We start from the raw sequence: 44,006 nt of genomic DNA, 5'->3' as shown, positions 1-44,006 counted from the left end.
ACAGAGACCGCTACGCCAGCGAGTGGTACTTTGGGAACATTCACAGACGGTAACACTTACCCAGTAGTAGCAACTGTGACAGACGGAGCAGGTAACACAGCAACAGATGCGAGCACCGACGAGTTAGTGATAATGATTGGCTCTAATGAAAATCCAATAGCAGTTGACGATAATATTTCCACACCTGAAGATGTAGCAGTGACAGTGGATGTACTGGCTAATGATTCTGACCCTGATGCAGATCTACTTACTGTTTCGAGTGCATCTTCGGAGACAGGAACTGTAGTCATCAACACTGATGGTACCCTTACTGTAACTCCCCCGGCTGACTTCATCGGAGAGATTGTGGTTACTTATGAAGTGTCTGACGGTCGAGGAGGAACAGCCATAGCAACAGTTACAGTTACTGTAGAAGAAGACAGGTCACTTGATATTTCTATGGAAGAGTTGTGTATCAACGATGTACCGTATGTAGACTATGAAGTGACTGCAATAGGGTTTGATCCAACAGGTTTGGTGGCATTGGTAGAATGGATAGATGTGAATGGTAACGTAGTTCAAACCCAAAGTAACCAACCTTTGAGTGGTATACTACTATGGCCAGGGGCAGAAGTTGATGCCAATGGAAATGGGGTTAATTGGCCAGGATGGGATTTTGTGGATGGTACGTGGATACAAGTAGAAGATGGTTTGAGAAATAACATGAGTGTTAGAATCTCAGTGAATCCTGAAAATACATTGAGTGTAAGTTACCCTCCAGCGACCCCTGCATGTGCTGCACAGCCTAATAATCCATTTGATGAGATGGACACAGATGGAGATGGTATTGTCGATTTGGATGAAGATATTAATGGTGATGGAAATCCTGACAATGACGATACCGATAGTGACGGTGTTCCTGATTATTTGGATGAAGATGATGATGGAGACGGATTGCTCTCGATCGATGAAGACACGAATGAGGATGGAGATTTTACGAATGATGATTGTGATGAAGATGGTGTTCCCAATTATCTAGATGCGGATCAATGTGAGTTTCCAGCCAAGGTGCTCAACAATGTAATCTCGTCTTCTAGTCCTGCACCATATAACAGTCTGCAAATTGAAAATATCGAAGACTTCCCGAATAATTCAGTGCAAGTGTTCAACCGATGGGGAAATAAAGTATGGGAAACCAAAGGTTATGATAACAACGACAATGCCTTCTTTGGTTTAGCTGATGGCTCTGGTATACTTGGTACTAGCGGAAGTTTACCAGTAGGAACATATTTCTACATTGTCGATTTGGGGACTGGTGAAAAGTTACTCAAAGGATTTGTAAGAGTGGAATAAGAAACTAAATAATAGATGTAAAGCCCTGCTTATCAAGTCGTTTAATGCGATGCGAGAGCAGGGCTTTTTTTGTGGTCATATTCATTTGGTCAAATACAGATAGTTCACCGAGAAAAGTCTGTGCTTCAACGAGTCGTCTCATATGCGAGGTATGAATCCAATAATATTGAGCATAGAAAAAATCCATGTAGGATTTAATACTTGAAGAAAATAACCTGAAGATGAAAAACATAAAGATCATAATAATTGTCATGGGGCTCTTGTCGGTTTCTCAGGGACTAAGGGCTCAACAACAGGTCATGTTTACACAATACATGTTTAATCAGCTTGCGATCAATCCGGCTTATGCAGGTATTCATAATGGTATTAGTACTAGTTTCCTTGCTCGTCACCAGTGGGCTGGATTTGATGGGGCACCTAGGACACAGACGTTTTCTATTCATAGCCCTGTCAAGTATCGTCCCATTGCTTTGGGAGCAGTAGTGATTCATGATGAAATAGGACTGACAGATCAGTTTGGCGCTTATTTTAGTACAGCGTATAGAATCAGTTTCTCCAATAGAACCAAACTGTCATTTGGACTTCAGGCCAGTTTCAATCAGTATAAAGTGGATTATTCGGAAAATGTATACAACGATCCAAATCTTGCGAGTCAAAATATTAGTGATATATCGCCTAATGCAGGTGCAGGGTTGATGTGGCACTCGGATAAATTTTACTTGGGTTTTTCTGTCCCTCAATTGATTAACTATTCATTGAATTCAGTTGGGGAGAATTCCACTGATCCAGATGCTAAGTTAATCAGGCACTATTTCGTCAGTGCTGGTTATGTTTTTGAACTTAGTCGTGATTTAAAATTGAAGCCTAATCTGCTCTTTAAGTGGGTACAAGGAGCACCGTTCGAAATAGATATAAATGCCAATTTTCTTATCAAAGAGTTAATTTGGCTTGGTATATCTTATCGGTCGCTAGATAGCTTTGATGCTTTATTTCAGATACAAGTGACGCCACAGTTTCAGTTAGGATACTCATATGACTTCCTTACTACTACGGACCTGAGTAGAGTGAATAGCGGTTCGCATGAGATCATGATCAACTACGTGTTCAACGTGAAACGTGATAAAATTGTAACCCCTCGATATTTTTAAACCACCTATCATGAGCAAAATAAAAAAGATAATTGTAATACTAATTCTTCTCATCCTTTCTGTGGCTCTGTTTGAAACGACTGCCAAAACGGTGTACGGTATTGAGAAAACTGGAATAGGACCTTTGAAGCAAAAGTCATATGAACGCACAAAAGAACGTGCAGCTTCCTGTTATGATAATTTTGCTTATGCCAAAGGTATAGAAGTGTATAAAAAAGCCTTGAAGAAAATGCCTTCGGATGATACATTGAAGGTGGCTATTGCAGATGGTTTCTTTCATATTCAAGAATTAGATAGCGCCGAATATTGGTACAAGAATGTGATCGATCAGGAAGGGCTAGTTTCAGAGGACAAACATTACATTCAATACGCTGAGGCACTCATTCATCAAGAGAGATATGAAGAGGCCAAAGTCTGGTTTGAAAAATTTGAGACTGAAAATCCTAAGGATAGCCGAATAAAAGCTCGTCTGGAAGGACTCGATAAGCAGTTGAGCTTTTATGGAGATTCAGTGTTATTTGAAATATCGAATGCTACTTTCAATACTGCTGGATATGATTTTAGTCCGACTTTTTATAAGAATGGGTTGATGATTGTTTCGTCAAGAGAAACTGCTCGAGTCACTCAATTCTTAAAACCTAAATACAAGTGGGATCATTCTTATTTTTTAAACCTGTTCGAAGTAGATGCGAACAATGAAGTGACGGAATTTGATAAGAGATTAAAGACGAGTTATCATGAAGGACCTGTGGCATTTTATGATCAGGGCAAAAAAATAATCTTTACCAGAAATAGTTACGAAAAAGGGGAACTTCGAGTGAATAAAAGCAAGGTGCATATACAAAGTTCACAAGTGTCCGAAAGTAACACTGGAGCTGTAAAACTCAAGCTTTTCTATTCAGAACTGATGGAGAATGGAAAGTGGACTACTCCTGAGCCTCTTTCGTTCAATGATGCCAATGTGTCTTCAGGTCACCCTACGGTGAGCGTTGATGGACAGAAGCTTTATTTTGCTTCGGATAGAGAAGGTGGATACGGAGGTACGGATTTGTATGTATCTACACTAACCGAAGGTGAATGGGGGGAGCCTGTTAATATGGGTGATAGCATCAATACTGAAGGCGATGAAATGTTTCCTTACATTGACGAGGAGGGCCTTTTTTACTTTGCATCGAATGGACATATAGGATTAGGAGGCTTGGATATTTTTCGGGTTGACTTGAATCGGATGAGTACTAAAGTCGAAAATATGGGGTATCCAATGAATACGGTAAGCGATGATTTTGGGTTAGTCATCAAAGCCGATGGAACGGATCAAACAGGATATTTTTCGTCCAACCGTCCTGGAGGAAAGGGACTGGATGATATTTATAAGTTTCATTATACGAGAAGAAGAGCACAGTCAGGGAAAGTGGTAGATCTAATCACTGGTTTGCCGCTAGAAGGGGCAGAAGTAGTCGCGCAGACTGACGCAGGAGATACGCTTGGTCGAATGGTTACTGGGATAGACGGTACATTTAGTTTCCCCTACGAATGGAATAGTTCCTATACAGTTACTAGTACCAAGGATCAATATTCGAATGACCGTTTGCAGTTTACGCCGTCTGATTTATCAAAAGGAGAGATATTAGAACTAAGAATCACCAAAGAATTATTGGTGATCAAAGGAGTGGCATATCGCGAGCAAAATGGGCAAGAGCTTGAATCTGTGAAAGTAATTGTGAAAAATGAAAAAACAGGAGCGGTATTCGGGATGATAACAGAGGATGATGGTGCTTATTCTTTTCTAGCAGAGCCTAACACGAAGTATTCCTTTCTAATGGAAAAATACAGGTACCTCTCTTATGCTAATTCGCTGACAACTGGTGCAGACAAGTCTGGTGAAATCATCAACGATGGATCATTGATGGAAATAGTGATAGGAAGGCCGATCGAACTGAATGAAATACATTTTGATGTAGCGAAGTGGGATATTCGTGAAGATGCTGCGAAGGAGTTAGATAAGTTCACTCAAAAACTAATGGATAACCCGTCTATCATAGTTGAGTTGAGTACACATACGGATAGTCGTGGTGGAGATAGATACAACTTGGATTTGTCTGATAAGAGAGCTAAATCTTCGGCTGATTACGTAATCAATCATGGCATCCCTGCCGAACGGCTGGTAGGTAGAGGCTATGGGGAATCTCGATTACTCAATGAGTGTGGCAATGGGGTGAAGTGTACCAAAGAACAACATCAAAAGAACAGACGTGCTGAATTCAAGGTTACAGGATTTTTGCCAGAAGAAGTAATTGAGGAAGAATTAGATATACTATGGATATCTCCAAACTATAAAACTGTTAGGTTGTCAATAGAAGAAAGAGAAACATTGGCAAAGACGCATAGGCAATCATTGACTCAGCAGGATAAAGAACCAAAAAGGAATAGTTTGTAAATAGGACGATAAGAATATAGGTAGTTAAATTTGGTAGAAGAGCCGTGGTGTTAGTATATCCACGGCTCTGTTTTTTTATGACCGAAAGCCACAGACACCGATAAGATTATCGGTGTCTGTGGCTTTTTAAGCCTGACTCAGAAGCGTTAATTCTTGATCACTTTAATTACTTCAGACTGAGTATCCGTGTTGACTTTGACGAGATAGATTCCTGATGCCAATGATTGTAGGTTGATGTAATTTTGATTGACCGCTTTATGTTTTTTGTTTCCAGAGAGGGTGTATACCTCTATTCGATTAATTTTTTGAGTAGTCTCTATAGTCAACAGTCCAGTGGTAGGATTAGGGCTGACTGAGATTATACTACCAGAGAGGTAGTCAATAGATATTGTTTTCGAGTACTCGAACGAGCCGTCATAGTCTACTGCTTTGAGACGATAGTAGTAGGTGGCAGCAGAGAGGGGATAGTCTTTTAAATGATAACGATTGATTTCGTTAGACTGATGATGAGAGGATACCTTACCTATCGATTGAAAGTTTGTACCGTCTGTGCTCCGTTCTATCGAGAAATAATCGGAGTTGATTTCGGATGCCGTTTCCCAACTCAATTGGACATGATCAACTTCAGCATAGGCACTGAAATCGGTTAGTTCTACAGGTAATGGTTCGTCTTCTTGAGCGGCAGTCCAATCCGAAAATGATGTAGTAGTAGAACTAATGATTCTAGGGTCCATGACGCTTACATCATAAGGCCCAGAAAATTTGCCCCAACCGGCCCCTCCATCTTTGAAGAGACTGATTTGGGTGAGGTCCTTGCTGTTGTCATGGTTTGGTATCCAGCAGAAAGAGACATTTCGTCCACTGGCAGGTTGATTGTCCGTGTCTATTTCCCAGTAACAGGAAATGGAAGTATTGCCATAGGTATCTATGATGCCGTCAGTGCCAGTGGTTCGTGCGATGGTGACGTTGCCTAGGTCGTCAGTACCTGCGTCTATAGTGGTGCAAAACATTGTGATACTACCTGTACCTACAGCTCGTGGCAATGTAGAGATACGGCCTAAAATGTGACTGTCATCCGTTTCGCTAATGTCATTGGCACTGTTGCCAAACGTCATTGTGCCAGATGACTGATGTACAATGCCATCGGTTAGAGTTACTCCGTCGTTTATTAGGACATCTCCTGCCAACGTGAGTGTTTTGCCAGTGCCATTCATAATTATGCCTCCTATTGTAGTGGCACTACCGATGTTGACGGTGAGGTCTTTGGTGATTGTGTGTGTCCCTGTGTAGGAACCACTATTTAATGTGAGTTGGCCACCGTCGATTGCTACATCGTGCGCTTCTTGCTTGCGCAGTGAGCCCCCTGTTTGTACTCCCAAAAGAGTAATGTAATAGTGACTATCGTCGGGTTGGAATCCATCTGTGTCAGTCTCCGTATCAGTGCCATCTGCTAGATAGGGGGTGAAATCATTGTTGCTACCTACCCAGCCTTCTATTTCTGTTTCATCTATAGAGTTGAAATAGTTGGTAGACAAGTCTATACCAGAGCTAATGGCTAGGTTACCATTCCCATTTTGATCAAAGTAAGAGTTCGAAACGGTCAGGTCACAATTTGCATCTTGTTTCCCTAATCCTTCAAATCCAAAAGCTCCAGCCTGTGTAGCTGGATTGATTAGGTTCGATTCACTTACTTGGCATGAGGCATAGGATCGAACCTGTATGTTGTATCCATTGTTTCCACCTGTACCATATGGATCAGAACCATTGTTGGTGAAATCTGTTCGGGATATCATCAAGTCTGCATTGTTTCCTCTTACATACACGGCACGGTTGAAGTTGTCATGGAGGTTGCTATTGGAGAGTGTTGCTGTGATGCCTATTTCATCATCATCAGAACCATCAAAAGGCCCTGTTTGTTGAAAATCAGCAAGATAAATAGCGGAAAAATCACCGCTGCTACTCAGTCCTGCTCCATTGCTAACCCCTGATATATCTACTGAGTCTATGTTTACAACAAGATCATCGGTGATATCAGCACTGGCATCCCCTTTGGCAAACAGGTATATTCCAGCCTGTGTATCGGGCTGTACCAGTCCGTCACTTTCTGACACCCCAGAGAAGGCACTCATCGTGATGTGTTCAATTTGTACTTCGCTAGGTTCGAAATTAGTAAGATCTGTATTGCTGATTTCTATTCCTTTGGTGCATCCTGTCATGGTACTATTGCTCAGAAGTAGATTGTCGGCAGTGTTGTAAGCGTTGTAAACCCAAATACCATAGGATGCTCCGATAATATCATTGTTAGTCGCTTCAGCGTCCACAGTTCCATTTAGCCCATAGAGAAACAAACCATAGCTGGGATTGGTGAGATTGGTTTGGTCTTCAAAATCTAACATTTCTATATCATTGTACGAGATGTCCACAATTCCGCTGGATACATTGGCTAAATTGACTCCAGCACTATTGGCATAGATGATATTATTTAGGACTGAAAAATCAGCGTAAGAATCATTGGCAATACCAGTAGTTGCGTTAGAGGTGGTACTGTTCGTGCCGATTTGAAAGCCATCTATGGTTACATCTGTAGCGGCCACTGTAATCGCCACCGCGTTGCTTGCTGGTTCGATGATAGATTCTGGATTTCGAGGGTCATTGGCAGGGATACCAGTATTGGCACCATTTAGTGTGGTGGGTTTGGAGATTATTAAGGATTCGTTGTAGGTACCTTCTTCCACAGTGACTGTTCCTCCGGAGGAGACTAAGTCCAAACCATCTTGAATGCTGCCGCCATCACCGACGGTCACTTCATCTGCTGTGAAGCCAGTCACTGTAATGTCTGCATACAAAGAGATAGCCGTTGCATTAGGATCTCCTGTTCCAGTTAGGGTTATATCATTGTGTATTTCGATAGATTCATCATAGGTGCCTGCAGCTATATTGAGAGTTGATCCACCACCGACTTGGCTAAGAGCGTATGCAGATGCGAGGGTCTTTTTAGGAGAAGCCAGTGTGCCTAAATTGGTATCCAAGCCAAACGTTGCATCGACATAGATGGTGAGCAACTCTGTGAAGTTAGTGCCTCCTGCCATTGCACCATAAGTGAATGAACCTAAATAGGTCTGTATCGGGTTGAGTAATGGGAATCCCGAGTAGCCCAATAGTCCACCAAGGTTAATCCAGTAGTTAACCGCGGCTATTGTCTGTAGCTGGGCGACTTGCAGGTTATTGGGGTCTGAGACTTGGTCTGTGCTGTTGTAGGAGAGTAGGACGCGATCGACTTGTGTGATGTTTCCAGGGGTAGAAGGAGTGACCGTCCAATAATTTTCACTGATCATACGGTCTAAAAGCCCAGTCAGAGCAAATAGTGTACTAAGATTTGACGGGTCAGCTTCTATGAAATCTGCGTTATACAATACATCGTTTGTTTGGTCGATCCCTTCGATTGTCATGGGGTGATAATCTGTTTCCCCGATAGGAAAAAATAGTTTGTTTCCAGTATGTGCTCCTAATACCTGATGAATAAACTCTCCAATGACGTATGCATTTGTGTTGCCGGGGAGAGCTGTGTTTCCCTTGAAGATAAGACTAGAACCAGTTGCATCCACTAGTCCTTTTTCTAACAGTAGATAGTTGGTATTCATCGGGGTAGATAGCGTTGTGGTTCCGTTACGATTCAGTACTACCCGTTCGAATGTACCCGTGGTAGTCAAGCTGCCAATGTCTCCAGTTCCCCATAGGTAGAGACCACCTGTAGTGCTGCCATCTATGCGACCCGTGCTAGATATACTACCCGAGATGATAATGTTGTAGTCATCTATATCTACTCCATCAGATGCATCCATACTGAGTACCCCTGAGATGTTGATATCCCCTCCAAGGGTTAAGTTCTCCCCACTGAGGGTTAGGTTTTCGAATGTAGTGCGGTAAGTGTCATCGAGTAGACCAGCGCCTGGCGCTACGAGTGTTAGTTCTTTGTCGAGAATAGTTGTTCCGCTGATGGTGCCAGCAGGTAGGTTTTGGATGGTAGCAGAGGAGGATGCGTTCAGTATGGCTGCAGCCAAATTGGAGTAGCTATTGTCTGCATCATCTACGATTTCATGAGTAAGTGCATCGGACTGAGAGGTGGCTGCCCCTGAACCGTAATTGCTGATACTGACTGCTGATTCTCCCCAGTAGTTATGGGTTAGGGTGAGCGTATTGGTGTTTTCTTCATTAACCAATGCGTACACATCATCATTAGCAAAAGAGCAGTGAGAGATAGATACACTTGACATGTCTATGCCAGTGTTGTCTGTTTTTCCCATCTCACCAAACCGCAGGTCGCCTACTAGTCCATCGATGATTACACCATCTAAGGTGACATTGTTCAGTGAAGCGGGAGAGCCACTGTATGAGCCTGCATCAGTACGTGCTTTGATGGTCACTGCCGTAGTACGTCGATTTTCGGGTGCAGTATCTATGTCATTTGGGCCAATAGCTCCACAGTCCATGATACGTGAGTTTCGAATAGTGATATCCGAATAGGCTTGCCATTTTAGATTGATATCTATTCCGTTGTTGTAAGCATTGTCGGATCTAGTGCCACTGTTGATGATAGAGATATTTTCGAATGTCGCATGATCTAGGTTTTCACAATAAATCCCTTTGTCAGTATTGTTGCTAAAGCTACAGTTCCTGAAAAGGACATTGGTTAAGTAATTTCCCACATTCGTATTCGTCCCCATCTGTGAATAGAACCCAAACCGACTATCGTCCATAGTAGTGTTGAGTACCGTCAGACCATCTACAGCAGAACCTGTCTCGTTTATGTTGACGAGTAGCGCTGTATTGGTAGCGTTGTTGAGATTACAGTTGTTGATGGTGATGTTGCTAACACTGGATGTGTTTTGGATCTGTACATTCCTGCTGTATCCGTTAGCAGTAATGTTTTCAATATTGACATAAGAGGTCTGGAGATCAATTCCGGGAGAACTTCCTCCTGAAATTACTAAATTTTCGATTGTCAAAAGGTCAGTGCCGCTGGTTGCGGCAGAGAGGTCTAAAGTTTGGACGATGGTACCACTACCCATACCACTAAGAGTGACTCTGGTGCTGATGTCTGCAGCAGCAAATATCCCTTCTGAGAGGTTAATGATGTCGTTGGTGCTCGATTGGCTTACAGCGTGGTTGATAGTAGCACAAGGAGCGTTTGGGTCGGAACAGTCATTTGCAGTATCAGACCCTGTGCCGTCTACATATCGGTTGCTTTGAGCAAAGGAGACATGGGTAAGAAACGTAAAGAGAAGTATGCAGAGAAGTTTAGGTTTTAGGATCATAAGGTTGATTTAAATTGGTTTCTTAGAAGGAAGTTATGAAAAATTGGGATGTTTTCATAGTGTTTTCTCCTATTAACGATAAGTAAATCAACCTATTGCGTGTACTAGCTACGGGGATGGTGATCTAGCATGACTTGTTTGAGATAGTCACGATCTAGATGGGTGTAGATTTCGGTAGTGGTGATGGACTCGTGACCGAGCATCTCTTGCACTGCACGTAGGTCAGCCCCACCTTCGATTAGGTGGGTTGCAAAAGAGTGGCGAAAGGTATGCGGGCTGATCTTTTTGGTCATCCCGATAGTCGTCGCTAGGTTTTTGATGATTGTAAAAATCATCACGCGGGTCAACTGGGCCCCACGTCGGTTGAGAAAGATGTAGCTTTCATGTCCCGGTTTGATATCCAAGTGACACCTGTAGTGGTCTATATAAAGCTTAATATGCTTCATGGCCTCTCGCCCGACTGGGACGAGTCGCTCTTTGTTGCCTTTGCCTACCACTCTGAAAAAGTTGATTTCTTCCAAAATGGAATTGAGTTTGAGGTTGATCAGTTCTGAGACACGTAGGCCAGAGCTATACAGTGTCTCCAGCATGGCGCGGTTGCGCTGACCTTCAGGTTTAGAAAGGTCTATGGCTGCTAGCAGCTGCTCTATTTCTTCTAAGTTTAGAGTGTCGGGGAGTTTTCGGCCCAACTTGGGCGCTTCGATGAGTTCTGAGGGATCGTGATCCATGTCTCCTTCATACAGGAGGTATTTGAAGAAAGCTTTGATCCCCGAGACTATTCTAGCCTGAGAGTAGGCGGACATTTCCAGCTCCATGATGTACTCCAGTAGGTCGCGGATATCCGTATCTGTGACGGATAGTGGGTCTTTGTCGGGATCACGCAGTGAGAGAAACTGCTCCAATTTTTTCACATCCTGAATATAGGCCTCTATGGAGTTAGGCGAGAGCGAACGCTCCAGCTGTAGGTAGGCTTTGAATTGCTTGATATGAGAAGTCCAGGACATGGTCGCGAAATTAATCTCTATAAATTAATACCGATAATTATAGCCAGTAAACTAATTTTGAAAGACTTCTAAATAATAGATAACCCAGATATGAAAATACTTATTTTGAATGGACCGAACCTGAACTTGTTGGGCAAGCGTGAACCAGAGATATATGGCACGAAGACTTTTGAGGAATATTTTGAGGAGATGAAAACGGCTTTTCCTGCGGTTGATTTGGTTTATTTTCAGAGTAATCACGAAGGGGCTTTGATTGACAAAATCCACGAAGTAGGATTCTCTTATGACGGGATCGTGTTCAACGCTGGAGGGTACACACATACTTCAGTTGCTTTGGCGGATGCTGTGTCAGGTGTGACTACTCGAGTTGTAGAGGTACATATCTCCAACATCATGGAGAGAGAAGCATTCAGGCATCACAGTTATTTGACACCTGTCTGTGTGGCGCACTTCATAGGTCATGGTTTGCCGGGATACAACAGCGCGGTGGACTACTTGATACAAAAATGATAACCCTTACAACATTACCCCTATGCTTAATTTTAAAGAAATTATCTCGGTATCTCTCATCCTTTTCTCCATCATAGATATTTTGGGGAGCGTGCCGATTATCATCGATCTACGCAAAAAATCTGGGCACATCCAGAGTGCCAAAGCTACTATCGTGGCGGGAGTGATCATGGTGGTGTTTTTGTTTTTGGGATCTAAAATTCTTGGATTGTTTGGGATAGACGTGGGGTCTTTCGCCATTACAGGAGCCTTAATTATGTTTTTTATAGGGATGGAAATGACCCTAGGGATACAGTTGTTCAAACCCGATACCGATGAGAGCAACAGTAGTTCTATCGTCCCGCTGGCTTTTCCGTTGATCGCTGGCCCAGGTACGATGACTGCCTTGATCTCCCTGCGAGCGGAGTTCGAACTGTGGAACATCCTAGTGGGTATTATCCTCAACTTGCTGTTCATCTATATCGTACTCAAGTCCTCAGGCTGGCTAGAGAAAAAGATAGGACAGGCTGGTTTTAATATCCTTAGAAAGGTGTTTGGCATTATTCTACTCGCGATAGCCATCAAGCTATTCAAGAATGCTTTGGTCATGTGGTAGTTAGGGCTGAAAACGAAAAGTATAAACCGAATAGTAGTAGGACTGCCTGAAAACTTTTTACTTTGAACTTTCAAACTTTGAACGCACCTCCATGATTATCATTTATACAGACGGCTCTTCACGAGGCAATCCAGGACCGGGAGGGTACGGTACCGTACTCCTCGCCAAAGGACACCGCAAAGAACTCTCTGAGGGTTTTCGCAAGACGACAAATAACCGGATGGAGCTGCTCGCTGTAATCAAAGGGCTTGAAGCACTCAAGGTGATTAATGCAGATGTACTCATCTACTCTGACTCTAAATATGTCGTCGATGCGGTCGAAAAGGGCTGGCTCTGGGGCTGGGTCAAAAAGAACTTTAAGGACAAAAAGAACCGAGACCTATGGGAGCGTTTTATTCCAGTCTATAAGCGCAACAAGGTCAAGTTCAAATGGGTCAAAGGCCATGCGGGTAATCCTGAAAATGAGCGCTGTGATACGCTAGCAGTGGATGCTGCAATGGGGTCCAATTTACCAGCGGATGTTGCATTTGAGTCAGGTATCAATGATTTTTAGTTAGAAACAGCCAGTGGCGAATACCTATTTTCAGTTCAAACAATTTACTGTTCATCAAGAGCACTGTGCGATGAAGGTCAGCACGGAGGCGTGTATTCTGGGAGCATGGGTGTCGAAGCATTCGGCTAAACACATCTTAGATATCGGAGCTGGTACAGGACTGGTTTCGCTGATGTTGGCGCAGCGATTGGGTGGGCAGATAGATGCGGTAGAGATAGATACAGATGCTGCACGCCAGACGGCAGAGAATTTTGCAGCTTCTCCATGGGATGACAGGTTAAGTCTGTTTCAAGAGGATGTCTTTACTTATGCTGCTGTGGCTACAGTGTCTTATGATTTGATCGTGTCTAATCCTCCATTTTTTACCTCTAGTCTAAAATCTCCCGAGCGCAGAAACAATCTGGCGAAGCACGATACAGGGCAGTTTAGCAAAGTGAAGTTTGTGCAATGTCTAGCGAGTTTGCTATCGGAGGATGGTGAGGGATACGTGTTATACCCAGAGAAAGAAGCGAAAGAGTTTCAGAAAGAACTGAGGGCTGTGGGATTATATAGTTACCCCGCTTTGATCATCCGAAACCAACCTAACAAAGAGGTGTTTCGTGTCATTGTATGCATTTCTCGGCAGGAGATTATTGTTTCACCCCGAGAGCTCTATATTAGATCCGGGCAGGAACACACCACTGAGTTCATCGACTTACTCAAGGATTACTATTTGAAGTATTGATGCTTTGAATCAAAAGAGGGTTTCGAATGTGTCCGAAACCCTCTTTTGATTTTATTAATTTTCACAGTGATGTCTATTCTTTCGTGGTGGCTGCCAATGTGTCTTTCTTCACAGCTTCTTCACTTACTTTTCCTTTGCAGCAGGCTTTGGTGCATCCTGGCTTGCAGGTTTTTCCTTCGGTTGCCATGCCTTCTTTTTGGCAGCATGCTTTTTTACAATCCGCTTTACAAGTTTTGCTTTCTGAACTTATGGCATGACATTTTGCAGTACATGGACCATCGTGACTGCACATCATCATGCCAGACTGGTGTATATCTTCGTGGGCATGACCTGCGGTACCATTGGTCTCTCCTAAAATAGGAGCGATCACGAGTCCTACGAGACAAGTCAATTTGATTAGAATGTTCATCGATGGACCCGAGGTGTCTTTGAATGGATCACCGACGGTATCACCTGTGACGGCTGCTTTATGTGCATCAGAACCTTTGTAGGTCATTTCTCCATTGATCATGACACCTGCTTCGAACGATTTTTTAGCATTGTCCCATGCGCCACCGGCGTTGTTTTGGAAGATCGCCCACATCACGCCAGATACGGCCACACCGGCCATGTAAGAGCCAAGTGCCTCTGGCCCCATTATAAATCCGATAATGATCGGGGTGATGATAGTCAAGGCGCCAGGTAGCATCATTTCTCTCAAGGCAGCTTTGGTAGAAATCTCGACACACCGCGCATAGTCAGGTCTGCCCGTTCCTTCGAGGATGCCTGGTATTTCTTTGAATTGTCTACGGACTTCCATCACCATTTCCATGGCAGCTTTTCCAACAGATTTCATCGCGAGAGCGGAGAATACGACCGGGATCATTCCGCCGATGAATAGTGCCGCAAGTACATCCGCTTTGAAGATGTTGATTCCGTCGATCCCAGTGAAGGTCACATAGGCTGCAAACAATGCCAAGGCAGTTAGGGCTGCTGATGCGATAGCAAACCCCTTACCTACAGCAGCTGTTGTATTGCCTACCGAGTCTAGTATGTCTGTTCTTTCTCTTACCTCTTTAGGAAGCTCACTCATCTCAGCTACTCCACCTGCATTGTCAGCGATAGGGCCGAAAGCATCGATGGCTAGTTGCATCGCAGTTGTTGCCATCATCGATGATGCAGCGATCGCTACACCATAGAATCCCGCCAGCTCGTACGAACCCCAGATCGCAACGGCAAATAGGATCACAGACGAAAAAGTAGAGATCATACCTGTTGCTAAACCTGCGATGATGTTGGTCGCGGCACCTGTGGAGGAATTGGTTACGATATCCATCACAGGCTTTTTGCCCAGTGCGGTGTAGTATTCTGTAAAAGAGGAGATCAAGTAGCCAACTCCTAGTCCTACTAAAGTAGCGTAGAAGACGTTTTGGCTAGGAATATCAATAGCCCCTTCTCCGAAGAATTTCATCCCTACAATGGCCTCAGGTAGCATCCAGTCGATTAGAAACCAGCCTGCGACTGCTGTGAGTGCCAGAGAGGTGATGTTACCTACATTTAGTGCTTTTTGAACTTCATTTTCTTTGGCAGAATTGTCTTTTATCTTGATGAAAAATGTACCGATGATCGAAGAGACTATCCCCACACCTGCTATCATGATAGGGAGGAGGATAGCTCCCATACCGTCGAAGGTGTCGTGTACTACACCTGCATCAGCCATGTCTTTGATGATGTAGTTACCTAGTACCATAGAGGCGAGTACTGTGGCTACATACGACCCGAATAGATCAGCCCCCATACCAGCAACATCCCCTACATTGTCTCCTACGTTATCGGCAATCGTAGCAGGGTTGCGAGGGTCATCTTCTGGGATCCCCGCCTCTACTTTTCCTACTAGGTCAGCGCCTACATCTGCAGCTTTGGTGTAGATGCCCCCCCCTACACGAGCGAATAGTGCGATGGATTCAGCACCCAGCGAGAATCCAGCGAGTGCTTCTAGTACGATGGTCATTTCGTGGTAGAACGTGCCGCCATTGCCTAGGAATATTTTGATGAATATCAGGAAGAATAAACTGAGACCTAAAACTGCTAGGCCAGCTACGCCAAGTCCCATCACAGTTCCTCCACCAAAGGATACCTTTAGTGCTTTGGGTAGACTGGTACGCGCCGCTTCGGTGGTACGGGCATTCGCTTCTGTAGCGATTCTCATACCGATGTTCCCTGCGAGAGCAGAAAACAAGGCGCCAATCACAAAGGCCGGGACGATCATCCAGCTGGTTGTTTCTACCATCATGGATATTCCGAACAGTGCCACCGATGCAATTACTACGAATATGGCCAGTAGCCTATATTCCGCGGACAAAAACGCCAAAGCTCCTTCTTTGATGTTTTTGGAAATCTCCTTCATTTTGTCAGTCCCAGCATCTTGCTTCTTGACCCATGATCTCTTGATCATCATGAATACCAGCCCTAGAACGGCCAAGCCAATTGGCACGTAAATTAAGTTACTCATCTCTTCTCCTAGATTAATTGAAAATTTGTTTGTGATCACTATAAACGCATTGCATTACATTTATAGTGATCACAAATATATGCGATCAGTCCAGAAATAAAAATATTCCACATCCTCTTGAAAATCAGGTTAAATCAGTCCTTATTTAGAAGAGTGAAGAATTGCTAAAATCCCACTCATAGTCCTTCTACTAGTATTTTTTTATGTACTTTAGGGCTCTGATATTGAAAGAATAAACGAAACAATACAATCACCCCGCCATGCTGAATAAACCTTTCTTTTTTGCGTTCATTTTTATCGGTTCGACATTGTTTGGACTTCACATTTATGATAAAAATCATAAAGTGGATTTGACGATTGAACAAGCTATGGAACCTGTACAACATCTATCTAATGCGAGACAGGCCATAGTGCATGAGCAGTTTGATAAGAGTATCATGGAGTTGGACGAAGCGATTATAGATATGCGTAGGATTGAAAAGATAGCGGACAGTTCTGCGAGTGCCTATGTGGAGAAAGCGATTGCTGATTTAGCATTAGTAGAGGCGGAGATTCGTAACGATACCATCTTACTGGATGACCTGAATCATGCTTTTTTCAATGCGCTCAATTCGATCGCTTATGCTAACTTGACGATTTCTGAACAGAACTTGGACAAAGGGGATAAGTATAAGGCGATCCGTTTTATGAATGCCACTTTCAAGGAAATGGTGAGTTCCTTAGAGTTCGCTACTAGTGAAAGAGATAAGGAAAAAGAGAGAAAGGTAATCGAAGACATCAAGACTATTCTAGAGAATATGCAAAAGCCAGGTGATCAATATAATTTTAACTATGATACGCTAAATAGGGAATTCGAAGAACTGATAGAAATTCACGACTAAACTTTTTCGCTGCAGGGCTATTCCTATATTTGCAGCCTAAATCGGATTTCAGTGAAGCAGCTCATTAGTTTATTTCTTAAAAAAGTACCGCGTAAGTATCTCCAGCTTTTTAGCCATTTTGCTCTCAAGATTGTAGCGGTATTTTATCGTGGAGATCAAGTGGAATGCCCAGTGTGTACCCATCATTTTGCTAAGTTCGTGCCTTATGGACGTGTTGCTAGAGCCAATGCCCTTTGTCCTAATTGTTTAGCCCTAGAGCGTCATCGATTGATGTGGCTTTACCTCAAAGAGAAAACAGACTTTTTCACTCCAGGCAAGGATATATTACACATCGCACCAGAGATTTGCTTTATCAAGCGATTGGAAGTCATGCATGGGGATAGATACATCACTGCAGATTTGGAATCTCCTTTGGCCAAAGTGAAAATGGATATTCATGAGATGCCTTTTGAAGATAATCATTTTGATGTAGCGTTTTGTAATCACGTCATGGAGCATGTAGCGGATGATATTCAATCCATGAAGGAAATCTACCGGGTGCTAAAACCTGGCGGATGGGCAATCATCCAAATCCCAATTTTCGAGCCTTGGGCTGACACGACATTCGAAGATGATAGCATCACGGATCCAAAGGAACGTGAACGCATTTTTGGACAAGATGACCATGTCAGGCTCTACGGTAGAGACTATCCTGAGCGTCTGCGTTCAGCAGGTTTTGAAGTGGTAGAGGATGATTATGTGATGATTTTGAGTGAAGAGGTCGTTGCTCGCTATGCCTTGCCGAAGGATGAAATCATCTATCTTTGTAAAAAGAAGTAAGAATTTGGAGTCAAGAACCAAGACCTGCTCCTTTGATAGAACGTGATCGAACTAGTCTTTTAACCCCAATTTCTCACTGATGAGGTAATCGTCTTTTTTGGGAGAGACCTGTATCATCATCTCACCGATGAAGCCTGTGAGGAATAGTTGTACTCCTATGATGATGGCTACAAGTGCCAAAAAGAATAGAGGCTGTGCGACGATGTCTCTGGCGGGAAGGTTGAAATGGATTTCGTATAGTTTTCGAGCGACCACCCAGACGGTGATGATACTACCAAAAAGAAAAGATAGTGTGCCCAGCGACCCAAAAAAGTGCATCGGGCTTTTTCGAAATTTAGATACAAATGAGATCGATAGTAGATCTAAGAACCCGAAGATAAATCGCTCTAGCCCGAATTTGGTTGTTCCATATTTTCTAGCTTGGTGTTGGACGATTTTTTCGCCGATTTTACTAAACCCTTGGCCTTTGGCAATGAAGGGGATGTAGCGGTGCATCTCTCCATATACATCAATGGATTTGACCACCTTGTTTTTATAAGCTTTCAACCCACAGTTGAAATCATGCAGTTTGACTCCTGAAAAAGCCCTTGCCACTCTGTTGAAGAGCTTAGAAGGAATGGTTTTCATGAGCGGATCAAAGCGTTTTCTTTTCCATCCAGAAACCAAATCATAGTCTTCTTCCATGACCATGCGGTAGAGTTCAGGGATTTCGTCAGGGCTGTCTTGCAGATCTGCGTCCATGGTGATGACTACATCGCCTGAGACTTCTTTGAATCCTACATCTAGCGCAGCAGACTTGCCGTAGTTTCTGTTAAACTGTATGCCTTTGAGATTGGCGTTTTGTGCTTTCAGATCGAGGATAGTCGCCCATGAGTTATCCGTACTGCCATCATCTATTAACAATACTTCGTAGCTAAAACTATGCTCGTCCATCACACGGGCGATCCAACTGCATAGTTCTGGTAGAGATTCTTCTTCGTTGAGAAGGGGGACGATGACGGATATATTTGGGTTTGGACTCATTTAATCTTCGGCTTCAAACAGTGGCTTAGATTTACGGAGGAATAGAGCCGCAATCAAAGCGGCCACCATGGCTTGCATGAGAATCTGCCAGCTATTCGCTATCAGCGAAAAGGGCTTGAAACTGTTGCGTACCTGACGTTCGATTTCACTAATACTTTCGTCTACTTTACTCATGTCTTTTTCAAAAAGAAGGAGCATTTGTTCGGTTGATTCTATGCTTTTTTGGATAAAAATATCCTGTAGGTCTGGATTGAGGACATTGAAAACAAAGATGTAGAATGCCTCATTGAAATAGATCATGATGAAAAATGCAATCCCGCTATACCAATATGCCTCAGCGTAGGTAAGGTATCCTTCGTGGTTTTCACTTCTTTCTTTCCGTCCTAGATAGATGAGAAGACCAAAGGAAACGATCATGAGGGTGATGCTACGCCACGAGAAATAGGCGTCACTGCTAATCAAGTATGCGACCAGTGAGATGCCAATCCCAACTAGGCCGATGATGGCTCCATGTAGAAGCCCTTTTTTATTCAAATCGTAATTCAATGTTTTTGTAGATTTTAGTCCAATTAGTAATTACTTCTTGGTAATGGGTAGTTGTTTTCTTTTCAATACTACAGATGCCACACTGGTTATCAAAAAACCAATGATGATTTTTTTGACCAAACTATCCAAAATGACATCAGAGGCTGTGGTGGCTTTTACTTTTTCATAGGACTCGATGTAGGAGTCGGCTCCCATTTCTTCTACGATCTTTGTCTGTGTGTCTTCTAAGCCTTTAAGCATAATCGCTACATGCTCGGAGATCAAGTCCGTATCAAACTGGATGAAAACGTACATGAATAGAGCGGTTACGAACCCTATAGTGAGATAGACAATGGAACCAGCAGTCATGCCTTGCCAGTACTGGAGAAGGTGACCGTTGTATCTGTCTCTGTATTCTTTCAGTCCAAAGAAAATGAAGATAGGGATGATAAAGAGGTCAAACATCTGTAGCTCCTGTAGCGGGTTTTCTCCTGAGAAGTAAAACACCATAAACATGATGATAATCAATGCTGATCCGATCAGTCCATAACGGAGTGATATTCTGAATAAGTCTCTCATGATGGGGTTTGGTATATTTTTTCGCCGTTGAGTGTTGCACTCACTTGTCCGGTTAGTTCTTTGCCATAGTAGGGACTGTTGACGGATTTGGAGAGGTTCGATTTTTGGTCATACTTCCATTTCTTCTTCGGATCGATGAGTGTCACATTGGCTTTTTCTGATTCGGCTATGGTGACAGGAGCGAGTTTTAGAATAGCTCTTGGGCGGCTTGTGATTTTGTCTATCCACTCGCTAGGATCGAGTTCTTCGTCGAGAGATAGGAGAGAAGGGATCATGGTCTGTAGTCCTAAGATGCCATCTTCTGCTCTGTCAAATTCTAGTTTTTTACTTTCCTCGTCTTGCGGACTATGTGCGCTGACTATGGCATCAATAGTACCATCTTTTAGTCCCTTGAGCAGTGCTTTTCGGTCTCTGTTTTCTCTCAGTGGAGGATTGATTTTATAATTGGCATCATACCCGACGATTGCTTGGTCGGTATGGAGTAGATGATGAATGCTCACGTCACAGGTGATTTTGAGACCATTTTTCTTGGCCTTTTTGATGAGTTTTACACTCTCGGCCGATGAGATATTGGAGAAGTGTAGGCGTCCGCCGCTATAGGCTAGAATGTCCAGATCTCGCTTGATCATCAGGTGTTCTGCCAGTGCTGGCATGCCTTTGAGTCCCAGTCCTGTACTGACTATCCCTTCGTTCATTGTTCCAAAGCGTGTCAATAATTTGTCCTCTGGGAGGTTGATGAGTAGTCCGTCAAATTTCTGTAGATAGATCAGGGATTTGAGCATGATGTCGGTGTGCCACATGGGCTGGTTGCCATCGGTGAAGGCAATCGCTCCCGCTTCGTGCAGGTCTATCATCTCGGTGAGGTCTTCGCCCAGTGCATCGATGGTCACAGCAGCCATTGGGTATATATCTGTCAGGCAGTCTCTGCTTTTAGATTTGAGGTATTCGATATGGCTTTTGGCCTGTACTACTGGAGCGGTATTCGGGAGTGTTGCTACTCCTGTGTAGCCAGATGCCGCAGCGAGTTGACATCCACTGTAGATGTCTTCTCGATGCTCGAAACCAGGGTCGCAAAAATTGGCTTTAAGATCGAACAGTCCTGGTGTCAGGAACTGACCTTTGGCTTCTATAGTCGTGTCTGCCTGATGTTCTTTGTTGTCAATAGATGTGATCACGCCCTCTTTTATCAAAACATTGACACGTTTGAGATGGTGAGGGGACTGAGGATCCAGGACTTTAACTTCCCTTATAAATAGGCTCATTTACAAAAATCTTAGTAGCATGGATTCGGCTATCAAAAATAGCACGGACAAAAGTAAAGCATATTTCCATAACTCTATGCTGTGGTATTTTTCTTTCAGCGTATGGCTAAAGTTCTTACTGTCGACCTGATCAAATAGGGTGAGCGACTGGACATCCGATAGGAGGGAAAGGTATTCTTCTTTTTCCATGATTTCTAGTTCGGATTCTAGTTTGCTGGGGTTGAAAGCGACATAGTCTAGTATTTGTTGGTCGGAGAAGAGCTGATAGTTGCCAGTGGTTAGAAGGTACTTCGGGAAATCCATGGCTAGTTGGTTTTGGATCAGTCGCTGTGAAGGGATCAGCTCTTGGTTCGTGTTGATGTTGTGGCGGAGTTTGTAGAGCTTTTGGTTGTCGATCGTATCGAGAAGGAGCGTGACGTGGCTGTTGTCTGCGCTGTAGTAAAGCGGGTTGGCACTGCTAGCACTGAGCTCTGCGATGCGCTGCATGACTGGCACGAAAAAGGCATGACGCTGAAAATTGGTGAACTCATCTGTCAGTGGAGACGATAGCACATAGAGGTTGCCTTGTTGTGACACCTTGGAGAGAAAAGGAGAACCTGTTTTGAGACTGAGTAGGGGGTGATGTAGTCCGGATAGTTTTATGATGGGATTAGCCTGGGGTAGCTGCGTCTTGCGGTCGAGTGATTCGAATATACCATCAAAGAATGGGTTGGTCAGGTCGGGTGCTTGTATATCTGTTTTTTGGGTATCCCCAGTCGCCTTGTATTGGAGGGATATAGAGGTTTTTAGGTCACTTAGTTTGGTGTTGGTGTTTGGGATCAGGAGTACGGATTTTCCAGATGTTAGACGAAGTTTGATTTGAGACTGAATGCTAGGGTTGATCTGACCGAGGCTGTGAATGATGAGAAGATCGGATTGTTCCAAGACCTGATAGTTGATGTCTCCAGTCGTGTAGCTATGGAAATCGAATAGTTCATTGCTGCCAAATACGTTTTGCATGTATGGTGTGCGCTGGGTATCGGTGATTTCGGTGATACGAATCGTTGGAGCTAGGTTGAATGAGAAATAGAACTCATTGTCGAAGGTGACAGGGAAGTCTTGAAATTCGATTCGTCCTGCGTTGTACTTGTTTAGGTTCTTGCCCAGCTCAAAGTCAATTTTTTTAGTACTGTTGGCTTCTAGGCTGATGGCTACACTGGCAGATTGTCTGTCATTGACCTGTAGTTTGACGATCAGGTCTTCTACAGCTTGCGTACTGGAGTTTTTGATTTTAGCGGTTAGCGTGTTTTTTTTATGTGCGAGAATGAAAGGCTGGTCAAGGTAGACCGAATCGACATAGAGGTTGTTTTGCTGGGCAGTAGCGATGGGGATCAGGTAGTGATGGTGGATGGAGTCCGCGTATGCAGAGATCTGTCCAAGTGTGCTACGCTGCATGTCACTCAGTATGAATACATCTGAACGATCATCATTTGACGTGAGGGTTTGGATACGATCGAGTACCTCTTGTCCTGATCTACTGACTGATGAGTAGTCCAGAACATTTAGGTATTCACGGATTTTATCTGCTGATTTATAATGGTTGGCAGATGGAGCAAAATTATTATCGAGCAGTTTGAAGGTCGTGGTGCTCGGGTAGAGGTCTACGATCTGATGAGCCATGGATTTGGCTGTCACTAGGCTCTCGTTGTTCTCTGAGCTTAGGTTAGTCATGCTCCCTGAGTTGTCTAGGTAGATGATAACCGTGTTTTCGTTGAGACCATTTTCTTGCCCTGGGATGAAGGGTTGGGCAAAGGCCAAAACCAGAAAAGTAATAAAGGTCAGTCTGCAGAATAGGACGAGCAGTTGTTTGAGTTGTAGCTTGGAAGAGGACTTCTTTTTGACTTGATTCAAAAATTTAACATTTGAGAATCGGATTAGCTTCGCCTTTCGAAAATTGAATAAATGAACAATTATCGGGATACTTAGGGCGATCAGCCCCCATAAGAATGTTGGATTGGCAAAGTTCATCGCAGCAAATCTAATCCAAAATGTAGGGTAGAAAAGTTCCGATGAATTAAAAATTAGTTAGTAGTCGTTTTATCGCGTTTTGCTAAAAAATCAGCGATCTCAATAACCCTATTTTTATTTGGTTTTTAAAATCCTTATATTCGAATTGTTGTTGTGGATTAAGATTTGATTAGTCCTTTTTATTTTGAGTTTTTGACCTTGGGGTTCAAGTTAAGTCTTGAACCCTATTTTTTTGCTCCTTCCTGAACGGGTGCGGGAGGTCAAAAACAGAGATCAATCCGTATTTATGGGGGAGAGGTAGTAGATCACTTCGTGATTCAAGATTCATTGTTCGAAATTCATTATTTTTTTTCGTGAATAACCATCTCTTACTAAGTCCTTGAGGTTAATTTGAATGATTGGAATGAAAAATATCGAACTTGTCTACCGAGTTTATCCCTCCAACTTTACAGACTGACCCAAAAACTGTTTTGTATTCGTGGAATGTTTCTGTCAATTCAATCACAGTAGGTTTAGACGCTAAACAACTGAATAGTTTTACTCCCCTCTAAAACTAATATCGCATACTTAATTAGCTTTTCGTGACTGAACGATACCGTACACTAGTGTCTCATACCTGAACATTTTTCTGAATCTTGAATGATTCTTTATTGTTGTAAAGTACAGTTAATCAGTGTTTTGTGTATATGGCACTTTTATTGGCATGCCTTGGTCAATATCGAAATAGACATTGACTCAGTGGACAGAATAATACCTAAAAAGAAGTGGACAAAAAGCAAGCTATTATCCATAGCCGTAGGAGTGGTACTCTTGAGCTTTGTGATATACAGAGTAGTGTTCGCCGATGGAGGAGTTAAGCTTAAAGTTGATAGGGATAAGATTAAGATCGCTACCGTAGCTATGGGACAGTTTAGGGAATTTATACCCGTTGATGGGACGGTGCTACCTATCAAAACGATTAGACTGGATGCAATAGAAGGCGGGATAGTGGAGCGTCGCTATTTAGAAGGGGGGGTATTGGTCGAGCAGGGTGACACTATACTGAAGTTAGCTAACAATAATCTAGTGCAAAGTTTTATTCGAGAAGAGACGCAGGCTTTTATATTGGTTAACAATCTGGAGAACACCAAACTGAACCTCCAACGGACTCAGTTCGAACTCAAACGTAGATTGATCGATCTGGATTATGATATAGCGGACGCAAAGGATACTTATGATAGAGCGGTAAAGCTTAAAACAGAAAAGATAATTTCCGATCAAGAATTTCAAAGAATCAAGCGGGGGTATGATAGACTCGTCGATACGAGAGAGATTGAAATCGAATCTCAAGCATTTGATACTAAAAATGCCAGAATACAGATCCGGCAGACAGAAGAGACATTGATTCGAACGCACAGTAATTTAGAATTGATCAAGGCCAATTTGGAGAACCTATATGTCAAAGCACCTATCGCAGGTAGATTATCTTCGGTTAATGCGGAGGTAGGAGAATCGATACAGATGGGACAAAATATTGGTCAGATAGATGATATGAATGGGTTTAAAATCCGAGCTGCTATAGACGAGCATTATATTTCTAGAATCTATGAAGGGTTGAAGGGTAGTACAGATTTAACAGATGGTAGGCATAGCCTAGAGATTACAAAAATATACCCTGAAGTGAGTAACGGACTCTTCTCAGTTGATATGAGATTTTCCCAGGAACTACAAAAAGGTGTGCGTAGAGGACAGACTTTGCAGATCAATCTACAACTCAGTGAGAATATCGAAGCGCTACAAATACCTAGAGGTAGCTTTTATCAAACAACAGGAGGGAGCTGGGTTTTTGTTGTGACGTCTGAAGGGGGAGCTGCGGTGAGACGACAGATTAAACTCGGAAAACAAAACCCGAGGTACTATGAAGTGCTGGAGGGGCTGGATCCCGGAGAACAAGTAGTGATCTCCTCTTACAATGGGTATGAAGATAAGGATAGACTGATATTTAACTAAAAGGGAGTAAAACAAACAGGAACAATGGAAAATACGACTTCACTAATCAAAACAGTAGGTCTGAAGAAGGTCTATCATACAGATGAAATAGAGACTACCGCATTAGGTGGGGTCAATTTGGATATCAAAAACGGAGAGTTCGTTGCGATTATGGGGCCATCTGGGTGTGGTAAATCTACTCTGCTCAATATCCTCGGGTTATTAGATAATCCTTCTCAGGGTGAATTTTACTTTGATAACCAGGAGATTTCCCAATACGGCGAACGCAAAAGAGCCGATCTTAGAAAGGAGAATATTGGGTTTGTGTTTCAGAATTTTAATCTCATCGATGAATTGACGGTTTTTGAAAATATCGAGTTGCCGTTGATCTATCTTAAGTATTCTGCCTCCGAAAGGAGGAAAAGAGTGGAAGAGGTGATGGAGCAGATGAAAATCATGCACCGCAGGAATCATTTTCCTCAGCAGTTGTCAGGCGGGCAGCAGCAGCGAGCGGCGATTTCTCGAGCGGTTATAGCTAAGCCAAATATGATCTTGGCAGATGAGCCAACAGGTAATTTGGATTCGGTGAATGGGCAAGAAGTGATGAGTCTCCTCAGCGAACTCAATGACAAAGGCACGACCGTGGTGATGGTGACGCACTCCCCGATAGACGCAGAGTATGCCCATCGTATAATCAACCTATTCGATGGGCAAGTTGTCTCAGAAAATATCAATCCCTCGAACAAAACCTTGGTGTAAACGACAGTAATAAGTTTTCTCAATAATTAGTAAAATCCTCAATGGGTGTCCGTGATAGATGGGCATCCACTTGGGAACTAAATAATAACACGATGAAAGGTATATTGATAATAATAATGATGATGGTAGGCTATTGGCTATGTGCCCATGAGCAAGCACCCGTTCATCAGTCTGAACAAGTGCTTACGCTGGATGCTTCTAGGTAATGCATGCGGTGTTTATCCTAGTGCGATCACATTGATTTCTGGGATTTCTAGCCATTGTGCTTCTTTCATTTTTTGACGTGAGATGTAGCCGATCCAGTAGTTGCCATAGCGACTAGAATACTTTTCCAATACTTCCGTAAAATCTGCTTCGTCTGGTTGCTGATCAGCGAACCTTACGTAAATCCTCATTTGGAAGTCTTCATGGAGTTCGATCTTTTCCTTTGACTTAGCAGATTTTTTATATTCGTAGCGGTAGCCATAGCCTAGCGCCGATATATCTGATAGTACTGCTGATCCAGTTGGTTTGTCGCCAGCTCCCTTTCCATACAAGAATTGACTTTCTGAGAATGCGCTTTCTAATATGACTGCATTGTATTCGTTTTTGGTCTGAGCCAAAATAGAAGACTTGTCTACAAAAGTCGGTAGGACGGTTGCGTCAATTTGACTGCCAATTTTCTTTGCTTTTGCGATGAGCTTGATTTCAAAATTATTTTTCTGTGCAAATTCGATATCGAAGGTGTTGATTTTGGTGATCCCGAGCGTGAAAAGCGTATGTGGGTCTGTGATCAACCCAAAGGCGTGATAGAGTAGGATGCAAAGCTTGTATCTAGCATCGATCCCTTCCACATCTAGCGTCGGGTCAGATTCTGCGAACCCCAGATCTTGTGCTTCTTTGAGTACATCTTTGTAAGGAGCACTCTCATTGATCATTTTAGTGAGGATGAAATTGGTCGAGCCGTTGAATATCCCCTCGATGGAAGTCAGAAGGTCGTTATCGTAGTATTCTTCCAAGTTGCGGATGATCGGAATACTCGCGCAGCATGAGCCTTCGTAGAGGAAGGATACTTTGTTTTGCTTTTGTAGTGCAAGAAGTTCTTCGAGATGCTCTGCGATCATTTTTTTGTTGGCTGAGACGACGTGCTTGCCGCTGTTCATGGCAGTCTTGACGATCTCAAAAGCTGCTTCTGCATCATCTATCAGCTCCACGATCACGTCGATCTCTGGATTGTCCAAGAGCTCGGTTTTGTCATCGGTAAACAAAGTCGCATCGAGGCTTCTTGGTTTAGTGATGTTCTTAATGCAAAATTTGGCAATCTCTGCTTGTATGGTGTTGGATTGCTGTAGCACGTGATACAACCCCTGTCCAACCACGCCAAATCCGAATATTCCTAGTTTCATACGTCTAATTATTTTCGTTTTTCAATCATCTTTGTTGAAGACTTTCAAGGACTTTTGTCTGGAAAAGGGCATAAAAAAATCCCTTCCAGACAAGCTAGAAGGGATGATATATTTTTTGAAATTGTATCTCATGCCTCTCGCTTATCTTTTCCGATTGCTCGGAACTGGAATTAGCACCCTTCCGTCTCGCGGGGGTTGCTAAGGTTTCGCAGGGCCAAATCCCTCCACCTTTCTTGATAAGTCATTCAATAAAAATAGAACTGTCGCAAATGTAAAGAAGAGAACTTCTACGAAACAAGTATTTAATTTATTCTTTTAATAAATACTCACTACTTACTACCTCATTTCATATACACTACCTTATTGCCATTGTTGTCCATGACGAAAGCCTTGGTTTTGGCAGTGCCTATTTTGAAGGAGACTTGTTCGATTTGGGCTAGGTCCCGTTCTAGAGGCATGAACTCTGTCGTCTCTACTGATTCGTAGGGTAGATGGATGAGTTCGAGAATGATGCCGTCTTTGGTGAGGTAGTTTTGAAAGTGGAGGTTGGTGTCATCTACGATCTCGATCTCCTCAAAACCCATCTGTGTCGTATACCACTTGAGTGTATTGATGTAGTCGGAGGATTGGATCGTGAAGTAGCAGGGGTCGATTTCATAGAGCTGAGAGTTGTTGGGTTGATTAAAAAATTGAATTTTGTTTCCGTCAGGATCTATAGCGATAAAACTTTCAATGGATAAATTGGGGTCGGTATAGGTGTCTTTGAATAGTTTTTGTTCGTAATGCGCCAAATAGAGGTGAAGGCTGTCAAAACGGTTTGTTTTGAAGCCAATCTTATCAATACCGTTAATGTATTTCTTTCCTTCTTTGAATCGAATTTGACTTTTGAGCAAGGTGCCACTTCCTTGCCTTAGCGTGAGATGGAACTCGTCATTGCGCATTTTGACGTGCTGGTTGGGGCGGTACTCTTCGATACTAAATTGCAGGAACTTACGGTACCAACCTGCCGATACCTTGAGATCTTTGACGATCAATGTAGCACCAGTCATGCGTAGTTCGGAAATGCTCTTTTGAGAAAAGACTGGCTTAGGGTGAAACATCATCACCACATAAACGATTAACAATAGGAGAGGGGCGAAGTTTTGATTTTTGATCATGGGGTATCACTCAAATTGGAAGATCAAATGTAAGTAGTTCGAGCGCTTTATCAATTCCCTTTATGAGATAGTAGAAAAAAATTATCCGCTCAGAACTAACATCCTGTCAGAAAGGTAGTAATTTTGCATTTATTTAAAGTGAGTCTAAATAATTCGTAGCGAATGAGCAATGACGATCAAATATTAGAGGAATTTACCTCAAAAGAATACGAACACGGTTGGTCTGTGGATTTGGATGCTGATGAAGCACCCGCAGGATTGAGTGAGGAGATAGTTCGTTTTATTTCAGCCAAAAAAGAAGAGCCAGAGTGGATGCTAGAGTGGCGATTGAGTGCGTATGAGCGATGGAAAAACATGGAGGAGCCAGATTGGTCCAACGTGAAGTATCCTAAAATCGACTACCAAGCGATCAAATACTATTCTGCACCTAAGCAGAAGAAAGCTGTCGGTAGCCTCGATGAGGTCGACCCTGAGTTGATCGAGACTTTCGAGAAGCTAGGCATCTCTTTGAACGAGCAAAAGCGATTGACGGGAGTGGCTGTAGATGCGGTAATTGACTCGGTGTCTGTTGCGACGACTTTCAAAGAGACCCTTGGTGAGCGCGGAATCATATTCTGCTCGTTTAGCGAAGCGGTCAAAGAGCATCCAGAGTTGGTGAGAAAGCATCTCGGGTCTGTAGTGCCGGTTTCGGACAACTACTTCTCTGCCCTCAATTCGGCTGTGTTTTCAGACGGTTCGTTCTGTTATATCCCCAAAGGGGTCAGATGTCCGATGGAGTTATCGACTTACTTTAGAATCAATGCAGCCAATACGGGGCAGTTTGAGAGAACGCTCATCGTAGCAGACGAAGGATCATATGTGAGTTACCTCGAAGGATGTACTGCTCCACAGCGTGACGAAAACCAACTGCACGCTGCAGTGGTAGAAATCATCGCTGAGAAAGATGCGGAGGTTAAATATTCGACTGTTCAGAACTGGTATCCAGGTGACAAGAACGGCAAGGGAGGTATATACAACTTCGTGACCAAGCGCGGTATCTGTGCGGGTGATCATGCGAAGATTTCATGGACACAAGTCGAGACGGGATCTGCTGTGACTTGGAAGTACCCTTCATGTATTTTGAAAGGAGATTATTCGATCGGTGAGTTCTATTCGGTAGCAGTGACTAATAATCATCAGCAAGCGGATACGGGGACTAAGATGATTCATATTGGTAAAAACACCAAGTCAAGAATCGTATCTAAAGGAATCTCTGCGGGATATTCGCAAAACTCATACAGAGGGCAAGTGCAAGTGATGAAGCGTGCTGAGAAATCACGTAACTTCTCACAGTGTGACTCACTATTGATCGGTGATCAGTGTGGAGCGCATACGTTTCCCTACATTGATATAGAGAACTCAACTGCACAAGTGGAGCACGAGGCGACTACTTCGAAGATCGGAGAGGACCAGATATTCTACTGTACGCAGCGAGGGATTGACGAAGAAAATGCAGTAGCACTCATCGTCAATGGGTACGCCAAAGAAGTCTTGAACAAGCTCCCGATGGAGTTCGCAGTAGAAGCGCAGAAATTACTTGCGTTGACGCTCGAAGGATCGGTTGGTTGATTTCGTAGTTCTATATTCAAGCTTGAAGAAGGGTGGGAATTCAGTCTTTTGAGGGTTTGCTAAGCGCAGGTAGTTATTCAGTGTCGTTTTCAGGAAGTGGGTTCATTCTCTATTCCTATGAAGTGCTGCTTTCAACTGAGGACGACAGGTTAGGGAGTTTCTTGCATTATTAAGTATTTAAAGAATTCAGAATTCAAAGGAACTAAGTATCACTCAAGTTGATCTTGAACTTTGAATAATAAATTTTGAACATAGATTATGTTAAAAATAACAAATTTACAAGCTAGAGTAGAGGAGAAGGAAATCCTCAAAGGGATCAACTTAGAAGTGAAGCCTGGTGAAGTACATGCGATCATGGGACCGAATGGTTCGGGCAAGAGTACTTTGGCCAATGTCTTGGCGGGTAGAGAGGATTACGAAGTGACCGGCGGGTCTGTAGAGTATCTCGGTCAAGATTTGTTAGACTTGGCAGCCGAAGAGCGTGCGAGAGAAGGTATCTTCTTGGCGTTTCAGTATCCTGTAGAAATACCAGGTGTGACCACTACCAACTTCATGAAAACTGCACTGAATCAAATCAGAGAGCACAAAGGACAAGAGCCTTTGGATGCTGTGGGATTCTTGAAGCGTATGAAGGAGAAAATGGCGCTTGTAGAGATCGATCAGTCGCTATTGAGCCGTTCGCTCAACGAAGGTTTCTCTGGAGGGGAAAAGAAAAGAAACGAAATCTTCCAGATGGCGATGCTAGAGCCTAAGTTGGCACTCCTAGACGAGACGGATTCTGGACTAGATATCGATGCATTGAGAATCGTCGCAAATGGCGTCAATGCACTCAAAAACAAAGACAATGCGACCATCGTGGTGACGCATTACCAAAGATTGCTTGATTACATCGTGCCTGATTTTGTACACGTACTGTACAAAGGTCGTATCGTGAAGTCTGGTACCAAGGATTTGGCATTGGAGCTCGAGGAGAGAGGATACGATTGGATTATCAAGGATTTAGAAGGAGCAGAAGCATAAGAAGCGCATGAGTACAAAGAAAATATTTGGTCAAGAACTGATCGATCAGGCGGAGCAGTATGTTTCTAATTTGAACGGAAATGCGATCGCTCACCTGAAAGACAACAGGACGCAAGGCCTAGCATATCTGAAAGAAAATGGGTTTCCTGGTCCTAAGGCGGAGGAGTACAAGTTTACTCGTCTGACCAAGGCGATTTCTGGGAAGTTTGATTTCGCAACACCTATTGCACAGGGGGATTTGCCGATGGACAAGATCGCTGATATCAAGAAGCGACATGCAGGTGCGAATATCCTGTTTTTCATCAATGGCGTTTACAATGCCGAGCAGTCGGAGATTGTCTCTACTGCAGAGGAGCTGAGAATTGATTCTCTAGCAGATCGTGCAGATGCACATGAATTGATCGCAGAGAATAGTGATCCGTTTCAGGCACAAAACAACGTTTATGTCAATAGCGGTGTAGTGATCGAGGTGCCAAAGAATAAGAAAGTGGCTCAGCCTGTGTTGTGCTACTACATCTCGGTAGACAATGGGGTCAACTATGGCTTTGTGAAAAATATTTATTTGGCCAACGAAAGTAGCCAAGCAGACTTTGTTCACTTCCATTTCTCGGAAGGAAATGCCAAGACTTTCGTCAATGAGACCAAAAACTATTTGGTCAAGGCAAATGCTAATATCAAGCTATATAAAGTACAGGAAGAGTCAGAAAATGCGGTATACGTAGGGAATACCAACGTGTACCAAGAGAAAGACAGTGTCTTTTCTTCGTTTGTGTTCACGTTCGATGGAGAGGTGGTTCGAAACAACCTGAACATCCGTGTCGATGGTCAGGGATGCGAAAGCAATATGTACGGACTGTATCTAGCCAAAGGCAAGACACACATCGACAACCACACGCTCGTGGATCATATCCAGCCCAACTGTAACAGCAACGAGCTGTACAAAGGGATCATTGCGGATCAGGCGAAAGGAGTCTTTAACGGAAAGATATTTGTGCGACAAGCGGCACAGAAAACGAATGCATTCCAGTCCAATGGCAATATTTTGTTGTCAGATAACGCAACCATCCATACCAAACCTCAGTTGGAGATTTGGGCAGACGATGTGAAGTGTTCGCACGGATGTACGACAGGGCAGCTAGATGAGGAAGCGATTTTTTATCTACGAGCCAGAGGCATAGACAAAGACAAGGCAAAATCAATGATTTTGCTGGCCAATGCCGGGGAAGTGATCGAACATATCGGCCTAGGATGGTTGAAGATGGAGATCGCGGACAAAGTGATGGAAAGATTACAAGTGGACTAAACAATACAATGGTCGAGACACAATTGAATATTGAAAAAATAAGAAAGGATTTTCCGATCCTCCATCAGGAGGTCAACGGGAAACCATTGGTGTATTTTGACAATGCGGCTACCTCGCAGAAGCCTCAGTGTGTGATCGATGCGTTGACCCACTACTACAATACAGACAATGCCAACATCCACCGAGGGATTCATACCTTGGCGGAGCGGTCTACGACGGCTTTTGAAAACACGCGAAAGACGGTGGGTAAGTTTCTGAATGCTGCGGAGGCAGAGGAGATTATCTTCACCAAAGGCACGACGGAGGGAATCAACTTGGTCGCGGCGACTTTTGGACGAAAGTTCATTGGTGAGGGAGATGAAATCATCATCTCGGCGCTGGAGCATCACTCCAACATCGTGCCGTGGCAGATTCTCTGTGAAGAGAAGAAATGTGTACTCAAGGTCATTCCCGTCAATGAGAAAGGCGAATTGGTCTTGGCAGAGTATGACAAGCTTTTGTCCGAAAGGACGAAACTAGTCTCAGTCAACTATATCTCCAATGCACTCGGTACGATCAATCCCGTGCAGGAGATCATCGACAAGGCGCATGCAGTGGGAGCCAAAGTGCTGATCGATGCGGCGCAAGCGACTCCTCATGCTAGAGTAGATGTGCAAGCGATGGGTTGTGACTTTTTGGCCTTCTCAGCGCACAAAGTGTACGGCCCTACAGGTGTAGGTGCCTTGTACGGTAAGCGCGCCCTGCTAGAGGCTATGCCGCCTTACCAAGGGGGAGGGGAAATGATCAAAGATGTGAGTTTCTCAGGGACAACCTATAACGACATCCCGTACAAATTTGAGGCGGGGACGCCCAACATCGGTGAGGTGATTGCTTTCAAGGCAGCACTGGACTATGTCAATGAGATCGGGTTGGAGAACATCGCGGCGTACGAGCACGAGTTGCTGGAGTATGCCAACGAGCTGCTGGCGGATGTAGAAGGTTTTCGGCCTATCGGTACGGCGGATCAAAAGGCAAGTGTGGTGTCGTTTTTGATCGATGGAGTGCATCCATTTGATCTCGGTCAGATACTGGATGCAAAAGGGATCGCTGTTCGGACGGGACACCACTGTGCACAGCCGCTCATGGAGATATTCAACATCGAGGGAACTGTCAGGGCGTCTTTTTCTGTTTACAATACCAAAGAAGAAATCAAATATTTTGTGGAGGCGCTGAAGTCTTCCATTAAAATGTTCAAAAAATAATATGGCAACAATCAATTCCGTACAAGAATCAATCATTGAGAATTTTGGGATGTTGGATGGCGACATGGAAATGACCATTGGTTATATCATGGAGTTGGGAGCGAAGTTGCCGGAGTTTCCAGAGGAGCACAGGACGGACGAAAATATCGTCAAGGGCTGCCAGTCAAAGGTGTGGCTCTATGCTCATCTAGAGGGGGACAAAGTAATCTATCAAGCGGACAGCAATACGGCCATCACCAAAGGGCTGGTGAGTATGCTGACGGAGATATTGTCTGGGCAGACGCCTGACGATATATTGAGTGCGGATCTGTTTTTTCAAGAGCGAATCGGGATGAACAGATTTATCGGTACACAAAGGTCAAATGGCTTTGGTGCCATGATTAAGCAGATGCAGATTTATGCATTGGCATTGAAATCTAAAATAGGAGCTTAAGATGGAAGATTTGAAAGAAAAGGTCGTAGAGGCCATCAAAAAAGTATACGATCCAGAGATTCCTGTGGATGTCTACGAGTTGGGATTGATCTATGAGATCAGTATCCATCCGGTCAATAGTGTCTATGTGTTGATGACGCTGACTTCTCCAGCTTGCCCGTCTGCGGAAGCGATTCCGGACGAAATGAAGCAGAGGATTCAAGAAATCGAAGGGGTAGGGGAGGTCAATGTGGAAGTGACTTTTGATCCTCCATACGAGACTGATATGATGTCCGAGGCAGCCAAGTTGGAACTCGGGTTTATGTAATAAGAATTAGTCAAGCGATTGCAGATAGGATTTAATCAGTGATCGTTTGATAGGGAAATTAAATAATAAAGAAATGTATCCAGAAGAATTAGTAGCCCCAATGAGAGCAGATTTGACCTCTGCGGGATTTGAAGAATTGAAAACAGCAGATGCTGTGACTGAGCACTTGACAGACCATAGTGGCACGACCCTTTTGGTAGTCAACTCGGTATGTGGCTGTGCAGCAGGTGCTGCTAGACCCGGTGTGAAAATGGCTGTCGCCAATGGCGCTAAAAAACCCTCACATTTGACAACTGTATTTGCAGGAGTAGATGCTGATGCGGTGCAGAAGGCGAGAGAGTTTACGTTGCCTTACCCTCCATCATCTCCATCGATCGCGCTGTTCAAGGACGGTGAGTTGGTGCACTTTGTCGAGAGACATCACATCGAAGGACGTAGCGCTGAGATGATCGCTGACCACTTGGTGAGCGTATTTGACGAGTACTGCTAAGCCAGTTTTAACATATTAGAAAATAGACATTAGAGAATCGAGTATCTGATGTCTATTTTTGTTTTACTCCATTTTGAGTTCTAATTATTAACCCCAAAACCATGGCCAGAACCGAATCCAATATGATGCCGCTAGGCACTGTCGCTCCCAAGTTTAACTTGCCTGATACCGTATCTGGAAAGGAGCTTTCTTTTGATGCTATCAAGTCTGACAAAGGAACTGTGGTGATGTTCATCTGCAATCACTGCCCCTATGTGATACATGTGCAGGAAGAAATCGTCCGCATGGCCAAGGAATATGGCGAGCAAGGACTGTCCTTCGTGGCAATCAGCGCCAATGATGTGGTCAATTATCCAGAAGATGCGCCAGACAAGATGACGGAGCATGCCCGAAAATATAATTTTGATTTCCCCTACCTCTATGATGAGTCTCAGGAGATAGCGAAGGCATATCAAGCCGCTTGTACACCTGATTTTTTCGTCTTTGATGGACAAGACAAGTGTGTCTACCGTGGTAGAATGGACGCTTCGACACCAGGCAATGGGCAAGTCGTAACAGGCGAGGAGCTTCGGATGGCGTTGGATGATTTGGTCAAAAATCTCCCTATCGATAGAGAGCAACATCCAAGTATAGGCTGTGGGATCAAATGGAAGGCTTAATACACGTAATTTGAACGTGTGAGGATGGTAAAGAGACCCGGTTGTGTAATCTGGTTTTAACCTTTTATTTGTTCGGTATCAAATAAACTTTCAACTTTACGACTTTTAACATTGAACAACGGCCATGTCTGTACACAAACCCAATATCAAGCGCGTCACGACGCATCAACTACAAGAGATGAAAAATCGTGGAGAGAAAATCTCCATGCTTACGGCCTATGATTTTTCGATGGCGCGGATCTTGGATCAAGCAGGGATCGATGTGCTACTTGTCGGAGACTCAGCGTCTAACGTCATGGCGGGTAACGAAACTACCCTACCGATCACACTGGATCAGATGATCTATCATGCGCAGGGAGTTGTTAGGGCCATCAATAGAGCCTTTGTGGTGGTAGATTTGCCATTTGGTAGCTACCAGGGCAATTCACGTCAGGCACTAGAATCAGCCATCCGGATCATGAAGGAATCTGGTGCGCACAGTGTCAAACTCGAAGGAGGAGCGGAGGTACGAGAGAGCATCCAGCGTGTCCTGACGGCAGGTGTGCCTGTGATGGGGCACTTGGGATTGACACCACAGTCGATCTACAAGTTCGGGACCTATAGCGTGAGAGCCAAGGAGGAAGAGGAGGCCGAGAAGCTGATTTCAGATGCCAAGGTGCTCGAAGAATGTGGTTGCTATGCGATCGTTTTAGAGAAAATACCGAGCAAACTGGCCAAGCGAGTAGCAGAGACAGTGTCCATTCCGATCATAGGGATAGGGGCTGGGCCTGATGTAGACGGGCAGGTACTGGTCGTGCACGACATGCTAGGGATCACACAGGAGTTTCAGCCAAGGTTTCTACGCCAATATGCTGACATCAGCAAAGCCATGCGTGAGGCCACCGAAAACTATATCAAAGACGTCAAAGCCAAGAGTTTCCCCAATGAAAAGGAGAGTTATTGATTTAGCTTGTTTCTGTTTTCTTAGTTAGAATGTTTTATGACAGGAGTTAAATAAGGTGTAAATGATCAACTCAAATGAGTCTGTGCAATGCCTGCTGAAGAGGAACTGGATGTAGAGGTTGTAGAATTGGGGTGAGCTAACACATTGAGCCAGGATGATACAAGTCTGAAGACTTGTCTTACATAGACACTTTCAAGTCTCGCTTCACTCTAAGACTTGAAAGAGCGGGCGGTGTGCCTTTTTTAATTGTTAGTGTCTAAAATTGATAGTGCTAGATCAATGTCTGTTAGTTTTTCTATGAGAGTAAATTTTCTAAAATGCTTCTGTTTAGTTTTTAGTGATTCGTTTATATAGCTTTTGATGTCATCAGAAGACACATAGGTTGTTGGAAATCCAAATACATGACCTAAAAATTCAATTTCAACGAACTTATCGTTTGAATATAAATAGAGCATTCTGTCAAATATTAATACAGGTGTTTCTGCTTCACTTCGTAACATAGTAAATAACCCTACGGCTTTAACAAAATAGAAGACTGGCATATCAAACCTATCAGATCTAGCAAAATCTCTAATTGCGTTGTAATGTTCCGCATAACCTAAATCTCTTTGCCTGTTAAGTTCTTCAAAGTACATTTTGTAAAGTCCTCTTTTGAAGTCTCTGCAAAGTTGTTTTTGAAAGTTCCCATCTAAACGGAAAGCAGGTTTGATGGATAGTCTAGGTTTATTTTTACGGGTTTTTATATCGAAAAATCTTGATCTAAACTTTCCAACTTGCTTTTTTGTTTTTTGACCGAAAAGGAATCTATTTCTTGAAATGTTAAAAGCTTCTTTTAGAGCCTCTTCTATTGAATAGTTTCTTTCTTGTTTGTTTCCGAAATATTCATTGCAAGCATCGCAAACGTTGTTATTGTAGTTTTGACCACCAAGTGATTTTGGAATGGTGTGAGCTTTTTTATCAAAAGTCGTTTGAGGGTTGGATTTTAAACACCAAAGACAAATACGATTGTTCAATTCTTATAAGTTTAAGCATGACATACAGCAACCTAACACATGACCCCATGTCACATATCCGCATTATATTTTTTATGAGAGACTAATCTAGTAGATTTTTGATGGTGATCAAACCCTTTGACGCTACGCGTGGGGTGTATTATGGTTCGGCGTGAGGGGTGGTTGGCGTATCGGTGTGGATGCTTTTTTGTATGTAAGCTATTGATATCCAGTGTAGGATGTTTTATATTCCTTATTGATCCGTGTCAGATGGATGCGGATCGTTTATTTACTAATCCATTTAAATCAACCATTATGAGTACAGAAAATGTAATCTCAGTAGACATCCCAGCAGCGGATATTCAGACGGTGGAGGATGCCCTCGCCACGATTCAAACCACTTTAGCACCCTATCTACTAGCACTCACTTCGGAGCAGCGCAAGACCATCCCCAAGATGGGCGATGGCACTGTGCCATTTGTGGACAAGGTGATGGACTATGCGGTCAGTGATTCGATGTTTGTACCACCTTATATGGATGTGCCAGAGATGTCCAAGGATTTTGCGGTGGTGAGTGTGCTGATGCCGCTATTGCGGACGGTCGATCAGTTGCAGAGCAATCTCAGCGATACGACCATGATGGCGGGATCGGAGGCGTATGTGGCGGCTCTGAGCTACTACAACTCCGTCAAGATGGCTGCCAAACAAAATGTCCCTGGCGCCAAAGCGATCCACGATGACTTGAAAAAGCGCTTTGCAAAATGAGTCGATACTAGAGCAGTAAGTCCTATCGTCCTAGGGCGATAGTTATTTAGGTGCAATGACCCTCCTGCGAGGTGGGTCGTTGCACCTTTTTGGTTCAAGGGAGGACTTATTTACTCAGACGATCCGCCTTTTAGCTCCATAGTCGAGCCTTTTTGCACCATCGCTGGAGTAAATAGACTCGACGTTGCACCAACTTACTCCACCGTTGCAGCTTTTAGGCCCGAGGTTGCGCCTTTGAAGTGGGGAGGGGTACTTCGCAAGTGGGTACCCCCACTTCGGAGGTGGGGTAGAGCTGTTTAAAGGCACTTTTTTGGTGTTTTGGGTCATCCCCGAATCGGGTCAAAATATGCAGAAAACCCTCCAAGGGGTTTAGCCATAAAATCAAGGCGATAGCTCCTGCGTCGCTTCAGAGAATGACGGTTGAGGAGCGTGAAGAGAAGGGGGGCAACTTCATTAATCTTGTAGCCTATCCAACCCCAAAATGTATCTAGGTTGACGCGGTAGATGGGGCGTAGCGGATGCTACGACCAGTGGGGGACTTGACATAAAACTACTACTAAATCCAAATTTCCGAGCAACAAAGGTGTCCGAGTTTGTTCCTGAAACCAAGTCCAATATCGCCGCTATCTTGTAGGACTCTCTGTACTCATGCTTACTTTTGTGTTTTATTGAGTTGTCTTCTCCTTCTATCCTTTTCATAATTAACACTTTTGTGTCAACCTATTTCAGGACGTGACCCCCTTTAAGTCTCGCTTCGCGCTAAGACTTAAAAGAGCGTTTATTTTATATTAAACTCAATAGGTAATATCATTCTTGTTCTGGCGAGTTCCCCTTTGTTAATAGCAGGGTACCAAGTCTGCGCATTTTTCACTATTCTAACCGCTTCTTGATCACAAGATCCTCCAATACCCTTGATTGCTCTTACATCAGACAGAGAACCATCTCTATTAACAATAAACTGCACAAATACTCTTCCTTCAATTCTCCGTTTTATAGCGTCTTCAGGATATCTCATATTCACACCTAGGTACCTATAAAAGCCACGCATACCGTCCATTGGCAATGGTTTAACATCAACAATATCATAAATTTCAGTTGTGTCGTTGGGTTTAGTAATTGCTCCTAAATTTAGAGTATCCGTCTTACTGCAATACTCGTAAATGATTTGATTTAATGAAGTAGAATCTAGTTTTATGGCTTTTTGGTAGTAATCGCACGCCCCCTTTTTATTTCCAATTTCGTGGAATATTTCAGAAATTTTAAGGTGTACATCAGCAGATTTGTCCCCTTCAATTATTGCTTTAATAAAATCATCCCTTGCTTCATTATACTTTTCCATGTTCAATAAAGCATTACCTCTGTTATAATAGAGATCTAATTGACTAACAAAATGTTTACCAGGTTTATTATTTTCGATAGCTCCTGTGTAATGCTCAATAGCCTTATTGTATTCCTTGACTTGAAAATAAATATTACCTGCTAGAAACAACAAATCAGCCCTTTTATCCTGATTGACTAATACTTTAGTAATATTTTCTTCAGCAGAATTATAATCACCAATCATTAAGTAACACCTTGCTCTACCTATATAAGAACTTGTATCATTTGGGTTCAATTCTATTGATTGATCAAATTCGAGCAAAGCATCAGAAAAATTCTGTTGCTTGATCAGTTCCCAACCCAACTTGCTTTTTTGTGCAACTAATTGATTGCTAATTAAGAATAGGACGATTAGGGCTTTAAAACAATATTTTTTTTTATACATTTTCACGATGCTCTACAACAATTGAGCAAGTACCGCTTTGTGCAACATACCTGCCTTATATTCCTCTCGAATCTAATGGATTTTTAATTGTGTTCATTCCTTTACTGCCACTTAGGCTTTTTCAAGTGTTCTGAATTTGCTCCTGCAGCCTGCGAGAAGGAATCCACGGTGCTAAATATCTCCCTGCAGCCTACGAGAAGGCTAAAACCTATTTTTTGTCATGTAGCTTCAGAGAATGACGGTTGAGGAGCGTGAAGAGCAGGACAGTTATCCGATGATTTAGTGATGAAAACCGAAGGTTTTCCTATAACTTTTCCAAAGTTCTATCTTTTATCCACTGAAAAGTCCTACTCTTTCTGAGTAGTTGGAAATGGCAACTTTGGAAAAGTTTGAGATCGTTTAAATGCGTTTGTCCTAGGGCTGGTAGCCGATGTTTTTTGCGCTAGCGGTTATTTTTTCTGTCCTTTCAACCAATAGCCCAAGTAGAAACTGCGAATCATTAGGGCTAAGACGAGGGGGATGAAAGCTTCGTGTAGTTGCTGGGGGAGTGCACCACTGAGGATGACCTGTAGCATGAGCACGAACCCGTATAGGTTGAAATAGTATTTGAGCCATGGTGCTTTCTTTTTTCGGAGTAGGAGGATGAGTGCGATCAGGTTGAGCGGTGTGCACCAGATGAGGTTGTAGTTGTGCTGGGAGAGGTGATCCGTGCCAAACCAAAGGAGTAGTAGACTGATGCCGAGCACACCCGTGCTGCCGAAGAGGATCACATCGACGAAACGGTAGTTGGCCTGATATTTCAGACTGCGGTGCGTGACCAGTCCTACAAAGAAAAACACCAATACGAAGATCAAAAATGGACGAATAGGACTTGCCATGCTGGGTTGGTCGGCTGCTTTGTTGACTATCTTTTTGGTTTTGACGAGCGGTTGAGTGGTCGAGTCATTGGAGAGCTGGGCACCATCTAGTGCAATCTCGAGGTATTCGGGCATGTACATGTATGCTGGGCCATCGGCACGTCTGTCAATCTCCGACCCGAGACAAAAGTCTATTCCTAGGTCTCCCCATGGTTGCTCTCCCAGATATTTGTCCATGAGATCTCTGTAGCTGAGGGAATCGTTGGCGTAGCTGTAGTTGAACTGGACGCGTCCGTCTAATGATTGTTCGATGACGTCTCGGATTTTGGTCGCGCAGTTGTTGTAGCAGTAGTTGTAGTAGTAGTCGGCGTTTTCGGGTTTGGCGTTTTCCGTTAGGAAGTCGAAGATCTCCTGTTTTTCGGTAGGGCTTAGGTTGAGGGTTTGTTCGGTGATGGTGCGGTTGATACTCATGTAGTAGCGCAGAAAACGCGAGTAGTGTGCCGTGCCGAGCTTGTAGAGTAGTTTCCCTTTGGTGAAGTTGAGGTAGAAATTGGGCTGGTCAAAGTCGAAGATACCGTAGTTGAACACGATATCGAGGCGGTTGAGGTCGTCACGTACACGGACGGCACTGTGTCCAAAAGCCGAATAGAGCTCCTCCTGTCCGGGGCTCATGGTCATGACGATGATCTCTGCCTGACCCGACAGCTGCGTGCGTTGGGCGAGGGTAGCGTGAGCGATGAGGGATAGGAAAACGAGCGTTAGGAGTGTTTTGAAGCCTTGCATGTGTCAGAGTGTATTGAGCGAGTAAATTAACCTGTCGCTTTTTTTGAATCAAATTTTAGATGGACTAAAATGCAGCCTTTCTCCCAAAGGTGACACAACTACACGATCATATCAATCTACTCTCGAAACTGGATGTGCGCAAAGTGCGCAACGCCTATCAAGTGTGGAAAAGCTATCGCCGGAGTAAGGGGAGTGGCGGTTATGTCGCGCCGGGTTTGCCACTGAGTATCGCGATCGAACCGACGACTTCTTGCAACCTGCGGTGTCCCGAATGTCCGAGTGGTTTGCGGTCGTTTACCCGACCGACGGGGATGCTGGAGCAGCGCTTGTTTGAGCGGTCGATTGAGCAGATGAAGGCACATTTGATTTACTTGACGTTTTATTTTCAAGGAGAGCCCTACTTGCATCGACAGTTTTTGGATATGGTGCGTTATGCCAGTGATCGCCGCATCTACACCGCCACGAGTACCAATGCGCATTATTTGGATGACCGACAGGCCGAGGCTACTGTGCGATCGGGTCTCGATCGGCTGATTATATCCGTAGATGGGACGACACAGGAGACCTATCAGAACTACCGTGTGGGAGGTTCGCTGGACAAGGTGCTGACAGGTGCGCGAAACATGGTCAAATGGAAGCGGGAGCTCAAAAGCAAGACGCCTCATTTGATTTTTCAGTTTTTGGTCGTAGGACCCAATGAGCATCAAATCGACGAAGCAAAACAACTCGCCAAGGATATTGGCGTCAATGAAATACAGTTCAAGACGGCTCAGATCTATGACTATCAAAACGGGTCTGACCTGATCCCTGAGAACCCTCAGTATTCGCGCTACCGCAAAAATGCCTTGGGCAAATTCGAGTTGAAGAATCCACTGCTCAATGAGTGCTGGAAGATGTGGCAGGGCTGTGTGGTGACCTGGGATGGCAAGGTCGTACCTTGCTGCTTTGACAAGGACGCCAAGCATCAGCTCGGAGATCTCAACGAACAACCCATGGCTGAGATATGGTACAGTGACAAATACACGAATTTCAGAAAAAGCGTCTTACAGTCTCGCTCCAATATTGATATTTGTCAAAACTGTAGTGAGGGCTTAAAAGTGTCGCTGACCGATGGCTAAAAAGAATCTATATTTCGTGGCAATCGTGCCAGAGGAACCTGTGCGAGAGCAGGTGCACCAGTTCAAATGCGAAGCGGCTGATCGCTACGGCTCGAAGGCTGCGTTGAAATCCCCACCGCACATCACGCTACATATGCCGTTTCAGTGGAGAGACGACCGAGAGGATCAGCTGCTGGAGGTGATGCGTTCTTTTTCGTTTGATCGCTATCCGATAGAGCTGACGCTCGATGGGTTTGACTTTTTCCCGCCTAGGGTGGTCTACATCAAAGTGGAGGAAAACGAGGCACTGCGCGAATTGCAGAAGGACCTATGCGATCACATCCGTCGCGAGCTCAACATATTCAATGCGACCTACAAAGACATGGGGTTTCATCCGCACATGACGATTGCATTCAGAGATTTAAAGAAGACGCTTTTCCCTCAAGTGATGGAGGATTATTCGCAGCGGAACTTCCAAACCAAAATGACTGTAGCAGGCTTTACGCTGTTGAAAAACGAGTCTAAGCAATGGCAGGAGGTGCTGTATACGGGGTAGTGTGATAGAAAAGGTGTGTGCCACAGGCCGAGGATCAGAATAGTTACAATCCCTTCAAGGGTTGGGTTTTTCATAAAGCAGCGCACGATCGACAGTCTTGATGTTATGGGGCTAAACCCTTGGAGGGTTTTCTGCTCTAAGGTTCGACTCTGACTTAATAGACCAGTTGATCGACGGGTTGTTTGGTGTCCAGTTTTAGACTTTTGTTGCCCTCTGGCGTTTTGACATGGACGAGATTGATCTGGTCAGCGAAGAGTTCGAAGAGTACGGTGTTTTTGACGGATAGCGATTTGAGTTTTTTGACCTTGGGTACTTCGATGAAGCAGATCAAAACATCCCCTTCTACTTTCGACCCGAGATAGTCGAGTGTGACTTGTTTTTCATTCACGGATATGACAAAATGCTCCAGCATGTAGGCCTCTATCAGAGGGTTGAGTTCGGTGAAGTCTTCTGTGGTGGAGATGTTGTATGCATGATCCGTATCGAATCTGGTGAGCGCCTGTTCTAGGTCATCGATGAAGATACGTTGGCTGATTTCTAAGGCTTGAGACTCGGTATCATGCTCTAGTTTGGTAACTGACACATGGAAATCATGGAGCATCATACCGCTCATATAATTTATTAGCAACACAAAAGAATAGATCGTCATGAAGTCTGATTTTAAAACTATGTTTACAATATACGTACCCACAAAAGTAAGGAAACTTACGAGA

38 protein-coding genes and 1 riboswitch are annotated in these 44,006 nt (G+C 43.8%); of the genes, 23 read left to right on the top strand and 15 right to left on the bottom strand.

Annotated elements, in window-relative coordinates; all coding sequences use genetic code 11:
• From BUB99_RS11270 to BUB99_RS11255, 3 genes are all read left to right on the top strand, one after another.
• Positions 1-1,332: Ig-like domain-containing protein (locus tag BUB99_RS11270; RefSeq protein WP_170863783.1), on the top strand; the 1,332-nt coding region annotated here is incomplete at its 5' end.
• A gap of 221 nt (positions 1,333-1,553) precedes the next feature.
• Positions 1,554-2,480: a PorP/SprF family type IX secretion system membrane protein gene (locus BUB99_RS11260; protein WP_073122513.1), complete on the top strand. Its 927-nt coding sequence runs from the start codon at positions 1,554-1,556 to the stop codon at positions 2,478-2,480.
• A gap of 10 nt (positions 2,481-2,490) precedes the next feature.
• A complete protein-coding gene (locus BUB99_RS11255) occupies positions 2,491-4,917 on the top strand; it encodes an OmpA family protein (RefSeq protein WP_073122511.1) in 2,427 nt (808 codons plus the stop codon).
• A 146-nt stretch (positions 4,918-5,063) separates the two neighbouring features.
• Here BUB99_RS11255 and BUB99_RS11250 read toward each other — a convergent pair whose 3' ends face one another.
• Entirely contained in the window at positions 5,064-10,232 is a 5,169-nt protein-coding gene (locus tag BUB99_RS11250) for a T9SS type A sorting domain-containing protein (RefSeq protein ID WP_073122509.1), read from the bottom strand.
• Positions 10,233-10,336: 104 nt separating this feature from the next.
• Positions 10,337-11,236 (bottom strand): site-specific tyrosine recombinase XerD, encoded by a 900-nt coding sequence (gene xerD, locus BUB99_RS11245; protein WP_073122507.1) that lies wholly within the window; start codon positions 11,234-11,236, stop codon positions 10,337-10,339.
• 90 nt (positions 11,237-11,326) lie between these two features.
• Here xerD and BUB99_RS11240 point away from each other — a divergent pair, with 90 nt between their 5' ends.
• The 4 genes from BUB99_RS11240 (at position 11,327) to BUB99_RS11225 (ending at position 13,618) form a co-directional block, all read left to right on the top strand.
• Entirely contained in the window at positions 11,327-11,746 is a 420-nt protein-coding gene (locus tag BUB99_RS11240) for a type II 3-dehydroquinate dehydratase (protein WP_073122505.1), read from the top strand.
• Between the two features lie 22 nt (positions 11,747-11,768).
• Positions 11,769-12,341 carry a MarC family protein gene (locus tag BUB99_RS11235; protein WP_073122503.1) on the top strand — a complete coding sequence of 191 codons (573 nt, stop codon included), beginning with the start codon at positions 11,769-11,771 and terminating at the stop codon, positions 12,339-12,341.
• A gap of 91 nt (positions 12,342-12,432) precedes the next feature.
• On the top strand, positions 12,433-12,894 hold the full coding sequence (gene rnhA / locus BUB99_RS11230) for a ribonuclease HI (RefSeq protein WP_073122501.1): 462 nt from the start codon (positions 12,433-12,435) through the stop codon (positions 12,892-12,894).
• Positions 12,895-12,907: 13 nt separating this feature from the next.
• Positions 12,908-13,618: a tRNA1(Val) (adenine(37)-N6)-methyltransferase gene (locus BUB99_RS11225; RefSeq protein ID WP_073122499.1), complete on the top strand. Its 711-nt coding sequence runs from the start codon at positions 12,908-12,910 to the stop codon at positions 13,616-13,618.
• Positions 13,619-13,691: 73 nt separating this feature from the next.
• Here the strand turns inward: BUB99_RS11225 and BUB99_RS11220 are convergent, their stop codons facing one another.
• Complete coding sequence (locus BUB99_RS11220) at positions 13,692-16,109, bottom strand: sodium-translocating pyrophosphatase (RefSeq protein ID WP_084190513.1); 2,418 nt, start codon at positions 16,107-16,109, stop codon at positions 13,692-13,694.
• 260 nt (positions 16,110-16,369) lie between these two features.
• Here BUB99_RS11220 and BUB99_RS11215 point away from each other — a divergent pair, with 260 nt between their 5' ends.
• On the top strand, positions 16,370-16,990 hold the full coding sequence (locus tag BUB99_RS11215) for a hypothetical protein (RefSeq protein ID WP_073122497.1): 621 nt from the start codon (positions 16,370-16,372) through the stop codon (positions 16,988-16,990).
• A 51-nt stretch (positions 16,991-17,041) separates the two neighbouring features.
• On the top strand, positions 17,042-17,809 hold the full coding sequence (locus BUB99_RS11210; RefSeq protein WP_073122496.1) for a class I SAM-dependent methyltransferase: 768 nt from the start codon (positions 17,042-17,044) through the stop codon (positions 17,807-17,809).
• Positions 17,810-17,860: 51 nt separating this feature from the next.
• On the opposite strand, the gene BUB99_RS11205 is transcribed toward BUB99_RS11210, so the two are convergent.
• Genes BUB99_RS11205 through BUB99_RS11185 form a run of 5 tightly spaced genes read right to left on the bottom strand, consistent with a single transcriptional unit; the run spans position 17,861 to position 23,205 of the window.
• Positions 17,861-18,832, bottom strand: a complete 972-nt coding sequence (locus tag BUB99_RS11205) for a glycosyltransferase family 2 protein (RefSeq protein WP_073122494.1) — start codon at positions 18,830-18,832, stop codon at positions 17,861-17,863.
• On the bottom strand, positions 18,833-19,378 hold the full coding sequence (locus BUB99_RS11200) for a DUF4199 domain-containing protein (RefSeq protein ID WP_073122492.1): 546 nt from the start codon (positions 19,376-19,378) through the stop codon (positions 18,833-18,835). It abuts the gene before it with no gap.
• Positions 19,379-19,408: 30 nt separating this feature from the next.
• Complete coding sequence (locus BUB99_RS11195; RefSeq protein WP_073122490.1) at positions 19,409-19,936, bottom strand: DUF4199 domain-containing protein; 528 nt, start codon at positions 19,934-19,936, stop codon at positions 19,409-19,411.
• Complete coding sequence (locus BUB99_RS11190; RefSeq protein ID WP_073122488.1) at positions 19,933-21,198, bottom strand: dihydroorotase; 1,266 nt, start codon at positions 21,196-21,198, stop codon at positions 19,933-19,935. The genes BUB99_RS11195 and BUB99_RS11190 overlap by 4 nt, the downstream gene beginning before the upstream one ends.
• Positions 21,199-23,205 carry a BatA domain-containing protein gene (locus tag BUB99_RS11185; RefSeq protein WP_073122487.1) on the bottom strand — a complete coding sequence of 669 codons (2,007 nt, stop codon included), beginning with the start codon at positions 23,203-23,205 and terminating at the stop codon, positions 21,199-21,201.
• Between the two features lie 738 nt (positions 23,206-23,943).
• Between BUB99_RS11185 and BUB99_RS11180 the strand changes: the two genes are divergently transcribed.
• On the top strand, positions 23,944-25,194 hold the full coding sequence (locus BUB99_RS11180; protein ID WP_073122572.1) for an efflux RND transporter periplasmic adaptor subunit: 1,251 nt from the start codon (positions 23,944-23,946) through the stop codon (positions 25,192-25,194).
• A gap of 24 nt (positions 25,195-25,218) precedes the next feature.
• Positions 25,219-25,932, top strand: coding sequence for an ABC transporter ATP-binding protein (locus BUB99_RS11175; protein ID WP_073122485.1), 714 nt, complete (start codon positions 25,219-25,221; stop codon positions 25,930-25,932).
• Between the two features lie 218 nt (positions 25,933-26,150).
• On the opposite strand, the gene BUB99_RS11170 is transcribed toward BUB99_RS11175, so the two are convergent.
• Positions 26,151-27,317: a homoserine dehydrogenase gene (locus BUB99_RS11170; protein WP_073122482.1), complete on the bottom strand. Its 1,167-nt coding sequence runs from the start codon at positions 27,315-27,317 to the stop codon at positions 26,151-26,153.
• A gap of 138 nt (positions 27,318-27,455) precedes the next feature.
• A riboswitch (SAM riboswitch) is annotated at positions 27,456-27,560 on the bottom strand.
• Between the two features lie 98 nt (positions 27,561-27,658).
• Positions 27,659-28,474 (bottom strand): VOC family protein, encoded by an 816-nt coding sequence (locus BUB99_RS11165; protein ID WP_073122480.1) that lies wholly within the window; start codon positions 28,472-28,474, stop codon positions 27,659-27,661.
• Between the two features lie 162 nt (positions 28,475-28,636).
• On the opposite strand from BUB99_RS11165, the gene sufB reads away from it, so the two are divergent.
• The 9 genes from sufB (at position 28,637) to panB (ending at position 36,478) form a co-directional block, all read left to right on the top strand.
• Positions 28,637-30,082 (top strand): Fe-S cluster assembly protein SufB, encoded by a 1,446-nt coding sequence (sufB, locus tag BUB99_RS11160; RefSeq protein WP_073122478.1) that lies wholly within the window; start codon positions 28,637-28,639, stop codon positions 30,080-30,082.
• A 258-nt stretch (positions 30,083-30,340) separates the two neighbouring features.
• Positions 30,341-31,102 carry a Fe-S cluster assembly ATPase SufC gene (gene sufC, locus BUB99_RS11155; RefSeq protein WP_073122476.1) on the top strand — a complete coding sequence of 254 codons (762 nt, stop codon included), beginning with the start codon at positions 30,341-30,343 and terminating at the stop codon, positions 31,100-31,102.
• A 7-nt stretch (positions 31,103-31,109) separates the two neighbouring features.
• Positions 31,110-32,405 carry a Fe-S cluster assembly protein SufD gene (gene sufD / locus BUB99_RS11150; protein ID WP_073122475.1) on the top strand — a complete coding sequence of 432 codons (1,296 nt, stop codon included), beginning with the start codon at positions 31,110-31,112 and terminating at the stop codon, positions 32,403-32,405.
• 8 nt (positions 32,406-32,413) lie between these two features.
• The gene (locus BUB99_RS11145) at positions 32,414-33,646 is read left to right on the top strand and encodes a cysteine desulfurase (protein ID WP_073122570.1); all 1,233 of its coding nucleotides are present in this window, start codon (positions 32,414-32,416) and stop codon (positions 33,644-33,646) included.
• A 1-nt stretch (position 33,647) separates the two neighbouring features.
• Positions 33,648-34,079, top strand: coding sequence for a SufE family protein (locus BUB99_RS11140; RefSeq protein WP_073122473.1), 432 nt, complete (start codon positions 33,648-33,650; stop codon positions 34,077-34,079).
• Position 34,080: 1 nt separating this feature from the next.
• Complete coding sequence (locus BUB99_RS11135) at positions 34,081-34,386, top strand: iron-sulfur cluster assembly protein (protein WP_073122471.1); 306 nt, start codon at positions 34,081-34,083, stop codon at positions 34,384-34,386.
• Between the two features lie 73 nt (positions 34,387-34,459).
• A complete protein-coding gene (locus tag BUB99_RS11130; protein ID WP_073122469.1) occupies positions 34,460-34,876 on the top strand; it encodes a BrxA/BrxB family bacilliredoxin in 417 nt (138 codons plus the stop codon).
• 101 nt (positions 34,877-34,977) lie between these two features.
• A complete protein-coding gene (locus tag BUB99_RS11125; RefSeq protein ID WP_073122468.1) occupies positions 34,978-35,535 on the top strand; it encodes a thioredoxin family protein in 558 nt (185 codons plus the stop codon).
• Between the two features lie 124 nt (positions 35,536-35,659).
• The gene (gene panB, locus BUB99_RS11120; protein ID WP_073122466.1) at positions 35,660-36,478 is read left to right on the top strand and encodes a 3-methyl-2-oxobutanoate hydroxymethyltransferase; all 819 of its coding nucleotides are present in this window, start codon (positions 35,660-35,662) and stop codon (positions 36,476-36,478) included.
• Positions 36,479-36,720: 242 nt separating this feature from the next.
• Here panB and BUB99_RS11115 read toward each other — a convergent pair whose 3' ends face one another.
• A complete protein-coding gene (locus BUB99_RS11115; RefSeq protein ID WP_073122464.1) occupies positions 36,721-37,491 on the bottom strand; it encodes an HNH endonuclease in 771 nt (256 codons plus the stop codon).
• 294 nt (positions 37,492-37,785) lie between these two features.
• Between BUB99_RS11115 and BUB99_RS11110 the strand changes: the two genes are divergently transcribed.
• Positions 37,786-38,235 (top strand): hypothetical protein, encoded by a 450-nt coding sequence (locus BUB99_RS11110; protein WP_073122568.1) that lies wholly within the window; start codon positions 37,786-37,788, stop codon positions 38,233-38,235.
• A gap of 453 nt (positions 38,236-38,688) precedes the next feature.
• Here the strand turns inward: BUB99_RS11110 and BUB99_RS20225 are convergent, their stop codons facing one another.
• From BUB99_RS20225 to BUB99_RS11100, 3 genes are all read right to left on the bottom strand, one after another.
• Positions 38,689-38,934: a hypothetical protein gene (locus tag BUB99_RS20225; RefSeq protein WP_139280979.1), complete on the bottom strand. Its 246-nt coding sequence runs from the start codon at positions 38,932-38,934 to the stop codon at positions 38,689-38,691.
• A gap of 79 nt (positions 38,935-39,013) precedes the next feature.
• Entirely contained in the window at positions 39,014-40,000 is a 987-nt protein-coding gene (locus tag BUB99_RS11105; protein ID WP_073122463.1) for a TonB family protein, read from the bottom strand.
• 449 nt (positions 40,001-40,449) lie between these two features.
• Complete coding sequence (locus BUB99_RS11100; RefSeq protein ID WP_073122461.1) at positions 40,450-41,640, bottom strand: lipoprotein N-acyltransferase Lnb domain-containing protein; 1,191 nt, start codon at positions 41,638-41,640, stop codon at positions 40,450-40,452.
• Positions 41,641-41,729: 89 nt separating this feature from the next.
• Between BUB99_RS11100 and BUB99_RS11095 the strand changes: the two genes are divergently transcribed.
• On the top strand, positions 41,730-42,758 hold the full coding sequence (locus tag BUB99_RS11095; protein WP_073122460.1) for an SPASM domain-containing protein: 1,029 nt from the start codon (positions 41,730-41,732) through the stop codon (positions 42,756-42,758).
• Entirely contained in the window at positions 42,751-43,293 is a 543-nt protein-coding gene (locus BUB99_RS11090; protein WP_073122458.1) for a 2'-5' RNA ligase family protein, read from the top strand. The genes BUB99_RS11095 and BUB99_RS11090 overlap by 8 nt, the downstream gene beginning before the upstream one ends.
• Positions 43,294-43,447: 154 nt before the next feature.
• On the opposite strand, the gene BUB99_RS11085 is transcribed toward BUB99_RS11090, so the two are convergent.
• A complete protein-coding gene (locus BUB99_RS11085) occupies positions 43,448-43,942 on the bottom strand; it encodes a DUF6702 family protein (RefSeq protein WP_084190509.1) in 495 nt (164 codons plus the stop codon).
• Positions 43,943-44,006: the final 64 nt, after the last annotated feature.

The organism is Reichenbachiella agariperforans (assembly GCF_900142205.1).
In the GTDB taxonomy this organism is placed as follows: domain Bacteria; phylum Bacteroidota; class Bacteroidia; order Cytophagales; family Cyclobacteriaceae; genus Reichenbachiella; species Reichenbachiella agariperforans.
Note: the sequence above shows the minus strand (reverse complement) of the source record. Positions and strands in the feature narration are given on the sequence as shown.

Excerpts from the sequence above, each read along its gene's own strand:
- BUB99_RS11145 (WP_073122570.1), top strand. The coding sequence starts at position 32,414 with ATGGTCGAGACACAATTGAATATTGAAAAAATAAGAAAGGATTTTCCG.
- BUB99_RS11205 (WP_073122494.1), bottom strand. The coding sequence starts at position 18,832 with ATGAGTCCAAACCCAAATATATCCGTCATCGTCCCCCTTCTCAACGAA.
- BUB99_RS11175 (WP_073122485.1), top strand. The coding sequence starts at position 25,219 with ATGGAAAATACGACTTCACTAATCAAAACAGTAGGTCTGAAGAAGGTC.
- BUB99_RS11110 (WP_073122568.1), top strand. The coding sequence starts at position 37,786 with ATGAGTACAGAAAATGTAATCTCAGTAGACATCCCAGCAGCGGATATT.
- panB (WP_073122466.1), top strand. The coding sequence starts at position 35,660 with ATGTCTGTACACAAACCCAATATCAAGCGCGTCACGACGCATCAACTA.
- BUB99_RS11165 (WP_073122480.1), bottom strand. The coding sequence starts at position 28,474 with ATGATCAAAAATCAAAACTTCGCCCCTCTCCTATTGTTAATCGTTTAT.
- BUB99_RS11090 (WP_073122458.1), top strand. The coding sequence starts at position 42,751 with ATGGCTAAAAAGAATCTATATTTCGTGGCAATCGTGCCAGAGGAACCT.
- sufB (WP_073122478.1), top strand. The coding sequence starts at position 28,637 with ATGAGCAATGACGATCAAATATTAGAGGAATTTACCTCAAAAGAATAC.
- BUB99_RS11185 (WP_073122487.1), bottom strand. The coding sequence starts at position 23,205 with ATGAACTTTGCCAATCCAACATTCTTATGGGGGCTGATCGCCCTAAGT.
- BUB99_RS11100 (WP_073122461.1), bottom strand. The coding sequence starts at position 41,640 with ATGCAAGGCTTCAAAACACTCCTAACGCTCGTTTTCCTATCCCTCATC.
- rnhA (WP_073122501.1), top strand. The coding sequence starts at position 12,433 with ATGATTATCATTTATACAGACGGCTCTTCACGAGGCAATCCAGGACCG.
- BUB99_RS11130 (WP_073122469.1), top strand. The coding sequence starts at position 34,460 with ATGTATCCAGAAGAATTAGTAGCCCCAATGAGAGCAGATTTGACCTCT.
- BUB99_RS11240 (WP_073122505.1), top strand. The coding sequence starts at position 11,327 with ATGAAAATACTTATTTTGAATGGACCGAACCTGAACTTGTTGGGCAAG.
- BUB99_RS11125 (WP_073122468.1), top strand. The coding sequence starts at position 34,978 with ATGGCCAGAACCGAATCCAATATGATGCCGCTAGGCACTGTCGCTCCC.
- BUB99_RS11135 (WP_073122471.1), top strand. The coding sequence starts at position 34,081 with ATGGAAGATTTGAAAGAAAAGGTCGTAGAGGCCATCAAAAAAGTATAC.
- BUB99_RS11220 (WP_084190513.1), bottom strand. The coding sequence starts at position 16,109 with ATGAGTAACTTAATTTACGTGCCAATTGGCTTGGCCGTTCTAGGGCTG.
- sufC (WP_073122476.1), top strand. The coding sequence starts at position 30,341 with ATGTTAAAAATAACAAATTTACAAGCTAGAGTAGAGGAGAAGGAAATC.
- BUB99_RS11215 (WP_073122497.1), top strand. The coding sequence starts at position 16,370 with ATGCTGAATAAACCTTTCTTTTTTGCGTTCATTTTTATCGGTTCGACA.
- BUB99_RS11195 (WP_073122490.1), bottom strand. The coding sequence starts at position 19,936 with ATGAGAGACTTATTCAGAATATCACTCCGTTATGGACTGATCGGATCA.
- BUB99_RS20225 (WP_139280979.1), bottom strand. The coding sequence starts at position 38,934 with ATGAAAAGGATAGAAGGAGAAGACAACTCAATAAAACACAAAAGTAAG.
- BUB99_RS11190 (WP_073122488.1), bottom strand. The coding sequence starts at position 21,198 with ATGAGCCTATTTATAAGGGAAGTTAAAGTCCTGGATCCTCAGTCCCCT.
- BUB99_RS11250 (WP_073122509.1), bottom strand. The coding sequence starts at position 10,232 with ATGATCCTAAAACCTAAACTTCTCTGCATACTTCTCTTTACGTTTCTT.
- BUB99_RS11085 (WP_084190509.1), bottom strand. The coding sequence starts at position 43,942 with ATGACGATCTATTCTTTTGTGTTGCTAATAAATTATATGAGCGGTATG.
- BUB99_RS11255 (WP_073122511.1), top strand. The coding sequence starts at position 2,491 with ATGAGCAAAATAAAAAAGATAATTGTAATACTAATTCTTCTCATCCTT.
- BUB99_RS11170 (WP_073122482.1), bottom strand. The coding sequence starts at position 27,317 with ATGAAACTAGGAATATTCGGATTTGGCGTGGTTGGACAGGGGTTGTAT.
- xerD (WP_073122507.1), bottom strand. The coding sequence starts at position 11,236 with ATGTCCTGGACTTCTCATATCAAGCAATTCAAAGCCTACCTACAGCTG.
- BUB99_RS11105 (WP_073122463.1), bottom strand. The coding sequence starts at position 40,000 with ATGTATAAAAAAAAATATTGTTTTAAAGCCCTAATCGTCCTATTCTTA.
- BUB99_RS11260 (WP_073122513.1), top strand. The coding sequence starts at position 1,554 with ATGAAAAACATAAAGATCATAATAATTGTCATGGGGCTCTTGTCGGTT.
- sufD (WP_073122475.1), top strand. The coding sequence starts at position 31,110 with ATGAGTACAAAGAAAATATTTGGTCAAGAACTGATCGATCAGGCGGAG.
- BUB99_RS11235 (WP_073122503.1), top strand. The coding sequence starts at position 11,769 with ATGCTTAATTTTAAAGAAATTATCTCGGTATCTCTCATCCTTTTCTCC.
- BUB99_RS11140 (WP_073122473.1), top strand. The coding sequence starts at position 33,648 with ATGGCAACAATCAATTCCGTACAAGAATCAATCATTGAGAATTTTGGG.